The sequence below is a fragment of the Bacillus cereus group sp. N14 genome, from assembly GCF_016483555.1.
In the GTDB taxonomy this organism is placed as follows: Bacteria; Bacillota; Bacilli; order Bacillales; family Bacillaceae_G; genus Bacillus_A; species Bacillus_A wiedmannii.
This window is the reverse complement of the sequence record NZ_JAEHBQ010000017.1, coordinates 1-57,671: the sequence shown is the minus strand read 5'-3', so window position 1 is coordinate 57,671 and position 57,671 is coordinate 1. Positions and strand designations below refer to the sequence as shown.

The following is a 57,671-nucleotide window of genomic DNA, read 5'->3' as shown; positions in this document are numbered from 1 at the left end:
AACGGCTATTTTTGCATCTGTTTTTTTGAATGAAAAAATGAAATTAAATGGTTGGATCGGTGGTGTAATTAGTTTTATAGGAATTGCTTTCATATCATTTAGTCAAGGAGATGCTATTCAATTGAATAGTGGAGGATTATTTATTTTATTAGCAGCGATTTCAGAAAGCTTATTTTTCGTTTTCCAAACTTCTTACTTGAAAAAGTATGGCTTCTTGCCATTTACCATATATACAATCTTGTCTAGTACTATATGTATGCTTATTTTTTTACCAGGAGTTTATCAAGAAATACTGGCATCTCCAATTGAAGTGAATTTGAGCGTTATATATTTAGGTTTATTTCCAACAGTACTCCCATATATCGCATTGGCATATATCATATCTCATTCTGGTGCTGCTGAGGCAACAAGTTCTCTATATTTAACGCCAGTAGCTGCATGTTTTATTGCTTGGTTATGGTTAGGTGAAGTGCCAACTTTCGTTTCTATAATTGGCGGGGGAATTACTATACTTGGAGTTTTAATTGCACATGTATCATTAAAGAAAGAAATGCATAGGGAAGAGTACTGCAATACAACAAAGTAGCTTTTGTTTAGAGGTAATAATTCAACATATTTATTAATAACAAGTAACCAGGCAACTTTAGAAATCGAAACAGGGAATTATTTTACTGCGTTGAATATATAAATACATTCTCTTAATAAAGGAGCTTAAAAATATTGAATGTCCAATTAAAGGTTGTTACGAGAGAGAATTGGGAAGATGCATTAAAGTTACAAGTTAAAGAAAACCAGGTAAAATTTGTTCCATCCGTAGCGGTGTCACTTGCTAAAGTATATATAAAACCAGATGGTGACAATGTAGAGTACATACCATTTGCGATATACGACGGCGATCTAATGGTTGGCTTTGTTATGCATGCTGTTGTAAGAGAGACAACTGATATGTATTGGATAAACGGATTTATTATCGATCAAAAGCAGCAACGCAATGGTTACGGAAAAGCGGCATTACAAGAAAGTATTTACTTAATAAAAAATACATGTAAGGCGTGTAAAGAAATTAGATTAACAGTACATAAAGATAATATCTCTGCAAAGAAACTATATGAACGTTACGGTTTTCAACCATTGGGACATGATTATGATGGCGAGCAAGTATATCGTTTATTCGTTTAACCATTATGAAGTAAAGGTGTGAAATGAAAGATGCAATTTTCAGAAGTGAAAATCGAAGTGTTTATTCCCGAAGAATACATTGAAATATTACGGAATGAACTAAATAGAATTGGAGCTTGTAAAACGGGGAAATATGATCATTGTCTTTCCTATAGTTCCGTGAAAGGATACTGGAGACCATTAGACGATGCATCACCTTTTAATGGGGAAATAGGTCAAATATGCGAAGGGCAAGAATGTAAAATTGAAATAAAGTGTAAACGGGACCTTGTAAAGGATGCACTTAAAGTTATTAACGAAATTCACCCGTATGAAACACCTATGATTTATATTATCCCTTTATTAAATGACTATTTTAATCAAATATAAAGTGAATGACTGGGAGGATTAACAATTGAAAAATAAATTCCATCATATTGTACGAGCTGTTATGTTAAAGGATAATAAATTGTTAGTGGCTGAATATATTGGCCATCATTATTTTTTGCCGGGTGGTCATGTTGAAATTGGCGAATCAGCTGAGAATGCATTAATTAGAGAACTACGAGAAGAACTCGGAGTAAACTGTAGTATAAAACAATTTTTAGGAGTCATAGAAAACCAATGGGAAGACCGAGAAGTTCTTCATTATGAAATCAATCACATTTTTGAAGTAGATTCGCAAGAGTTACATATTAATTTAAGACCAAAATCTAAAGAATCTCATTTAGCGTTTCACTGGATAGATTATAATCAAGAAGCTTTACATACGTATAAAATCATGCCAGCGCCTTCAGTTAAAGAGTTACTGGAAAGAAAATTAAGCGATGAACTACTAAACTGTTGGATTAGTAATTTTTAAACACCTCTATTAATAATAAATACGTCCACCGAAAGAAGATTAAGAAAATAGGCTAAAAAACAAGGTACATCACCTAGTGTAAGTTCATATTTTGTTGATGTACGCATTTAGTCGATAGCCTTATTTCTATTTTGTTTGCAAAAATATATTACTTTTCATATTTGGACGGAATTTATATTTATAAATGGAGGGTTTCGTAATGAATCAGTTTCAACAAGAACTACAATCATTAAACCTTAATGATTATCAATCTGGTAATGTTGTGTATTGGGATCAACTGCAACAAAATCAATATCCATACTATTACATTCAAGATGACGCGCGTCGTTGCGGCGGATGCGGAGGTTGTGGTGGACGCTGTGGCGGATGTGGCGGTAGATGCGGTGGTTGTGCAGGTCGTTGCGGCGGATGTGTAGGCTGTGCTGGATGTTTCGGTTGCTTTAATTGCTGGAACTGGTGGATCATTTAAGTATAAAACATCAAAGCTATTTTGCTTGAAAGAAAGGTGTGAATACTATTTTGCACTTTTCTTTCAAGCTGTAATTTTTATGCGTATTAAGGGGGATTTATTTGTATACATACGATAAGTTAATTTCTTGGGTAGAAAATATAAAAGAAAATAATCATAGTTCTGCAACAGCACTTTGTATTATAAAAGATAACAAAATCGTACTAGAGCATTATAGTGGCCATCATTCAAATATATCTACAAGTAAAAAAATAACAGCATCTTCACAATTCAACGTTGCTTCTGCGAGAAAAAGTTATTTAGGATTAATGGTAGCATATGCGCTTTACGAGGGGAAAATAAACTCTATTGATGACGAGGCGATAAAGTACTTTAATGATTTCGACCCTGTATTACTTGGTAAAACAACGATAAGACATTTAGTAACCCATTCGCACGGTTTAGGAGAAACGAATGACGGGACAATTTTTCGTGAATTTGAACCTGGACAAGCATGGGCGTATAGAGATATTAATGTCAGAATGATAACACGTCTTATTTATCAGCTATATAACAAAAGTTTTCCTGAATTGTTAAAGAAGCGTGTATTTGATCTAGCTAACTTCAAAGAAACAGGTTGGAGAATTCAAGAACATGAAAAATTAGTTAAAGTTGTTGATAATCCAAATGAAGACGCGATTAGTGAAATTGGTACGGTAGATGATGGTACTGAAAAAAATCTATTTGTCTCAGCTAGAGAATTTGCACAGTGGGGCAATCTTCATTTAAATCAAGGTGTGATAAACGGAAAACAAATTGTTCCAAAAGAAGTTATAAAAATTGCTACGAGTTTGCAAAGTCCAACATTTACAAACAATGAACTACCACAAAACGGGTTGTTTTGGTTTGTTCAAAATGAACCTGCGCTTTCAAGTGAACTTGGTGAACGAGTGCCGAAAGGGTCGTATCAAATATTAGGAATTACAGGACCGACTCTTTTAGTAATACCTGAATGTAATGTAGTTGTTGCGAAAATGTATAATAAAAGATATAACTACGGCGGTGATAATTATTTATATTATTTACGTGAATTTAGCAATTTAGTCGCTGATACATTTCGTAACGGTAATAGGGCATAATTACTCCTATAATGAAAAGGAGTGAGAGAAAGTGAAAGATAAAATGAATAAAAACAAAAAGCAAAATATAAAAGATGTAAATACAGAACAAAATGCTATTTATAGTGATCCTAAAGATGCTGCTAATATGCAAACGGTACCGCAGCCGAAAGATTTTGATGAAATTGAATATTAATTTTTCATTCATCGGACTATATGATGAATGAAAAATACATCTTAAGTCCCATCACATAACAAAAATCTTTTGGTATCCTATATACATAAGCATTTGAAAATGTCTTATCTTAACAAAGCTTTCTTTAAGTAAATCTAATATAACCTGCGAAAAGACACTTCATTATGAAGTGTTTTTTTGTGTATATGAACTTAATTTCCATTTTTCACACAGTATCTTGCATTTTATGATGGTTATACTAACTGTGAAAATTCATGTCAAGATAAAAAAAGGGGACAGTTAGTATGAAACAAACTTCTATAAATCCGTTACTAATTGTTCTAGGTACAATTATTGTTCAAATTGGCCTTGGAACAATTTATACATGGAGTTTATTTAATCAACCCCTTGTTAGTAAGTTTGGATGGAACCTCAATTCCGTAGCGATAACTTTCTCCATAACAAGTTTTTCATTATCATTCTCAACCTTATTTGCAGGAAAGTTGCAGCAAAAATTAGGACTTCGTAAACTCATCGCTACTGCAGGGATTGTTCTGGGACTCGGTTTAATACTTAGTTCACAAGTTTCTTCCTTACCATTACTATATTTATTAGCTGGTGTCGTTGTTGGTTATGCAGATGGAACTGCTTATATTACATCACTATCTAATTTAATTAAATGGTTTCCAAATCGAAAAGGACTTATTTCTGGCATATCTGTTTCGGCATATGGAATGGGCAGCTTAATCTTTAGATATATAAACGGAAGTCTTATCGATAGTCTTGGTGTATCACAAGCATTTCTATATTGGGGTATCATCGTTTTACTTTTAGTATTAACCGGATCGTTCTTCTTACGTGAAGCAATAGTGAGTAATGCTGTAACTGAGACATTACACAATGATTATACGCCTCGTGAAATGATGCGAACGAAACAAGTATATCTTTTATTTTTTATGCTATTCACATCGTGTATGGGCGGTCTATATTTAATCGGTATGGTAAAAGATATTGGGGTACAGCTCGTTGGACTTAGTGCAGCAACTGCAGCTAACGCCGTTGCAATGATTGCAATTTTTAATACGGTAGGTAGAATTGTTCTTGGAACGTTATCAGATAAAATTGGCCGAATGAAAATTGTCTCTGCGACGTTTGTTATTATTGGATTGTCAGTCTTTACTTTAAGTTTTATCCCACTAAATTACGGCATTTATTTCGCTTGTGTAGCAAGTGTCGCCTTTTGCTTCGGCGGTAATATCACTATATTCCCAGCTATTGTCGGTGATTTCTTCGGCTTGAAAAATCATAGTACAAATTACGGAATTGTTTACCAAGGTTTCGGATTTGGTGCGCTTGCAGGATCATTCATCGGAGCACTACTTGGTGGATTTCAACCGACCTTTATTATAATCGGTGTTTTAAGCGTTATTTCCTTCATTATTTCGATATTAATTCGTCCACCAAAAGCAGAGAAGAAAAAGGAAATAAAACATTTACATCGGAAAATAGCTTAATTTTAAAAAGAGTCCTCATAAAGGACTCTTTTTATATTACAAAACATTTGATTTTCCCTTTTTAGTCATTGTGTAGGAAGTATAGAGTTACTTAATTCAAAGTGAAATGATTTGAAAAGTAATAAAGTAATTTATTTCTTAACGAACCAAGTAGCAGATTAGTAAAATATTCATATTGTTTTATAAAGGAATCAAAATGTTGTTATAAAACTACAGTAAACCAGCTTTGCTATTAGGCATACAATTCATTTAAATACCATTATTTTATTATAAAGGTAGTTGGCTTATATTGGTTACAATCATAATTTCTTCTTTTATGGTATTCGCTACAACGAATATTGATGACATTTTTATACTCCTTGTTTTATTTTCACAAGTAAGGACAGGAGTAATTAAAAAAGAAGGTAGAGCTGTCCGCGAAAAAGCTAAGGTAAAAGGACTTTATATAGTTATTGGACAATATTTGGGGTTTAGTGTAATTATTTCTCTAAGCATCATTGGTTCTTTAAGCTCTTTTTTCATTCCCGTTTCGTGGATCGGGTTATTAGGATTCGTGCCAATTTATATGGGGGCTAAAGGACTATTGTCACTTCGTTCTTATAAAAGTAATGAAGTCATTGATAACATTTCTGGTTCATTATTTAAAGTAGCTTTGATTACATTAGCTAATGGATCTGCCAATATTTCAATTTATATACCACTGTTCGCTAGTCAAAATCTTAAAACGAATATTGTTACATTAATTATCTTTTTTCTATGATAGCAATATGGTGTTTTATTAGCTACACATTGATAAGAGCACCTATTCTAGCTAAAGCACTTGAGAAAACCTGCCATATTATCGTTCCAATTATTCTAATTGGTTTAGGAATATTCATTCTTTTTCGCAGTGATACAATTCAATTATTCTACTAAGGTGTTGAACTTACGGAAGTTTTAATTAAAAAAGAATCGAACAACGTAAATATTTTCGATAATTACATTCCTTTAGATTAATTCGATTCTATACAGCGTATAAAAGTCTTATTACAGATGAAATGTAGTAGGGTTTTTCTTTATTTTAGTGAAATGAAACAGTGCCCTATGACTATTAAGTTAGACAGGATATTACGATTATTAAATTGAATAGATACCATAAAAGGAGTGTGCTATTTAAAATGAAAATAGTAAAACAATGGGTCCAGGAAGATAGTGATTACATAAGAGAAAAAGTAATTGAATATAACCAAAAACATATTTCAGATGAAGATAAAAAGCCTTCAGAAAAAATTAGTTTTATAGTGAAAAATGAAAAGGAAGACATAGTAGGCGGAATAACTGCAATTACATTTTGGCACCACGTGCATGTTGATTTCCTATGGGTTTCTGAAGAACATAGACACGAAGGCTACGGAAGCAGGTTAATAAAACTTATTGAAGAATTTGCAATTGAAACAGATTGTGGGCTAATCAATTTAGATACTTTTAGCTTTCAGGCACCTAATTTTTATAAAAAGCATGGATATAAAGTGATTGGAGTAAGTGAAGACCACCCTAAAGGGCACAATCGATACTATTTAGAAAAAAGGTTATAAAGTATATAGAATCTAAAAATGAATGAATTATAGCAAAAAAAGAGCGTACGTTAAATGACCACTTTCAAAATACGCTCTTTTTTATATAGTAATGAAGGATTATCGATTATTAACTTTGCTAAGAGCGGATAAATGAAATACTCAATTAACTTTTTTATATTTTAAAACGATTAAATGGTAGAATGTAACAAAGACAGAAAATTCCTGTTATTAGAGGTGGACTTAGATGAAAAAAGTAAATGTTACATATGCAATTTTATACGATAAAGCAAATGAAAAGATCTTAATGGTCAAAAACAAAGGGAAGAGTGGTTCTTATTACACGCTACCAGGTGGCGCGGTTAAATTGGGAGAAACGTTAGAAGAGGCAGTAATTCGGGAAGTGAAAGAAGAAACCGGGCTACATATAACTGTAAACGGTATTTGTTACATCAGCGAAGCTTTTTTCGAAGAGAGAGGTCATCATGCAATTTTCTTTAATTTTTTAGGTGAAATAATTGGCGGAGAGACAAATATATCAAGGCCAAAAGAAATTGAAGAGATTACTTGGATGGAATTACATAGAGCAGCACCATATTTACGTATACCAGAACATTTACTAAATAGATTACAAAGGAAAGAAACAGTACCTTACTTTTTTAATGGAACAATCGTTCATCAATCTTCATAAAATTATCATTTCATGTAAGGCGGGGAAAGAATGGAGTTTATCGTTAATCACAAACATTTCACTCAAGCACTTTCAGAAGTAAGTAAAGCTATATCTACTAAAGCTATTATCCCTATATTATCCGGCATAAAAATAACTGCGGATCAATCTGGAATTACTTTAATCGCAAGTAACTCAAATATTTTTATCGAAAAATTCCTTGCTGTTTCAATTGAAGACGAAAAAATTGTAACTATTTTAAAAGCAGGAACTATTGTCGTACCTGCAAAGTATTTCATTGAAATAATAAAGAAAATGCCAAGTGATATAGTAATAAAAAGTAAGAATGACCAAATAATTACGATACAGTCAGAAGAAATCACATTAAACTTAAATGGACTTCCAGCATATGAGTTTCCGAATGTACCACTTATAGACGATCATGCAAAAATACAAGTGGAAACAGAAAGCTTGATTGAGGTGTTTAAACAAACTGTCTTTGCAGTAGCTAAAAATGAATCAAGACCTGTTCTTACTGGCGTTCATTTAGAGCTAGATCATAATAAATTAATTTGTGTAGCAACTGATTCACATAGACTTGCTATACGTGAAACGATAATATCTACAGATGTGAAAGCAAGTTGTATCGTACCAAGTGCAACTATTAGTGAACTTTTAAAATTAATGAGCAGTACTTCCGAAGTCGTATACATCTATCTTTCAGAAAGTCACATTATTTTTACATTCGGCACAACTACATTATATTCAAGACTAATTGAAGGGAAATATCCTAGTATATCTAGTTTAATTCCAAATGATTTTCAGACAGTCATTAACATAGATAGAAAAAAGATTTTACAAGGTGTAGATCGATCAAACTTATTAGCAAGTGAATGGGCAAATAACAATGTAAACTTAGAAATCATAAACGAATCAACAATTAAAATTTCTTCTAACGCTTCTCAGATTGGAAAAATATCCGAGACACAACAGATAGATATGATTCAAGGTGAAAAACAATTAAACATAACTTTTGATGGACGATTTATGATGGATGCTTTAAAGGCGATAAAAGAAGAAACGGTTACTTTAAGTTTCAGCGGTTCTATGAGACCGATATTAATTGAAGCAGGGAAACAATCTGCAGCAGTACATCTTATATCTCCAGTAAGACCTTATTAATAACAAAGGAAGGAATTACATGATGTACAAGCATACTTTATGTTTTATAAAAAGAAATGAAGAGATACTTATGTTAAATAGAGAATATGACCCTGTAAAAGGATTGTGGAATGGGGTAGGAGGAAAGATAGAAAAGGGAGAAACACCTTTAGAAAATGCAATCTAGATTGGAAAGAGATTTCTTGGATTCTAAGTGATTATAATTACGGCGTAGGAGAGATGATACCAAATTTTTTATCTGAAGTACTCCTCAATGAATTAATATTAGAACACAACTTTGTTTTATCTAATCATAAATTAATAGATTATAGGAATGAAGAATTGGCTAAGCAGGACAGTTCTATAGATAATATAATTCAATTATAAAAAGCAGGAAAGCGAATATAGTGATATAAACTTAAATACAGAAAAAAGAGCGAATCACTTATAGAAAGGTGCGCTCTTTTTTTATTTATAATTAAATTTCTCTCCACCAGGCTGATGAAGGATAGTCTGTAGATTTCAACGTAATAGATTCACCGATTTGAGGTGTTGCAATATTAACTCCTAAACGATTTGCTTCTTTTGTCACACGTTCAATAGGATCACTCCATTCATGTAATGCTAATGTAAAAGCACCCCAATGAATCGGAAGAAGGAGTTCTCCTTTCGCATCAATATGAGCTTGTACCGTCTCTTCTGGCAACATATGAATAGCAGACCATCTTGGATCATATTGTCCGCATTCCATCAATGTAAGATCGAATGGACCGTATTTATCACCAATTTCCTTAAAGTGAGGAGCATAGCCGCTATCACCACTAAAGAAGACTTTAGTCTCTTGACCAAGAATAAGCCATGAACACCATAAAGAACAATCTCTATCTGTCATACTTCGTCCTGAGAAATGCCTTGCAGGTGCACATACTAACTTAATATTATCAAACATAATTTCATCCCACCAATTATGCTCACTAATTTTACTAGGTGAAAGACCCCATTTAATTAAATATTGCGCAACTCCAGTTGGAACATAAAAGTGCTTTGCACGATCTTTTAACTGCATAATACTCTTGTAATTCATATGGTCATAGTGATTATGAGAAATGATAATCGCATCAATTTCTTGAATATCTTCACGTTCTAAAGAAAAAGCACCACTGTAACGTTTACTATTAAACACAGGAAATGGGGAAGATGCATCTCCAAACATCGGGTCTAACAACAATTTTTTACCTTCTATTTTTAAAAGAGAAGCAGAATGGCCAAACCAGGTAACACTCTCTAAAGACTCATTAGTTTTATCCGATAAAACAATAGGTAAATTCTTTACAGGACGCAGCTTTGTTTTCATTTTAAAGTAATCAGTCATTAAACCTATAATATCTTTCGGTTTAAAACTTACATCAGTATGAATTTGATTTATATATTTCTTTTTCATTCGTTCTCCTTTTTACGTTTAACAATATACGTATGTTGTTATTGTAGCTACTTGTAGTTTAAACGAAATCTTTTTACCTTTCACCTTAAATGCAGTACTTTTCATAAATTTGTCAAATTCATTATTCTTATATATAAAATATAAACCATGCAGCAGCAGATAAAATGAATACGAAGTAAATGTAAATTGTTTTCATTTTGTAAAGTTCTTCTTATAAGCAGCAAAGAACGTACGTTTCGTTATATGTTATAGAAGAAAATATGTCTCTAATTATTAAAAGGAAGGAGAGGACGTAAGTGCAAATAGAGAGAAAAAAGAAAGCAAAATGTAAACTATCAAAATCTGAAATTATTCATCTGTATGTAGAAGGGAAGAGTACCTCAGAAATCGCTATGCTTGCTAATGTGTCTGCGAGGTATATTCGTATGGTTCTATCAGACAGCAACGTTCCAAGGCGCGCTATAGGGAGTTGGAAGAGAAAGTATGACATAACAGAAGATTATTTTAAAACGTGGTCAAATAACATGGCTTATATATTAGGGTTTATAGCAGCAGATGGTGTCATACAAAAAGAAAATCAATGCGTCAGTATATCACAAAAAGAAAGTTACATTTTAGAAGATATAAAAAAAGAATTAAACACCAACCAGCCACTATATCAAAATAAAAAAACAGGCGTATATATGCTAAACATTAATAGCAAAACAATAAAAGATGACCTAATGAACATACACGGAATTATGCCATGTAAATCATTAAATATCAAATTTCCATTCGTGCCTGAAGAATATTTACATCATTTTGTTCGTGGATATTTTGATGGGGATGGTTACGTCAAGTATGAGACTTATACAGTAAGCTTTGTAGGAGGATCATATAATTTTATGAATTCTTTAAATCAGGTACTACAAAATCACAATTTACCAACCGATTTACTAAATCAAAATAAACATTATCGCGTCAGTTTAACCGGGAGAAAATCAATACAACTATTTTCAAATTGGATTTATAAAGACAAAGATATTTATTTGCATAGAAAATATGAAGAATTTCAAAAAGAGAGTCTAAGTATAGATCAATTACAAGATCGGAAACTAAAACAAACTCAAACTGCTGTTAAACAAAGAAAACAAAATTTCCTTAAAGATTATATGAAAAATAAATGTAATGCTACAGCTTGTTCTAATTTAAAAATAAGCGAATCAACTTTTAAACGTTGGTTAAAAAAGGATAATCAATTTAAAAAAGACTACGAAAGAATTCATTCATTATAAAAATGCAAGAAACCTTAGTATATCTATGCTAAGGTTTTTAATTTGAGATTCTTAGAGGATACTTATTTTCGTTTATAGAACTTAATAAATACATAGATTTTACAATGAATTCACTAGTAAGGGAGGGAATATGAAATGCTCACTAATAATAGTCCAGAGAATATATTACATACAGCTTATGAAGCAAAAATGATTTCGTCTGGAGATAATTCGCCATCTATAAAAATAAAAGGGACGAAACTTCAATATTTACTTATAATGTTTCATCTTGGTTTTGAGTCAAATGTTATAAAAACGATGCTAAGTTGGACGAAAGGGGAATTTGAAGAGCACGTTAATTCATTAGAAGTAGAGGGACTGTTGAAAAAAACAGGAGGGAGGTACTATCCAACATGTATGGTTATAACGGCTTGTGAAGGAAAAACCCTTTATAACCTTTGTGAACCTCTAATTAAACCAACACTTAAGATCATTGAAAATTATTCAAGTCAAATTGAAGCTATTTCAAAAAGAATCGATACGTTTAATCATGTATCTAAAGAATCGTATAGTCTTTTACTATATAGTGGTGTGTTATTAGATTTTGGACAAATAAATTACATTGAAGAAAATTATTTAAAAAAGAAACGACCTTTAAGAAATAAGAAACGATATTATTATGCAATTCAAGAACAAGAACTAACAGATATAGAGGCTTTCGGGATGTATGGTAATACGTATTTAGATTTAGGAGAAGTTCAAATTGGTCTTTATGGAAATTCTCGATATTCAACATTAAATTTAATAACAGCAGATAACGAAACATTTGAAGAATATTTTCAAAACACGAATACTGATATTAATTATAAGAAAAAGCAATTAGTAAAAGGTTTCGTAGAAGCAGATAGACAAATAGATTTACATTTAAACATAGTTTACGAAAAATTAGGCTTATATCAAAATTCACAACCTGTTATCCCTGTATTTAAATCAACAGACTTATCTATACTTAACGAAATTGCAAACACAATTAGTAAAGATTTAGTCTTATTGTTTAAAGAAAACGATAAACCTTTAAAAGAATACTTTGTGAGCAGCAGATACTCAAAAGAAATAACTTATGAAGAGTTTTTTATCTGGTGGTATCACTTTTTCTATACAAAGGTAACTGAAGAATTAATAAAACAAGGTGTAATTATAACAAGCGCACAAGAAAATCAAACGTACATAATTCATTAATAACTTAAAATTAAAGTGTTAATATACTTTTACAAATGTAGCAGCTAAATGGATACATAATTATTAGTAAATAGAGGATAATCTGAAATTAAAATCTAATATAAAGAAAATGAAATATTTAAAGGGGAGAAGAGCCGTGCAAAAGAAATTCATCAATCCAGAAACGATGCCACCAACTTTTGGATACTCGCATGTAGTCGAAGTTAGTAACGCTAAACGAACAATTTACATATCTGGACAAGTAGCGATTAAAACAGATGGTCAAATAGTTGGCATTGGTGATTTAGCTACACAAACGCGACAAGTTTTCGAAAATATTAAAAGTGCATTAGAAACTTCGGAGTTGAAATTTAATGATGTAGTAAAATTAACTTTTTTCGTAACAGATATTTCTCAAATGGCCATCGTTAGAGATATTCGAGATCAATACATTGATACTAAGAATCCACCAGCAAGTTCAGCTGTAGAAGTTAGAAAGTTAATTAACGATAACTTGTTAATTGAAATCGAAGCAATTGCTGTAGCAAACTAATTTTAAAAATTTATTATTAATCATATCTATACAATTCGTTTTAAATGAACGTTTTAAACGAATTGTATTTTTATTGTCTTAAATATAATTTATATAAAAACATAAGTATCAATAACTTATAAAACAACTAAAACACACAAATAGCCAAACAATCCATCACATATTAGTAACTCGATGAAACAGGGGAACATAACCACCTGAACTAACATTTAATAAGTTTATTATTTTTAATTAGTTAACATAATATATATTATAGGTAGTTGTAGAAACAAAGCGATATCAGGTATCAAAAACCAAGTAAACTATACTTAATGAGACGAAACGGAGATTTTTAGTGAGATTTGCATAAAATTTTATCTAGACGTATTTCTACAGTTTTTATCGTTTGTTTTGCTATACAATCTATCACAGCAAATTCAAATCAATAATCCAATAAGAATTATCGAATCAAAATCATTTTTGATCGGCAAGAAATTTTTATACAGAAAAATTATTTCTATACAAAATATAAATTAGTAATTTTATTTTATGTTTTACTTAATGAATTTATTGCTATTTACACACGTTTTACAACTTTACATTATTTGTTGTTATTTTGTTATTTACGCTTGACTTTCATTACACTCATTGTTTTTTATTCTAGTTAACATAACGTTTATTTTTTAGCTTGCTAGTATTTTAGTTATATGTTTTTAATAACAATCCCAATTGTAAATAACATTGGAAAAATCTAGATTTAATAAATCGTCTTTCTTTATAAAGAAATTAGCAACACCAGAATCTCCCCACATAATATTTAATGAATCATCTGTATCAATTTGCAACAATAACATGTCATGTTGCTGGTATTTTTCTTCCCATTCCCTTGGATCTGTCTGTGTGAAAAATGGATAACCACCAATTTTATGCCCTTGATCTTTACATAAATCATCATACAGTTCGCCTAATTCTGTATTATTTTCTTCATCAACAATTGCTTCCCAATCAATGTTATCGCTAAAAATCTTTTCAAATCGATAATCTCTTGATGTTACGGGTTGATAACCTAATTCAAACTTTAGTTTCGCTGCTTCGGGTATGATAAAGTCCTCTAATTCTAAAGTGTTTAAATAACTAAAATCAGTAATAACCTTATTTAAATCTTCTATAATTGTAGAATGATAAATAATTCGAAAGTCTTTTTGGTTTGTTCGATGATCTAAATCTGCTCCATAAAGCTCATCATCAGCACTTACGAAAAACTGTAATATTCCCTTTTGAGGCATATATTCAACATGCGGCATTTCTTCAAAGTTTAACTGCGCAAGTAACATCATAGGTTGTCCATTTGAATCTTTAGGATGCTCTTGATCTATAGGTAAATACGGATAACCACCAAACTTACTCTCAAAAAGCGTCGTCTCTGCTAATGTTCCAGACACTTTAACATACGGTTTCACACTTTCTTCTAAAATACTACGATATTTTTCTAGTTCTTTCGGAATTTGAAGTTGATACGTATTCTTCATCACATTTGCCTCCCTTTAAAAATGAATGGATAATACCTTACTTAATTATATAGCAAGAGATAGCTTAATTGAAAATTGTTAAAAATCCGTTTTCACCCTCGTTTTTTGCGCACTTGGTGGACAAAGTAAATTATGTTCTAATACCTTTTTATTAATAGTTCGAATTAGATCCGCCGCTTCTGCAGTATTTGTATTATCTTTTAGTTTTTCTTTTAATTCATCAATTTCCTTTGAAAGCTCAATCCACCTAGGTAAAACATGATTATTCTTTAAAGTTCTATACAGTTGTTTTTCAGGATTGTACGAAAGGTCTTTATCAAGATTAAGAGGTTTCCCTTTACCGAGTAAATTATCAAAAGACCCTTTCTTTTCTGCTTCTTTAACGATAGAACTAATATGATCCTCATACGTATAGGACCAAACTTTCTCATCTTTTACTAAAATCTCTTGCTTTTTCAGTTTTTTATCTATTTCTTCTTGATTCATAGATTCTCGCTCCTTTTTATTTTATAGTGTCGTTTTTTTAAGTTTTAATGCTTTCAATCCATCAAACAACTTTTCACGCCACCACACACCGTCATGTTCGCCTCGAAACTCTTCATAAGTGATTTGGTATCCCTTTTCTTTTAAAGCTTTATACAGGCGCCTATTAGCCGTTAAAAGAGGTTTGTTTTCAAGTTCTCCTGCTGCTATGTAAAAATGAGTTTGACTCGTATTGGAATCTATAGATGAAATTTGATTTTCAATCCAAGGAATTTGATTTTCATAACCATCCTTTTTCCAATGCACGGATCCAGACATTGATAACACGTTTTCGAAAACATGTGGATTTTGAAGCGCTGCATAAAAAGCTGCTAAGCCACCAAGACTGAATCCAGCAATTGTTGTATGGTTCGCTTTTTGATGCACACGATACTTTGTCTGAATCCATGGAAGTAATTCCTCCGTTAAAAATAAATTCATTTTATCGTTATAAGTTAGCTCTTCTAATCGATCAACTGGTTCTATAGCAACAGCAATACAAGATGAGATTTCTTTTTCGTAAATTAAATAATTAAGTGTTTTTGCAATTGAAAGGTCATTAATGAATGAATTTCCATCAAATACAATGAGAAGTTTTTGAAGATGTGAAGTGTGAGAATAATCATGAGGCGTATAAATATGAATGTTACGTGTGTTATTTAAAACCGAACTATGAAAAGAATATGTTTCAATTCTCCCAGATGGATAATGATTTGAAGGAAAACGACTGCTATACTGTACTTCCATTCCTATATTTAACACAGATGCTTTATTAGCACCTTCTCCAAATGTATTTTCATTATATGGGTCTAGTCGATACTGTTCACTACGCTTTATCCAATCATTTTCTGTAAAATAATAAGTTGAAATAAAACTCTGATTCGTCCTAAACGTAACATACCAAATATCTGTCTGTGACAATCGTTTTAATTGATTTACAGCCAGATCCCAACCAGGAAAACTTCCGAATACATAAACATTTTCAGTTTTTTGGTCTCCTAACCATAAATACGTTATAAGCTTATACTGATTATCTACAGGACATTGTTCTATTAGTGGCGTATGATTTGACTTTATTTCATGCAAAAAAGTATAAAAAGCTTTCTCGTTTCCATTTATTAGGTAAGTTTATCAATTGCCTGAATAGAAAGTTCCAACGCTTTGATCCGTCTTGTTAAAAGTGTTCTTTGCGGACTACCAACTTTAGACTTATCATAGGCTCTCTCAATTGATGGAAGCAAACCAGCAAGTACATGACGAGCTTCTGCTAACTCTTCTTGACTATACTGGTGGCTTTCTTGATTCCACACGTTTTCTAGCACTGCTAACCCTACACAAACAGCATTAAGTCGTTTTTTCACTAATATAGTATTTGCACCTTTTTCAGTCATCTGTGATAGTGCATTTTCAAGTTTACGAATTGTCGATTGTAAAGATTTTATTGATTCCAATTTATCTATATTTGATACGTTTTCCATGTTAATGTTGTCCCTTCTAACTTATTTTGTTTAATGTTTGATAAAATAAGTACTTGATTTCACTCGAAATATTTTAACACAGTTAACTAACTATATTCGAGTTGGACAATGAATTAAAGGAAAACGGCCACTAAACATCTCACCCTCCCTTACATCATTCTATATGTACTTCTTTCTTCGTATTAGAATCCCTATTTAAACAAGGTATTAAAATTGTATTTTTTATGAACAAAAAAAGTACAAGTAGCATAATTTGTACTTTTTTATTTTTATTCAGTAAGATAATATAGTAATAGTTTTCGGGCCTTCTCATAATTCATGAAATCTCTATATAAAATGGGATACTTCACAATTTCTGTTTCTATAAAACGATATTGTGGAAACCATTCATAAAATGATTTCCTTAGCCACTTTATTTGATCAAACACAATCTCCTTTTCGTTGTTATTAAGTACGTAACTTAAAGTACCTTCTGTATGCATCCAATAACAATTTAAATCAGCGCTTATACAATCATCTTCTGTAAACATATTATTAATATCTTTTCGTACTTTTCGAATGTCACAATTCGGAAATGGTTTGTACAGTGGACTATGCATTTTCTGCAATTCCTTAAAAATAATTCGTTTTCCTAACTTCAACTTTCCACCCCTTTATTTCTCTATCCAATTTAATAAGTTTTCATAATGATATTGAGCATCTGTATAGCCAAGATTATATAAATTAACGAGTTTTTCTTTATTTCTTTCTATTCCGCTTATAGGAAGTTGTACGCTAGGCTGAATGACATAAAAGTTATCTTTTTGTTCCATTTGATTCATATAAGATATCGTCTCATTATAAAAACGATAATGTTCTACTAAAGATTCTGCGATATTCGGATATTTCCTATATAAAATTTTAGCCAGACCAGAAAATTTATTTCGCTGTTTCTCATATCCTTCTGGCTTTGTCATAATCACGACGTTCTTTTGATAACCATCAGTTTGTGCTTTTAGAACCGGTATAGGATCTATAATCCCTCCATCTAACAATTTTCGATTATCATATTCTACAGCAGGCGCTATAAATGGGACAGAACTTGATGCGCGAATGATTTTTAAAATATCATTTCCATGTTCTGTTTTATTGTAATAAACTGCTTTTCCTGAATCACAATCAGTCGTTCCTATGACAAATTGCTCATTGGAATTTAAGAAAGTTTGAAAATCAAATGGAACAATTTTATTAGGGACTTCATCAAATAAAAAGTCCATCCCGAATAATTCACGTTTTCGAATCAAATTTCGATAAGATATATATCGGTGATCTGACACTAGCTCTGTATTTACTTTTTTATTCCTTCCTTTTTGACGTGATAAATAAGTTGCGCCCATACATGCACCAGCGGATACGCCAACTACATACGGAAAGAATAAGTTCTTTTCCATAAAATATTCGAGTACTCCTGCAGTATATAGACCTTTCATTCCTCCGCCCTCTAATACTAAACCGATATTTTTCATACTATATCCCTCTGCTTCTTTTTTCTTACTTACATATTAGCATAAGATATTAAGATGAGATTATATAAATGAATTGCAACAATAGCCAGAAACTACTAATGTAATATCATAACTTCATAGCGAGTAGCATGGTACAATATAAGTAACAAAATCCACAAATAATGGAGGAGGAATTTCCTATGGGTTTATTTAGCGGTATTTTAGGAAATGCATCAAATGCGAGTACAGAAAGTGTAGAACGTGATTTAGAGAAGATTATGTTAGACGATGAGAAAGTTGAACACGCTTATAAATTAATTCGTGATTTAATCGTATTTACAAATCGTCGTCTTATTTTAGTAGATAAACAAGGGATATCAGGTAAAAAAACAGAGTATCATTCTATTCCTTATAAAAGTATTACACAATTTAGCATTGAAACAGCTGGGCATTTTGATTTAGATGCTGAGCTTAAAATTTGGGTATCTAGTTTGAGTACGCCAATTACGAAGGAATTTAAAGGTGACGATAGTGTTTTAAGCATTCAAAAAGCGTTAGTAACATATACGACGAAATAACGCCTTTCCGTATGTTTATTCATCTTCAAAATTACTAACCCGAGTATTTTGGAAGAATATGCATTGTTTTTGTATATTTAATCTGAAATAACATAAAAAGGTAAAGCGTATTTCAAATGCTTTACCTTTCTTTTTTGTAATAAATAAGTGTAGTTTTATCATTTAATTTCTTTATTACTTCTGTTCTTTTATACCCCATCTTTTCGTATAGAAAACAATTTCTTTCTTCTTCTAAAATCGTAGCAAGTTCAAAGCTCCGTGCTTTTGGAAACATCTTTTCAATTAAAATAAGTACCTTTTGAGCGATTCCTTTCCCTTGATAGTTTGGATGAATAAACATTGGACTGATCCAAAATTTATAAGGTCTTTCTTTTTGGGATATACAAATCGCTCCAACAAGTTTCGAATCAATTATCATCTTATAAAAGTTGTTACTCGGATTATTTATCCTTAAAATAGTTTTTTCAATAGATTCATTTGCTGGATTTGTTTCATAGTCTTTATATTTATTTAATAAAGGGCGAAATGAGTCTATTTGCATTTGAAATAAAACTGCTGCATCAATTTCTGTTGCCTTCTCTAATGTAATATCCATGTTACCAATTTAGTCGCTTTCTTAATGAATTTATATGAGCTGTATGATGACGTCCGTGCCATGCATATAGTCCAATTGCAGCAGCAAGTTTTGTTTCACCAGTTTCAGGGTGATTAAATGTCTTTTCTAGATCTTCAATTTCTAGAGAATATAAAAGGTTAACCCATCTTTTATGTAATGAATCTAACATTACTAGTGAAACATCTACTGGTAATTTAGAATCAGGTAGTTCTGCCCACTTCTCTTCTTTATATGGTTTAATAGTAGGATTCTTTTCTGTTAGTGCTAATTTAAAGCGTATGTAGCTATTCATATGGCTATCAACAACGTGATGAACTACTTGACGAACCGTCCATCCACCAACTCGATACGGTGTGTCTAACTGCTTCTGATCTAAATCTTTAATTGCTTTTGCTAGTTCATTAGGTAAATCTTCAATTTCTTGAATCCATGTATCAATCATTTCTTCAGTTATAGGACGTTTGTATGTAAATTGCCCAATTGGATAACGTAAATCATTCATGTATAAGTCCCCCTTATTATAAGCGCGAAGTATTTCTCCATATATAATGCACAAACTTCACATGTTCCCCGTTTAATTCTACAGAATTTATATCTGCTTCGTCTTGATAAGAAGAAAACCCGCTTTTTTCTAATACACTTTGTGATGCGAGATTATTAGTAGTTGTTTTAGCATGAATCTCATTAATTTTATTATTTTTCGCTACGTCCAAAACTAATTTTACAGCTGCTGTTGCAACTCCTTTTTTAGTAAACTTTTCTCCGACTCGATAGCCTAACGAACTGCTTCGAAATTCCGTATCTATATCTACTAAATTTATTCGTCCTACAATTTCTTTTTCTTCATTACGAATTAAATAAAAATAAGAATCTCCATCCGCCTGTTCTAATAATAAATCGTCTAGTAGTTTTTGAAAATATTCAAAATCGTAATATTGTGAGCCACGATTTGGCACCATTGTTTCAAAAAAAGACTTATTCGTAAGTTCAAACGTAAATAAATCCTTCGCATCGTGTTTCTTTAATTGTTCTATGTATATTTTCATCTCGATTACTCCCTCTATATCTACTAACTGTTATATATTCTTTTTTAATCGATTCATCTCCTGCTATTTCTTTCGCTTCAGTAAAACAGCAAGTAGCACTTTCGGATGAAATAGGTGAAATGGACTACGAATTAAATTCATCACTCTTACTAATCGAATATAAACGTCAGAGTCACTTGCAGATAGTTGATAGATTTGTTTCGTATACCAAAGCTGAATTTTTTGCTTTATCGTTAATTCTCTTTTTAGCTGCGGATGACGTGATATTTCCGTTATAGTCATTTCCCAAGGAGTTTGTATAATATTAGAGGTCTTTTTATAAAATTGCTGTGTAAATGCTTTATCAAACTTTTGTCTCCTTTGTAAAAGTAACTGCAATTGGTGAGCTTCCATAGCAGCAACTGAAACACCTTGCCCGAAAACAGGGTCAAAACGACAATGTGCATCCCCAACTACTAACAACCCTTCTGGTAAATGATTAACTAAATCAAATCGCCGACGTACTTGATAAGGAATTTTGTACGTTTTGATATTTGAAATTGCCTCAGCTTTATTTAGAAAATCTGTCACATTAGAAATTGATAGGTTTTCAGCAAAATCATAAAACTCATCATCTGTTTGCGGTGCTTTCTCATTTGCATATCCGCTGAAAGTAACAAAATAGCGATTATCCTCAATCGTTTGAATAAGAACACCATACGGATTGTCAGGGAAACTTGGAGACATTAGCATATTACAGCAGTCTAATTTCTCATTTTCATTGAGTTTAAACATTCTAGTTGTGTAAAACAAATCAATGCGCACTTTCTCTTCTTGCACTTCAATATTGTATTCACGTAACCACGCTATACTTTTTGAACCAAATCCGCTTGCATCAACAACAATATCTGCTTGAATTTCTTCTTGTGTGCCCGCCTCTAAACATTTAGCTTTTACTCCACATACTTTGTTAAACTTTCCATCTACTAATAACCCATCAACTAATGTTCCAAATTTAGTGGTAACATTTGAAATATCATCAATTCGTTTTTGAATATGCCATTCAAGCAAAAACCTACTTTGTTGAATCATATGTACTTTTCCTATGAATTGCTGTTTCCATAAACCAAATTGATGCCATTTTATATCACGAGTAAAGTTATTTACGATACTACCTGCTTCGATTAATTCATTAGTGATATTAGGAAACAATTCCTCAATCGCTTTTTCTCCACCTTTTAATAACACATGAGGATGATTACTTTGTGGGACTCTTTTTCTCGAAGATTTTCCATCCCATCTTTCACCAGATTCTATAATGATTACTTCTTTAAAGGTAGTGGATAATGCTTTTGCTGCGAGTTTTCCTGCTATACTCCCGCCAATAACGATAGCCTTATTAAACATATTTTCCCCCTTAATGAAAAAAGACCCTGCCTTATATGAATGAAACAGGATCTAACCGAATAGTTACTACATTAAAACACATGAGTAAATTGCAACGTTAAAATTAAAATGCCTAATCCCCATACATAATACGCAAATACTTTTAAGGAGTGACGTTTTAAATATTGAATCATCCATGAAACGGCTATATAACCGAAAAACGCTGCTGATAACGTTCCGACAATTAAAGATGTACTAGAAATAGATTCTGCTTTCTCTTGAAAAACATCTGCTAATTGCAAAATAATAGCTCCGACAATGGCTGGAGTTGATAATAAAAAAGAAAAGTAAGCAGCAGTTTCGCGGTCTAATTTCCTCCATAATGCAGCGACGATTGTCATACCAGAACGAGAAATTGCCGGAAAAATAGCAGCCGCTTGAAATGAACCGATGATAAATGCGTCTTTATATGTAATGTCGTCCATTTTCTTACGACCATTCTTTTGTTTATCTGCCATGTAGAGAAAGAATCCTGTCACTAAAAACTCCCAACCAATCGTAATACCTGTTTTTGAAATATCCTCAAAAAAGTCTTTAAATAACAATCCGATTACAACTGCGGGTATCGTCCCGACGATAAGTAGTAACATTAGTTTTGAAAATGGATTTTTAATTAAATATATAAATTCTTTTTTGTAATAAATAAACACTGCAAGCAAAGTTCCAATGTGCAGCATCGTATCTAAAAACAATCCTGCTTCATCTAATTGAAACAAATGCCTTCCTAAATAAAGATGACCCGTACTACTTATCGGTAAAAACTCTGTTAAACCTTGTATGATCCCTAATATAAAAGCTTCTAACCAATTCATGATGGTCCCCTTTCTCGTTTGCTTGTACCAATATATGAAGGTTAAATTTTCGATATGAAAAAAACTATATTTCTCTATGAATTTACTTTTATTTTATAGATATATATGTAAAAAGAGGTAAGGAGGGTTACTATGTGGCAACATACGAAATTCGGCAATGTACTACTGTGGGCAGGACCTATCCTTGTGTTTATAGGGTTATGTATGACAAATGTTATTTCTGATATTCCTTTCTTTGAGGGAAAACATAAAACTGTTGGAATTGTACTTATATGTATAGGTGTATGCTGTTTTATTGTTGCTAATCATTTAAAAAAAGGAGAAAAATATGAGGACTAAATTTAAATAAAAAAACAATCCCAGTATATGCGCTAGGATTGTTTTTTTATTACTTATTTATAGAATACTTTATCAACGTTATATTTTGCTTTATATTCATTAATAATGTAAGTTTCGTAAATTTCTCTTTCTGTTGGATCTTCTACGATACATGCATCGATGCGGTATACTTCATCACGGTGATTTTTAATTGGTGAAACATTGTCTTCAAAATGCTTCTTAATACGTTGTCTAATTTTACGAGCTTTACCTACGAAAAGAAGTTCGTCATTAATATTGTAAAACATAAAAATGCCGCCTTTATCTCTAGGGAACAAGTGGAAATCGATAAATCCATTAATTGGAGTAATTATTGGCTCGTCTCCTTTAATAACTTGTTTACGTTCAGTAATTGAAACATCAGCTTCAGGAATATTAATTTTAATCAAGTTCATTCACGTCCTCTTTTATTATAAAGATAAATAATAGCATACATACGTAAGAAAAGCTACGTTCAGAGGCATATTTCATTTTATAATTCAAATATTATAGGAGTATCATGTAAACTCTTCTTCCAAATCATATGAACACTTGATTCTCCCCAATAATCCTTCAGTACATAACTAGGCTCTCCAAACTTCTTCGTCCATATACTTTGCGCTTTTTTGTAGCCACTATCTAAACAGTATTCTGTTATTCCCCTGCTAAGTAGCGTAAGAAACATTGTGTTTAGTAGTAAACTCCCTATACCCTTTCTTTGATACTCCGGAAGTATAAATACAGTTCCTATTTCATACAAATCCTTAAGTACACCGCCTGTACAACTATTAATCAACGTACTTGCTGAACCAATTTCAATTGTTCCAATGATTTTATCGTTATTTGTATCAATTGCTAATAAAAAGTAACGTTTTTCTCCATTACTATCAAAATCTGTTTTCAAATATTGCTTTTTCATGTTAATTTCATTTTCTATGTCATCCGATAATTGTGATAATCCTTCGTCTTTATATGCATTCGTTATAACTATATGGAAAAACAAGTGAAGTTCCTCTAAATCATCCGAATTAGGTCTTCTAATTTCAATGTTATACATGATTTAAATCTCCATTCTATGCAGTTGTTAGAACCATACTTTATATACTCTATTCAACAATATTCTACAAAGCCCTGCATAGATCCAGCAGTATAGAAAGCTTAGTATAAATATTGATAAAATAATTTTTATATCCATAGTTGTATGAATAGTAGGACCAAGTACTGGAAAACGGAAAATATCTAGAACAATCATAATTCCTATAAGTAGACAAATCGCAGAAAAGGAAATTACCCAAATTCTCCTCTTGAATTGTATAAAGGAAAGTCCTAAGGCTATACCTAATAAGCCTGTAGTAAAGGGAAATACAATTAGTTCACTTGGCTCAATAATAAATAATAGGAGAATAGTAAGAATATAAGAAAGTACTCCCTCACGAATAGAGTAGCAAATAGCCAAAAAAATTGGTAATGTCGCAAAAGGACTAATGAATAATCCTATACCAGGAATTAAGTTTCCCGCCGCTTGAAACATAGTGGACAAAGCACTCATTAAAGCTGTAATGACTAACTTATTTGCTAGGGACAATTTTCTTTTATGAACAAAGTTCGCATCATTCTCTATCATAAGTTGACACCAATAACGTACAAACCGATTCATCAAAATCCCCCTAAAGATACCTAATTCATCACTTTTCTATTTTATTCATACACTTATTGTTTATTTGTATCCTCCTCTAGAAATCAATCACTATACATTAGACAATTGTAAAAAGAATGAATCAGAGAATTTATATCATATTAAGGAACAATTTCAAAAATAGTACCTTTGTTAAAGTCAGTTACTTTCATAGAACCATAAACTCCTAAATATAACCTGGTTTGATCCGAATTTGTTCCTAAACTCATATAATAAGCTGCTTGCGTACCGAAATCATAATTGGTTTCAATAACATGAAAGTCAGTATGTTTACCGTCTGTACCTGCTCTAACATATGCTAAAACACCTTTAACTGGCGGCCGTGAATCTTCTTTCTTAGCAAGGTCGGTAAACACAACGCTACCATTTAAATTTGGGATTGCAGTTCCCATATATGGCTGAACTCCTGTTACTGAAGTTCCTCCAAATTTATCTGGTCTGGGGTCTTTATGAAAATAACTAATTAGTGGCTGAATTCGCTTCACTGATGTTTCTATTGTTTCATTATAATAAGCCATTGTTCTCTCATCCAAATTAGGATTCTCAGAACAGTGCCTTATAAAAGAAGTAGGTAATTCTCCTTCCCATCCTCTCCAACCAAAATTAATAAATCCATCTTGATTGGGAGTTAATCTCATTACATGCATTTGAACAAGTTCAGTAACCGGTATCGGTTTATATTGGACAAATGAAAAAATAGACTCTACAATATCCTGTCCGACATTACCGGCGTATTTGATATATTGATTATAAAATCTTTGGAATGAAATGCCGGTTATATTACGAACACCTTTCACAATTACTGTAAGTGTTTCTTGTATAGATAGAGGAAGTTCATTAAAGCGCGTAACTACTGGAGGATTATTTATAAATATATTTTTGCTTACATCGATTTCAATGATTTTACCTGCTATTTCTAAATCATCTTGGCTTAAATTAAATGGATCATAACCCGAGCCACCATCACCATTTGTAAAAACAAGTTTCCCCGTCTCTGGAGAAAAGTTTAATGTATTTACTCCATTATGATTAAAAAATGGGCGTTTTATATGAAGTAATGTTCTACGTTTTTGAGGTTGAGCGTTTGATTGTAAAATCCATTCTTCAATTGTATCAATATGATCATATTGAGTATCTCTATTTAGCCACTTTAAGTTTAAAGTTTTCGGGTCACAAGGATTCGGTTTAAATTGTTCAGAAAGCGAACCTGGTCCTTGAGTTCCAGCCATTGAATAATGAAGGTAAAATAAGCCGTTATGATTAAATTGTGGATGGAACGCTAGTCCTAGCAATCCGCGTTCATCATAACCGCTATTAGAAACACCTTCTTCAAATGTACCTAATTTAATAATTCGGTGACGAATATTTAAAAATGTCTTTATAGCTCCGTCTCCTATGTAAAAAACCTCTCCTAATTGAGTTGCGATAAATAGTCTTTCGATCGATTCACCTGGAAGTATAGCTGTTTTCAATACAGTCGGTAAATTTACTTTATGAACGATGGGCCGTAAACGAACCTTAACTTTTGTCAATTAACTTTACACTCCTTGTTATTCTTTTTAATAGAAGAATATGATGAGAGTAGTTAAATTAGTATCAAAACTATAGACGTAAAAGTGTGATATCCCTGTTCATACAAGTCTGGTTTCTACTTAACATCAATTAACTTACATTCCTTTTTATTACATTTTTTGATATGATATAAGTATAAAATATAAATTAGGGGGACATTCTATGGCAATCTTACTACAAATCATCGTACCACTTATATGTGCAATATACTTATTTACCCTCTATCATAATGGAACATATGGATCAGCTGCATTTCTCTTAGCAGTCGTTATTGGGATTTTCGGTTTAGAGAATATCTTTCAATATGCTAGTTTAACAGATCATACTGTTTATCCATATTGGGGGAGTTTGAAGGCTGTTGTTATCGTTTTATCAGTCGTATTTCTATTTAAAACAGGTGGTTTAACAGGAAAATATTGATTTGTAATGCTGTATATATATTCTTGTTAAATTTCTTTTATTGTATAAAAGAAAAAATGTTTATGTGAAAACAAGAAGGGATGTGTTACATATGTCTATAAATATTGCTACGAAAAATAAAAGCCTTGCTACACTCCATATGTAGCAAGGCTTTTTTTAAATTGTTTAATTCTTGTTCCACTAATATCGTTATTAGCTAACATTTTAATTATTTTAATAGTCTTTTGTTTAATTCCCATAATGCTGTTTTGTTGCTATCCCATTTCAAAAGCGTTACTGCTTCCTCAAAGCATAACCACTTATAATTGAAGTGTTCTTTAGATAATGAGATGTTTTTTGTAGGGACTTTAACTCCGAAAGAAAATTCTTTTATTACATAAACATCTTCTCCCCAAAGGAATCCTCCAACTACATCCTCTACTGGTAGTGAAGACACAGAATCTAATTTTATATATGGGCATTCTCTTGTAATACCAGCTTCTTCAAACGCTTCCCGTTTTGCTGATTCAATAGGAATCTCACCGTCTTCTCCACCACCAGCTATTCCTTGCCAATAACCATAATCACTTCGGTTGAAAATGGCATATTGAATAGAATCGTCAGTTTTTATATAAGGAAATATTAATACTTGATATGGTGCTCTCATTGCTTAACCTCCTCTCAAAAATAAGCTTTAAATAAATATAAATAAAGAGCAAACATTACAATTCTACATTAATAATGCAGGTTTATGGTGTCAGCCCTCTATTTTTAAAGAATTTTATTTTTCATATACAGACTTACTCTTAACGGAGGGAAAAACCGCTTATTTCCTGTCGAATTCGCTTAGCGTGTTTTTTTCTAAATGTTAGCAGTACCCCATATTATTCAATTGCGCCAGCAACATCATAATCATTTAAATCTAATTCAATTGATTGTCCCAGCGCTAATTTAGCAAGTTCTGATCCTAAATATGGACCTGCAGTTAAACCTGAAGCACCTAATCCGTTCGCAACGAGAATGCCTTCAAAGTTAGGAAGCGGGCCAATAACAGGTAAGAATCCTGGAGTGAATGGTCTAAATCCAACTCTCGTTTCAAGCATAGTACCATCTTCTAAACCAGGTGCAACTGTTAATGCTTTATGGAATACTTCATGTAAACCACCTGCCGTTACACGATGATCGAAGCCCGTTTCGTTTTCATGGGTAGCACCAATTACGACATGACCATTGTCAAACGTTAAAATGTATTGATCGTTTGGCGGCATAACAACTGGCATATTTTCTGTTGCTGTATTTTCCGTTTGCAGGTGAACAATTTGTCCTTTTTGGAATGTAACTAAGAAATTGATACCTAATGGATTCAATATTTCATTCGCCCATGCGCCTACGGTTACAATTACCTTTTCTGCTACAATTGTTTCGTCATGTACTTTAACTCCAGTAATATGATTACCTTTACGGACTAATACTGCATCTCCTTTTATAAAAGTTGCACCATGTTTTTTTGCAGCATTTATTAATGCGTTACGTAATGATCTTCCATTTACTCGTGCAGCGCCACTAATATGAACAGAACTATATTCTTCTGATAATGCTGGGAATAATTTTTTCGTTTCTTCAGCTGATAAGCGAGTGATTTCACCAATCTCTGGTGCATCTTCACGTCGTTTATAAGCGCGCTCTTCCATTTTATCTAACTTTTTCTCGTCAGTATGTAAACTAATTGCACCTACACGTTTGTATCCTGTATCCGTTTCACCGTCTTCTTCTAATTGCTGAATTAAAGAAAAATAGTAACGTGCACCGCCTTTAGCGATTTTATACCACGCTTTATTACGACGCTGCGAAAGCCATGGACATACAATACCGGCTGCTGCATCAGTTGCTTGACCTAATTGTTCGCGATCAACGATAGTAACGTTCGCACCAGCCTTAGCAAGATGATAGGCAGTAGACGCTCCTAAAATGCCAGCTCCAACTACAATATACGATTTCATTTCAAACACCTTTTTTCTTTTGCTAATTATTTAAATATAAGAACATACTTTAGTATACTGAAAGGAATCCTTTTTTCAATATGCCAAACGCAATTAATTGTTGCATCATTGTGAATTGCCTAGTCTTACTTTTTCTTTTTACGAAATAATTCAATTGTTTTATAGCCTTGTGAAAGAATTTCAATCATTTTTTCAAGACGTTTTTCACGTGTTTTTTCTTGTTTTACAGAAAACAGATTACGTGCCCAATCTTTTTGGTATCCAGGTGTTAAACTTTGATAAAACTTAAGTTCATTTGGATGATTAGCTAATAAAACTTCAACATCTTGAATTCGATCTGCATAATCAGCTACACATTGACTCATGGCAGGCGTTTTCGTCGCTTTTTTCTTCTCACGCTTTAAACCTACAACAGTAAAAACGTCATCCATACTTACCATTCGCGCAAATTTAATATCGCTTTTTCCCACATATCCATCTTCTCCAACGTTTAATGCAGGAAACATTTCATCACGGTGAATAAACGTACTGTAACGAGAATTCCCTTTTTTCGGATATGCGAAGAATATGTAGCCTTTTTCAATTAGTAATTCTTCATTACTAATAATATAATTCGTTTGTTTCACCATTTCATCAAGTGTTTCTACAAAAACAAAAATGGCATCGTGTTCTTTTGAAAATGCAGTTTCTTTCTCTGTAAAAATGTCATAATCACTAGGTTCATTCATTACGACCATATTTGTATACTTATTAAGTTTCAATTTATCAATAATTGACATAAAAATCTTCCTTTACATTCAAAATTCATTGTACATACTGTTCTAGTTTATTATATCTATTAATAAAATTAAACTTTAATAGTTATTTTAAATTAAAGTTAATAAAATAGCCGATTCTGCGTAAGAACCGGCTAGCTATTCGTTTCATCTCAACTCAATAGCAAATAAAGTATTTAATAGCTCTCTATATTGATCTTCAGTAATTACCCGTTTCGTTTTTTCTCCATGAATTATTTCGGTTAAACTCGTATTCGTTAAAGAGACATGGCCATAGTCCGTTAATTTCACTGCAATTGGTCCCTTATTAAAAATAGATTTCTCATCTTCTATTACTCTTTTTTGAACATCGTTCACTACTGTCTCATCAATGATACGATTATAAAAGGCATGACAAACTTTCCACTCTCCGTTCGTATCTTTTCTTTCTAGAACGTAATTTCCTTTACTTGTGTCTCGTTTTCTCACTCGATACGAACCATTTTTAGAGGAAACAGGCTCTTCAGTAAAAGGTACAGGGATTAAAGGTACTAAGGAAGCAATACCTACATCAATTAAGTATCGTTCGTTAGCATACTTTAAAATAATCGTTATATGTCCATCCTCAAGTGCCCATGCATTGATTTCATTTTTATATACGGTTCCAAGTGCAAGTTGTACATTATAACCACAATCTTTTAAAAAGTAGTAAAAAAGAGTATTTAATTCATAACAAAGTCCGCCGCGGGATGTAGTTAAAATTTTATTCTGTAAATTTTCCATAGTAATTGTATTCGCGTTATGTGTTATAACATCTAAATTCTCAAATGGTATAGTGTGTGCAAATGCAAAGAGAATTGTATTTAATTCTTGAAACTTCACTTCAGTACGGTTTGCGAGATTCAATCTTGCAAACATCTTTTCTTGTAGACTTGTCATAATCAGCACCCCTTAACATGTATAAGTTAAAATAGTATATGCTGATTGTAAATTTGATGGGGTACTGTAACAATGTACATTTCGTTTAACTGTACCGGTACAAAAAGTCTAATTCACAACATTACTTAAGAAAAGAAGCTACAAATACAAATGTAATAGTTTATCTATAGGTAAATTATTATGATCACTTAAATCAACAAAATATTGAAGTTGCCACATTTGGCTCTTTTTAGCTTGATTACTAGCAGGGCTATCCCAAATCGGATAAATTCTCATAGCCATCTTTCCTTTTTGACTTTGCGTTTTCAATATTTTTTCTTTAAGTAGAATTTCTTTAGGGAAAATAAATTGTCCTAGTTTATTATCCTCTATACAAGTGATAACTAATAAGTCAGGAGCAGCGTCATAAGAGAACGCTTGATTTTTTAAATTGGCATCTTTTTCCCAAAAAGAAACAAATTGCCCAATTTTATTAGGTGTAATTTTTGATATTCTAAAACGAATGCTTTTATGATTTAAGTGGAATAAACATCCTGCATATTCGGCGTTTTGCTTTTCTTCTTTTAGATTCGTGATTATTAATTTGTTAGGTTTGTAAATTATATTGTTTAATTTTCGGATTACATCATTAAATTTGTTCAAGAAAACTCCCCCTTTAGTCATCTCTTAGTTTATCACAAACATCAGTTCTTATATGTTGTAAATAATAAACGACATGAAAAAGAGGAAGATTTTACTGAGGTATTGTTATTATTCTAATGTACTTAGTTTTTCAATTGCTTGTTGTTCAGTTGCTAAGTAAAAAATGTCTTTTCCTTTATTACATTCATAAATAAAATCCTTTAAGCTTTTACTCGTATACATAGAGAAATCTCCAATGATAGCAATCTTTACTCTGTAATTTATAAACTTTTGAAGGATATCACCAGCAAGGCGTGTTTTTAGATCAAAGAAATCTTCACTTATTAAAGATTTATGGATAATAATATGTTTCGCATCTACCTCATATTGAACTGTTGCCATAGTATCTAATGCAGACTGAACATCCGATATTAATACCTTATCGTTTCTAATGACCGCAATATTGATTCCATCGATTACTACTTTCTTTATTTCCATAGTCCCACCCCTTTATAATTTACACAGTATGAGTAAAATTATTTTAAAAAACTTCGTATTAACCATAGATTAAATTAGCCGCAACTATTAAAATCGCCACTATTTTTTATTGTAAATATCTATTTTTTATTACTAATACGGTCAATGAAATTAATGATAGTTTCTCTTTTTATATTTTTGAATATATATATGAAATTGCTTTTACTTGTTATAAAAATATTGTGGATTAACATAACTTAACAAACTATCCAAAGTGTTAATCTCGGCATATGGTTGTATTTGGGTAGTATTCTTGATTTTCTGAGGGTTAAACCACACACCATTTATATTTGCATTTTGAGGACCAGCAATATCCTTTTCTAAGTCATCTCCAATAAATAATACATCTTCTGGTTGCACATTAAGCTTATTTAATGCTAGTTCGAATATACGTTTATCAGGTTTACTAAGTCCCACTTCTTCAGAAATAATAATCGTATCAAAGTAATTGTTTAAATTCGTGTTAATTATTTTAGCTTTTTGTCTATGCGTTGAGCCGTTTGTTATAATTCCAATTTTAAAGTGACTCTTTATATGATTTAAGAAATGAATAGTATTTTGGTCTATTGAAAAACATGTAGGGAAATTTTCATTCCAAAAATCTTGGATATAATTGTGTGGTAATCTATATATTGGCGCGAATTCATCAAATAATGATTCTAAAACTATCGTTTTATTACTAATGCCGTATTCCCTTTTATCGTATTCTTTGAATTTCTGTAACATATTGTTTTTGACTGTATCACTAACATCCTCATAACACTTTTCTAAAACTAATAAAAACAAGTTATCTACTGCCTTATCCCTATCAAGTAACGTATCATCTAAATCAAACAGCATAGCTTTATAACTCCTCAAATAATTTCACAACCTTTCTCACATGATTTAAATAATCCCTTGTTCGCACCTTAGGCCTTTACTAAATTAGCAAAAAAACTACAAAGTTTGTGGCGTACGCTCTAGAATTTCGCTGGCTTCTTTTATATTTAAATTCATCTCCCTTTCCCCTTCTAGTAAAGTATCAAAAGTATATTTTCAAACAGTTAAAAAACTACATACAATTTACATTATTATACATTAGTTTTTTGTAAATATTAATCGTTCAGCTTTTTATATGATAAGTTTTTTCAAGCACACAAATATTTCTCCATAAAAAAGGAATATGGGTAATAATACTTTTTTATGGAGAATACAGGATCTTGAAAATGGAGTTAATACGTTAAACGTCCTATGAAGTTTCCTACTGTATCTCCACATAAACTACAGATAGTACGGCTATAATGACTACCAGAGGTGATATTATGAAAAACTATCATATCCTCGTGGTTGAGGACGATCAAGAAATTCAGGAATTAATTAAACAATTTTTAATGACACAACAGTATACAGTGGTAGTTGCTTCAGATGGACTAGAGGGTATGACACAATTTAATAAGCAATCCTTTGATTTAGTTCTTCTAGATGTAATGATGCCCAATCTTAATGGATTTGAAGTTGCTAAAATGATTCGAAGTCAGTCAAACATACCAATTATTATGCTAACTGCGTTAGAAGAAGAGGAAGATCAAATGAAAGGGTTCGATCTTGGGATTGATGATTATATAACAAAACCCTTTTCGTTTCATGTTTTAATTAGACGAGTCGAAGCTGTACTTAGAAGAAGTTATGATAAAAATGTAAATAATCATTTGGTATTTAAAGAAGTGCGCATTGATGTTGATGCATATCGAGTATATGTAGATGATGTTGAAATTTTGTTAACGACCAAAGAGTTCGAAATTCTACAACTACTATTTCAAAATGAGAGAAAAGTACTTACAAGAGAAAATATCGTAGAAAAAGTTTGGGGATACGATTATTTTGGAGAAACACGAATAATTGATACACATATTAAAAACCTACGTAAAAAACTAGCTATTCCCTACATTAAAACAATAAAGGGTATTGGTTATAAAGTGGATGAATAAAATTTTAAAAATCATGAAGATGAAGCAAATTACTTATAAACTCTTTATGACTACATCTCTCATCTTGTTATCCTTTGCAGTATTGATTTATTTAACTTTATATTTCTTTCTCCCTACGTTTTATGAGCAATACAAAACAGATCAACTTCAAACAGGGATAAAAGAAATAATTGATAAGTCAAAAGATCTTACGTTTCAAGATGCGATACCACTTTTTGATGAATACGCAAAAAAAAATAACGCGATGCTTTCGCTTCAAAATAAAGAAGGAATAATTATTTACTCGCCTTCATTTTCTTTTATTCAACGTGGTACACAAACAACAGTAGTTACTAAAGCAGCACGATTTGAGAATGCAGGTACCATTAGCAATTCATATAATGTTACGGAACCAATTCAATTCCAAGATGGTAGTTTAACGCTTGTAGTGTTCGCAACATTTCAACCGATTGATGAAGCTTCGCAAGTATTAGTGCGCTTTCTCCCCTATATTAGTATCATTGTGATCGTAATTGGTATAGGGAGTGCTTATTTCTATTCCAGGTTTATTACAAAGCCACTTATTTATATTAATGAGGGTGCACAAAAGATGGCAAATTTAGATTTCTCCGAAAAAATTGAGGTTCGTTCTACAGATGAGTTAGGAGAATTATCTAATAGTTTGAATGACATGTCTATTAACTTACAACAAGCTATGTTTGATTTAAAAAAAGCAAATGAACAATTAAAAAATGATATTGAAAAAGAAAGAGAAATAGAAACAAAACGCAGAGAGTTTTTTGCGATTGTAGCACATGAATTAAAGTCCCCTCTTACTGTAATGAAAGGATACTTAGAAGGGATGATATACAATATTGGCCCTTATCAAAATCGTGATCAATATTTAAAGAAAAATCATCAAATTATTGAAAGTATGGAACAACTAGTTCGTGAAATTTTAAGTATGTCAAAGTTAGAACAACACACTTTTAAACTAAAAATAGAAGAAGTTAATCTTTCAAAGTTAATTGGTACAATCACAAAAGATCTTGAATTTTTCGCTTCTCAAAAAAGCATCCAAATAATAAAAGAAATTGACTCTGACCTTTCTGTTTATACAGATCGTGTTCTTTTTGAAAAAGCATGTAAAAATATTATCCATAATGCAGTTATGTATTCACCACATAATGAAAAAGTCTATATAAAGTTAAGTAAGGATTCTAAACAAGGTCAAATTAAAATGCAAATTATAAATACAGGTATCAATATTAAAGATGAAGATATACAACAAATTTTCAAACCATTTTATCGAATTGAAAAATCTAGGAATCGAAATACCGGAGGAAGTGGTTTAGGTCTATATATTGTTAAACAAATTCTTGAAACACTAGATATAAAGTATTCTATACAAAATAGGGAACATAGTGTGCAATTTTGCATGAACATTCCTTTATCTGAACCAAAAACAAACAAACTCCCCTTTTAGTAGGACGAGTTTGTTTGTTTTTGTAGTAAGTATAAACTTATTAACAGGCTTTTCATTTAATGATATATGCTACTTCTTAAATTGCGATTGTCATAAGTAGTGACAAACTGTATCCAACTTAAATATTCACCTTCTACTATAACAGCAAAAAAACGAAATTCCGCTTAGCAACAAATTAGATTCTCTTATTTGAGATGCATTTCATCTATGCAACTGAAAAGGAAGATGAAAAATGCATATTTGCCTCCATTTTTCAGATTAATTTGGAACTCTTTTATGATAAGCTATATGTAAAGATTAAACATAAAACATAAAGGATGATTCGTATGCAAATAAGACCAAAGGTAAGTGAATATAATTCCTATTATGCAACGTATACCAAATTGGTATCAGACGGAAATATCATACATATTCTAGAACAACAAATGAAGGAAACGAATCTTTTATTAAAGAGAATTTCTGATAGTGAGGGACTTTTCCGGTATGCTCCTACTAAATGGAGTATAAAAGAAGTAATCGGTCATATAGCAGATACAGAACGTATTATGGCGTATCGATTGCTATCTATCGCTCGAGGCGAAACAGCAGAACTTCCAGGCTATAATGATGATATGTATGTTCTTAGAGCTGCTTTTGATAAGCAATCTATGCAAGATCTTCTTGAGAATTTAATAGTTGTTCGCCAATCTACCGTGTATTTACTTAGAAGCTTAGATAAAGAAGCTTGGTCACAAAGAGGAAATGCGAATAATTCTGAAGTTACAGTTCGTGCATTAGCATACATCATTGCTGGTCATGAGCTTCATCATCTTCAAATTATAAAAGAACGCTATCTTGGTTCTAATGCATATCCAGCAAGTTAATACTTGAAGAAACATAGTCTTATTTATGTAGGGCTCTTTTTCAGTATTTATAAAATTCACCACATAATATTAAGTTATCCTCTTTTATTCTGTACATAATTTTCTTCAGGCTGATATACTATAAACACAATAGTTCTGGAAAGGTGATGATATTATGTATGAACAACAAAATAATAGAGATAGAGATCAAAAAATGATGTTTTTTATGCAGGGAGTTCCCTCAAATAAAATTAACATGAATCAATTACCTAAATGGATTAGAATTTTTGGCTATTGTGCGTTTGGTTGGATAATAGTATTTAGTTTAATTATGATTGTAGGTTTAATTCTGCAATAACTATACAGATACACAGTTAAACGGGACAGCATTTAGATTATATATCTAGGTACTGTCCCGTTTAACTGTGTGATTATCCCATGATATAGGTAACCAATTATAATAAAAAGAACTTATAGAATATCCTACAAGTTCTTTTTCAAATATTATTAAAACGGGAACAACAAACTATTTTAACATTCAATACAGGGAGACCATTTTGATTATGGCTTGATTTTATTATAAATCAAATATAAGCTTTTGAAAGGGATTGATTTTGAAAATTATGTGAATTTAACAGCTACGATGTTTATATTAGATTTCATTTACGACCAACTTCTTCTTACTTAAATACACTGCACGATCTGATTTTTTAGCAACCTCCTGTGAGTGCGTCACAACGATAATGCATTTATTTTCTTTATGTGCAAGTTCTTGAAACAGTTCTATAATATCCATTGCCGTTTCTTCGTCGAGGTTTCCTGTCGGCTCATCTGCAATCAGTAAATCCACATTACAAGATAACGCTCGAGCAATTGCTACACGTTGTTGTTGCCCACCACTTAGTTGCAAGACGTTTCGTTTCGCTTCTACTTCTGTGAGTCCTACTTTCTCTAATAATTCTAATGCCCTTACCGTCTTATTTTTCACTTTGACACCTGTAATTTCCATCGCTGTTAGGACATTTTGAAGAGCCGTCATATAAGTAATCAAATTATAAGATTGGAAAATTACAGATACGTTTTGATTACGGTATCGATCTAAACCAATCTTCCGAATATCTTTACCATTATACAGTACATAACCATTTTTAGGGACATCCAGTCCACAACCTAAGCTTAGAGTTGTAGTTTTACCAGATCCAGATGGTCCTAAAATTGTGTAGAAATGCCCTTTTTGAAAAGAAAAGTTGACATTGTCTAGTATTGCTACATTTTTCCCATTACTTTCATAATAATAATCCAAATTTTTAAATTGTAAAATCGTTTCCATATTAAGCCTCCTTATTCATCTTTTAAAAGAATTTGTTTTGGATTTAAACGTAGAATAGATAATGCTGGAAGAAGCGTTGCTATTATAGCAATAGCTAGTCCAATCCCCCCCATTTTCCCTACATCTTCTCCTGTTACACTTACATCAATTTTATCAATTGGATCTTCTTTTTGATTTTGTAGCGTACTACCAGATCCAGACATCATTACAGTACTATTTCGCGTAGTGTCCGTTTCTTCGTTTGCTGTAGCAATTTCACTCGAAAGTAAATGATCCCCGATATATTGAGAGACCTTAGCTCCTGTTGTTATGGATAATCCAAATGCTAAAATAGCGACACATACTACTTCTACTACGAACTGTGCCATCAGTTTCCACTTTTTCTCTCCAATAGATAACAGAATCCCCATTTCCTTACGACGTCCTTTAATTGATAGCATAATGATTAACCCCAATATAATCGCACCTGCAATTGAAACAATATAAATAATCATTTGAGAAGTCGAAGAGATATTTTCGATAGGACCAATCATTTGCTTGTACAATGAATCATGCGCATCTAATTTATAATAATTAAAATCAATATTAGATTTTTTTGCTTCTTTTTTAAATGCATCAATATATTGTGGATTATTCAAGAAATACACGACTTGAACACTACTTATACCTTGGTCTACTTCTAATTTTTTCATAGTTGAATGCGGCATATATAGTTTATTAGCTGGATCCATAATAGGAGGAGCCTGTTGACCCATTGCTTGCTCATTTGTTTCGTAAATACCGATAATTTCAATCTCAAGGGTTTCCTTCTTATCCCCTGATTGCACTTTAACTTTGTCTCCTACTTTCAAATTGTTTAATTCCGCTAATCGTTTTTCCATTAAAGCTACATTCTGATCCTTCATTTGCTCTGTAATTGGTTTTCCATCAATGATTTTACTTTTTCCGTTTTTAAAGCTTTCTTGTAATGCAGTCTTGCGGACCCCCTCAATCATAAAAGAAGCATTCATATCTATTTCTGTACCAGAACTTGAACCGCCTCGCACAGCCGCCATTCCCGCTTTACCTTTTCCTCCTTCTTCTCCTTCTGAAGCTCCTACTAGTTTAAGTCCATCAGAAATTCCAAAAGTGCTGCCTATGTAATTATAGTCATTTACATATTTTGAATCCGCTAATTGATCTGCTTCTTTTGTGTTAAGCTTCGGCAGATTAGGCATCTCTCCAGTTTCACGAGCTTGTTGACCTAATTTGTCGAAATCAAGACCTAAAGTAACATCTGCGCCCAGTTTTTTTCTTGCAGCATCCGCTGCTTTTTTTGATGCATTTTGGATTGTGAATCCTGAAAGAACCAAATTTGTAACAATCAGAAATACTGCCATCAAAATTAATGATGTTCCTATCCTTTTTTTCATACTGAGAATTGCGCGTTTCATAAAATTCATTTTCTCTTACCTCCTTGATAACTTGTATTCTATATATGTTATCTAGAGTCTATATGGAGCTAATCGGTAGTTTATCTAGAGATATAAGGAGTTTATATGTAGTTATTCATTGGCCTGGTCAAGAAAACCGAAAAACCAATCCAAAAGCGTAATTTGTTTTGAATATTGTTAAGAAGTTTGTTCATTTAAGGGAATTATAGGAAAAGAGAGAAGTTAAGCTTAATTTAATGTATATAATATAAAAAATATTTATTGTATAATTTATACACAATAAATATAGAGAACCTATTTAAATATCTAAATAGGGATTGTTAATGGTTAATGTTCTCTTATATGGGTAGTACCGCATGCCTATCAACCTAATATTTTGCACTATCCATAAAACAAAAAAAGACGTTATCCTTTCTGTAGAATTATAGGAAAGGATAACGTCTTTTTAATACTTCTATACTCAAAATTCCTTTGAATTGTTTTTGGATGGTAAAACATGTTTCTCTACTCTTTCATATAGAGTAAGCAATTGATTGATAAAAGAAAATTTCGGTACTAACCAATAAGAAAACAATGCTGAAACACATCCTATTAAAGCCCCTATTGCAACATCAAAAGGATAATGAACCCCTACCCAAATACGGGAAATCGCTACACAAAATGCAAGTATAAGCCATAACCATCCAGTTTTTGTACGAATAAGCCAAAACGAAAAACAAATTGAAAAAAAGAGAATCGTATGGTCACTAGGAAATGAATTATCTACAGTATGGTCGACAAGTTTATTCACATCAGGCAATACTGCAAACGGTTGATAATTCAAATGAAATTCCCCTGCTATTTTTCCAATCACCTCAGCAATTACAAAAGCAACCATCGCTTGAATAATCAGCATCCTACTTTTTCTGGACCCAGTAAACCAATAAGCTATAATAATTAAACCCAAAATATATACCATATATTCTGCCAAAAATACCATGGCTGAGTTTAGGAAAGAATATTGTTTACCTAAATCATTAATTGCTCGAAAAATATCAATATTGAATTGAGAAAAAGACATTTTCAAATCCCTCCTTTTTAGTAAGGTGTTTTACTATTTGCCATATACCTTCATTACATGAATAATTTGAGTTATTGTACTCAACTAAAATATCAACCTCTTATGACATCGCTTTCTTCTTTTTCACTATAATAAAAAAAGAAAAAGGAAAACATCGAACTTTCTTACAAACATTCGGGCATTCTTACAGTTTTGTCATTTTTCATGTTTACTGAAGAATCTAAAGCGGCGTTTAATCCTGATACTTATTATACTGGTAAGAGCCCTTATACAGCGGTGTATGGTGGTTCACAGGAACATGCACAGATAGCGGTGTTCAAAAAGGATATAAACAAATCACTAATTTAGGGTATGTTGAGCTATTGCTTGCTCATTCGTTTCGTAAATACCGATAATTTCAACTTCAAGGGTTTTCTTCGTATCCCCTGATTGCACTTTAACTTTGTCTCCTACTTTCAAATTGTTTAATTCCGCTAATCTTTTTTCCATTAAAATGTCATTAAAATAAAAAAGATCATCACTTGGTTTAGTTAGAAAACTAAGTGTACATAAGTACAACGACATGAAAACACTTTGTTCCTAAATCCACTACTTGTATTATTGGTTGCGTGAAACTCCTTCTTGAGAAAGGTTTTAATTTCTGAATATTCTGTTGACTGTAATGACATATTCAATTTACAATTTAATTGTGGTGTTCTTTCACAATTAAACTACTTAGAATACACTTCATTTATTTGAAAACAATTACAAATAGAGGTGCTAAAATGAAAAATAGAGTAAATCCAGAATTATTACAAGGGCTAGAGATGTTTCCGGATCTCGATTTACGCCCGGAAAACTTGCAATCAATCAGAGAAGGAATAGCCCAAATGAGACCACCTACCGTTGTTGATGACTCCCTTTCGTTAACAGATAAAGTCATTGTTGGACCAGATGCTAATCCGTTACCATTAAGAATTTACCGTCCAAAATCAAATCATGAATCTTTACCTGTCTTATTATGGATACATGGTGGTGGTTATATCTTAGGTTCTATAGATGATAACGATGATACTTGTATGAGGTTTGCAAAAGAAGCTGGCTGTGTGGTCGTATCTGTAGACTATCGCTTAGCTCCTGAACATCCTTATCCAGCACCAATCGAGGATTGTTATGCAGCTTTAAAATGGATTGCTGATAATGCAGAGTCATTAAACATTGATTCGAATCGAATTGGGGTTGCAGGAGTAAGCGCTGGAGGTGGGCTAACAGCAGCATTATCATTATTAGCCCGAGATCGAAAATATCCTTCGATTTGTTTACAAATGCCACTCTATCCAATGATTGATGAGCGAAATAATACACCTTCGGCCAATGAAATTAAAGAGGGGTTTGTTTGGAATCAAAAGGCAAATGAAGCTGGCTGGAAAATGTATTTAGGAGAAATGTATGGAACGGATCAAATCCCTGCCTATGCAGCGCCTTCTCGAGCTGAAGATTATAGCGACTTGCCATATACCTACACATTTGTTGGTCAATTAGATCCATTCCGCAGTGAAACATTAACCTATGTAAGCAAACTAGCGCAAGCTGGTGTTGATGTCGAATTTCATTTATATCCAAATGCCTATCACTGGTTTGAAGGATTAAATCCAAATGCCGATGTATCTATTTACGCTGTGAACGAAATGGTACAAGCAGTAAAGACTGGTTTCAAAAGAGTATCTAAGGTTAAAGCTTAATATCTTTACAAGAGAAACACTCATAAATAGCATACATTTGTGAGTGTTATTATCTATTAGCAATAGCCGATTCTTATTTAGAATCGGCTATTGCTATGTAAAATCCACCTAATATATCAAGGCTGAGAAACAGATATAAGATGTTTAGACGAAGTGTTTATTTCCTCTGCTACTGCTTTTATGTTCATCATGATTTGAAGCATTTCTTCTATTGTTGTCCTTGGATTGATAGAGCAAAGTCGAATTACTACTTTTTCTTTCAATCTAGTCGTACTTAGCATAGCAAATCCTTTTTGATTAATTTCTTCCACCAGTTTTTTGTTTATTTCATGAATTGTATCTGTAGATGTTAGCTTACAAGGAATGTAACGAAAAGTAACAATTCCTAATTGGGCAGGTGTTACTACCTCCCAATCTTTTTCTTTCCTTAAAAACTCTTCAACTTGTTCAGCCAACATAATGCCATGATCTATTGCCTCACGAAAAGCTGTGACTCCAAATGCTTTAAAAGCAAGCCATACCTTTAATGCTCTAAATCTACGAGAAAGTTCAATTCCACGCTCCCCAAAATTCACTGTTTCTTCTATATTAGTTTCCGTATCCTTAATATACTCCGGGATCATACGGAACGTTTTACTTAAATATTGGCTATTTTGAATGAGTACACAACCAACATCATAAGGCTGAAAAAGCCATTTATGCGGGTCTAACGTCAAAGAATCAGCACGATGAATTCCGCTTAACAACTCCCTTCCTTTTTCACTAAGAATTGCTGCAGCCCCATAAGCACCATCCACGTGTAGCCATACATCTTCATCACCACATAGATCAGCCAATTCATCGAGGGAGTCCACCGCTCCGCAATTCGTTGTCCCTGCATTAGCGATAACACAGAATGGGGTTTTTCCTTTTAATCGATCTTCTTTTATTTGCTTTTTTAAAGTACTAACTGAAATTCTTAAATCTTCATCTGTTTCAATTCGGCAAATTTGATAATGTTTAAACCCTAATACTTTAAGTGCTCGATCTACAGAAAAATGAGTTTGGTTAGAGAAATACACAACCGCGTTTTCTATGTCATTGTTCAGCTTGACCTGTCTCGCTACAGTAAGTGCAGTCAAATTAGCCATAGAACCGCCACTGACAAATAGTCCTTCAGCTGAATCAGGGAATCCTAGCATTGATTTTAACCAGTTGATTGTCGTTAATTCAATTTGTTCAGCACCTGCACCTACTATCCAAGCTGTAGGAAATACATTAAACCCACTTGCTAAAAAATCTGCTACTACACCAACATAATTATTAGGACCTGGCACAAAAGCCATAAAATGAGGATGATCCACATGAGTAATTTGATTAAACACATTGTTATTAAGAAAATGAAGTAACTCATTTGGATTAGATCCTTTTTCCGGAATCGTTTCAATGAGCTTGTCTCTAAAAATATTACTATCAATTGTTTCCGAAACTGGTTTACTTTTTAAATGATTCATATGATCAACAATCAAGTCAACCGCTTGATATCCTAACTGACGCATCTCTTCGGCTGATAACTGCAAGTTTTTTGTCATATAGTTTACTCCTATTCTATTTAAAAAGGCGAGTTCTTGCTCGCCTTTTCATTTTTTATAATTTGTAATCACCGATTGCTTGTATTGGATTTTGAAGAATCATGTTGATTAACTGATGCATGTGATTCAATATTTCTTTTATTTTCGCTTCTTCATATACGGTTTGATCATATCCAAACTTTATTGTAAGTTTCTCTTCAGGAAAGCACATAATTCCATACTTTACATGCGGCTCATCAACAACTTCGTAATCTGTGATAGCAAAATTTCTGTTTTCATTTGAAGAGAAGATAGCTTGGTTAGTTGGATAGTTTTCAAAAACCCAAAGATGGTCAGTCAACTGATTTTTCAATTCACTTTGCTTTTGTATATCAACAAATGAATAGTATGCATACTCATTACATTTCAATGTTTCTAGTTGTACTTTTTGCAGGAAATCTACAAAAGTTTGCGTTTCTGTCCATGCTAGTCGGATAGGTAAAACATTTGTGAACAGACCGAACATATTTTCAATTCCTTCTACTTCAGGAGGTCTGATTGATACGAGATTAGGTAATACTACTTCTCTCGTTCCATTGTATTTGCCAAGCAATATTCCCCATACAGCTAGTAATGCCGTATTCATAGTTATATTGTTTTTAGTTACAAATGTCTGTAACTGACTAGTTAAATCCTTATCTAATGTTAAATCCATAAAAGTGAAGTTTAACCCTTCACTTTTAGTTGGCACTTTCTTTTTAGGAATACTAGTCTTTCGATTGTATCCTGATAAATAATCCCGCCAAAAATGACGTGCTTTCTTATGATCTTGTGCTAAAGTCCAATTTATGAATGTTTCAAAAGGTTTTACCATAGGTAACTCCGCCGTAGTTCCGGCATTTTTTGTTTCATAGAGCTGGAATAATTCGTCTATTAAAATGCTGACGCTCCAACCATCACATAATAGATGATGCGAACTCCAAACCACCTTATGCTCGTTATTACCTAGTTGGAATATACAGAGACGGTTCATGAGTTCATTATTTTTGAATCCTTGACTTAAATTTTCACTCATCCACTGGTCTAGGAATTCTTGCTGTTCTTGCTTCGTCATCTCAATCAAGTTTTTTATCTCTGAAATCATTTGAACATCATGTAGAACAGCTTGCCAAGGTTGTGCTTGTTCATCTTGCACAATTATCGTTCTTAAAGAATCATGACGATTAACTAATTGTTGGAAACACTGAATAAAGAGATCAATATCCAGTTCCCCCTCAAGTGACCAAATTATTTGTTCAAAATATGCATTTGTATCAGGTTCAGTCGCGGCATGTTCATAAATAACCTCCTGGAAAGGTGCTAATGGGTAAATACGTTCTATTTTTATATCCGGCATTTTTTCTTGTATTTTGGTAAGTGTATGTTGATTAAGTTGTTTATCTTTAACATTTAGTAATGTAGCTTTATTATCGTTCATGTTGTTTACATCATTTGTTTGTGAACTTGAAAGATGGTCTAGCTTTTTAACAAATTGAACCATGTCTCCTAATATAGGAAATGAAAATAGATTTTTGGGCTCTAGCTCAAATCCTTGTCTATACAGTCTAACGGATACTTGAATTGCTTTTATCGAATCTCCACCTAAGGCAAAGAAATGATCATTTACCCCAACTTGATCTACTTTGAGTACTTCTTGCCAAACACTAGTTAATATTTTTTCCATTTCAGTTTTTGGAGCAATAAATACTTCATTTTTTTGTTTCTCTGGAGTAGGGAGCGCTTTTCTATCTAATTTCCCGTTTGGAGTCAAGGGTAATTGTCCCAAATAAACAAAATAAGAAGGAATCATGTAATCTGGCAAGTGATCTCGCAAATGCTTTCGTAGTTCTGTTGTACTAATATTTTGCTCAGTTACCACATATGCAACTAAAAATTTTATTCCATTCTCATCTGTTTGATCAATTATGACAGCATGTTCGACTTGTTTGTAAGTTAGAAGACAATGGGCAATTTCTTCTAACTCTACTCGATATCCTTGAATTTTCACTTGATAATCTTGGCGGCCTAAAAATTCAATATATCCCTCAGGATACATTTTCCCACAATCTCCTGTCTTGTATAAAAGACCAAAATCAGGATGTGATACAAATGCGTCATTCGTTTTCTGTTCATCATTTAAATATCCTTTAGCAAGGCCCACTCCCCCGATATATAAATCCCCAATTACACCAACAGGGCACATTTTCTTTTCATAGTTCAACACATAATACGTTTGATTTGCCAAAGGCATCCCATATGGAATACTATTCCAATGTGATTCCACCTGTTTGACCGGATAATAAATTGACCAAATCGATGCTTCTGTTGCTCCTCCTAGTGAAACTACTTCCGCAATCGGAAAATGTCGTTTTATTTTTTCTGGTAAAGAAAGTGGAATCCAATCTCCACTATGTAAAACTAAACGCAAAGAAGAATGTTCAAAATGAGAACCTACTTGATCCAATGCCAAATCCATGATTGCAGGCACTGTATTCCAAATTGTAATTCCTCTACGCTCGACGGTACGGATTAATTCTTGCATGTCTCTTGGATCACGAATCATTACCAACATTGCACCTGTGCTTAACGTTCCGAAAATATCGTATACAGATAGGTCAAAACACATGGAAGAGATACCAATAATACGATCATCTTCATTTACCTGATATTTTTGATTAATGTCTTGAATGGTATTTGCAACCGCTTGATGAGTAATAATTACTCCTTTTGGTTTCCCTGTACTTCCTGAAGTGTATATAATATAGGCAAGATCTTCTGGACCAGCAATAGCGGGCATATCTTCTGTTGTATATAATGACAAATGTTTTTCTTCATAAAGACTAGGTTCTAATAAAAGTTTGCATGAGCTATTTTTTAAAATATATGTTTGGCGATCTAAAGGATGATCGGGATCAATCGGAACATAAGCGGCACCTGCTTTTAAAATACCTATCATATTAGCAATTGTGTCAACTCGTCTTTTTGCTAAAAGACCCACTTTGTCACCTAGACCAATGCCTTGCTCTTTTAAGAAATGAGCAATTTGATTGGAGCGTTTATGAAGTTCCGAGTATGTTAACCATTCTTGCTCAAATACCACCGCTACTTCATCCGGTGTACGTTTTACTTGGTCTGTAAATAATTGATACAGAGTAGTTAAAGGTATTTTTTCTGTTGTTTCATTGTATTGCTCAATTAAAGTTTGATCCGATTCTTTCATCTGCAAAGATGTTACGTCGCTTTGTTTCACCAATTGTTCCAATAAGTCAACAAATTGGGAAAACATTGCTTCTATTACATCAACATCAAACAACTCTTCAACATAGTTCCAGCTAATTAATAACTCTCCATTTTTTTCAATTACTACATTATCCAAATACACTTGTGGAGTCCGAGCATGAATATGGCGAAGAGAACCAAGCTGTTCCCAAGCAAACGCACCCGCACCTGCTAGCATCGAGGTGAAAACAATTGGCATAACTGCTTTTGGCGTCATTTGGTGGTATCGAGTAAAATCTCGAATAAAGTTAACTCCATCGTAATGACGGTGTTCAAGGCCATCTAATAAAGTAGATTGCGTTTCTTTTACTCTAGTAAAGAAAGATTGCTCTGGTTTTACATCAACATCCAACAAAATAAGCGATGTGAAATCTCCCACAATCTGTTCTACTTCTTCATGAACAGGATAACGGTTAAATACAGTCAAATTAATTGCCAATTTACGTTGATTACTCCAATATGCCAACACATCACCATATATTGTACAAAGCAGAGCGGAAGGAGTTACTTCTTTCTCTTGTGCTAACTTTCGTAGTTTTGTCCACTTTTCATTGTCCAGGATCTTAGTAAGTGATTGGAATTTAGGAGTAGCAATCTCTGCCGGATCCTTTTTTAACAGCAAAGAAGGTGCAAATGGAAAGTCAGGAAGCTTACTTGTCCAATAATCTTTTGCTGTTTTATATTCTTCGCTTTGTTCCATTTCATCATAGATAAACATGTAATCTTGAAAATCAAAAGATAGAGATTCTAATTTTTGATTTGGTTTATAATAATAATGCAACAAATCCTGTCCAACTATGTTCATGCTTGCTCCGTCCATTAATAAAGCATCGTATCGAAAACATAATAAATACGTTTCTTCTTTTAAAAGAAAGGCTTTTAATTCAAACAAAGGCCATTGCCCCAAAGGGAATACATGGTTAGTCATTCGAGAACGTTCTTCTTGTAAGCGAGCATTTTGATTCCTATCATCTAAATCTATGAGACTAACTATTTCAATCTCGTAATCAGGAACGCTTTGTAATATTTGCTGTTCTCCCTCTGGTAAAATTACAGCTCGCAACATTGGATGACGATGAATTACCTTTTGAAAACTTTTTGAAAGACGATTAATATCCAATTTTGTTTCATATTCAAAATATGTTTGAGGTGAAATACCACTTAATTCAAACTGTGAATTCCTCCCTAACATGTACGCTGTCTGAACCTCTGTTAATGGAAATGACTTAGACAAATCTTTAACATGAGTTGGTCTAGTTTCAAAGTTTTTCTCTTTATGCTCTACCTCTACACAAGAACTAAGTTGAGCAATCGTAGGATGCTTAAAAAAATCTGTTGTACTTATTTTTAAGCAGTCTTTTCTTAATAAATTAATTACCTGAAGTGCTTTAATCGATTCTCCTTTTAAAGCAAAAAAATTATCATGAATACCGATTCCCTCAATCTCCATAACTTTTTCCCATGCATGCACCAATTTTTGTTCAATTTCATTGCGCGGGGCAACGTATGGAATTGATACATAATCCGTTTGTGTTATATCTAATAATCTTTTCCTATCTACTTTCCCATTTGGATTCAGCGGAATCTCTTCCACCTGAATCATTTTTTCAGGAATCATAAACTCAGGTAATTTATCACTTAAATATTTTCTGATTTCATCAAAAGAGACCTTATTATCGGATACATAGTACGCAGCTAATAATTTCCTATTTCCATATACTTGATCAACAACGATAGCTTGGTTTATTTCTGGATGTTCCCTTAACTGACTTTCGATTTCTCTTAATTCAATCCGAAATCCCCGAATTTTTACTTGATGATCCATTCGACCTAGATATTCAAGTTCTCCATTAGGCAACCAACGAACGAGATCACCCGTATGATACATCATTTCTCCTGCCGTAAAAGGACTAGGTACAAACTTTTCATCTGTCAGTTTAGATTTCCCAAGATACCCTCGTGCTACCGCCACGCCACCAATACAGAGTTCACCCGGAACTCCAAATGGTTTTAATTGACCATACTTATTCAATATATAGGAATGATAGTTTGGGTTGGGACTTCCAATCGTAATTTCTTTGGCAGAGCTCAAATTCTTTACTGTTGCACAAATGGTTGTTTCCGTAGGACCATAAATATTTAAAATCGTTGCTTCACTGATACCTCGAATTTTTTCAACCAAATCAATGGAAAATGCTTCTCCTGCTAACAAAATAGATTTTAAATCTTTCAGAAAATTTGCCCCTTCTGGATCACTTAAAATCACTTCCATTCGCGATGGCGTTGATTCCCATAAATCCACCTTATGTACTTTGACCAAATGAGCCAATTCTTTTGTTGCAAACTGGTCCTCTGTAGCAATGACTACTTTCGAGCCTTGTGTTAAAGGAAGACATATTTCTAACAAGGAAATATCAAAAGAAACACTAGCAAGAAACAAGAATGATTGATTATCTTTTACTTTTTCTCTCATTGCACTTAAAAAATGAACAAGAGATTTCTGTTCCACCATTACTCCTTTTGGATTTCCTGTTGATCCTGATGTGTAAATGACATAAGCCAAATCATTAGGATCGCATTCCCGAATTAAATTACTTTCTTCACCTTGGAAGAGATGTTCCTCATCAAGATACAGCACTTCACCAGCAAATTGCGGTAACTCTACTTCCGTTCGCTTGCTCAATAAACATTTTGCTTGACTATCTTGTAACATATATTCAATTCGTTCATTTGGATAGTTAGGATCGATTGGTAAATATGCTGCACCTGCTTTAAAAATTCCCATCATGCCAATGATCATTTCTAATGACCGGTCTACCATAACCCCAATAATACTTTCCTTGGATACACCTTTACTTTGAAGAATAGAAGCCAATTGATTTGCTTTCTGATTCAATTCTTTATATGTTAAATATTGATCATTACAAACAACAGCGATTTGATCTGGGGTTTTTAACACTTGTTCTTCAAACAAATCTTGAAATGTTAGAGACAAGTCTATGCTTGTCTGACTGTTATTCCATCCTTCTAACAACTCTTTTTCTTCTTCTGCAATAATACAAATATCTTTCACTGCCAAATTCGGATTTTTTAATACTTGCTTTAAAATATAAAGATACGAATTTGCAAACTGTTGCAAAGAAGAAAACGAATGAGATTTGAAAGAAATTTGAAATTCATTATGTATTTCATTCCATTTTCTTTGTATCCAAACCGCTAAATTATTCTCTGCATATTCTTCTATCGAATTTTTATTATGTAACCCTTCCATCCCAATAACAATTTGAAAAGGAGTTAAAGGATGTTCCACTAATAATTCAGAGAGTGGATACCCCTGATTGTCATACCCGAATAAAGTCGTTTCTTCAATCTGATTCACTACTTGTTTAAAGCTATGATGCGGATGGATTTCACTTCCTAAAGGAATCCATTTATTAAGATTCTCGCTTTGTTCAAGATTTTTTTCGATTACAGGAATACCAATAGTAATTCTTCCTTGATCTGTATAGTGTGCCAAACAAATCCTTAACGCGGCCTGTAACCAGCTAAATAATAATAAATCTTGAGACTTACTTTCTTTTTGTATACTTTTACTCAACTCTACATTCATTACGATTTGAACGTGCTCACAAGGATTTTCTTTATTTAGTTGGTAATCACTATTAAATACAGAAAAATCAAGAACCTCGGAAGATAATTGCTCCTTCCAAAACGCTTCTACCCCTTGATTTCCATGAATAGAACTTCGATCTTTAATGTGCATGTTTATCTTTATCCCCCTAATATTCATTTCTTCTATTCGTAAATTTTCAGGCCAACTTCAAGCCCATGGAGAAATACTTGATGGTTATCCAAACATAAAAATTGCTGAATCTCTTCAATTTTCATATGACCAACTGAACAAACGCCTAAATTTAATGTCTCAGCCACCATATTTAAGGTAGCAGTGATAATGCCTGACTCAATACAAGCAAATAAATATCCATCTGAACCGTATTTCGGGATGGAAGCGTTCGCATTATAAACCAAATAAACTGAGAAAGCAGATTGAGTAAATAAATCCTGGTTAATTAACTCATGATCACTTTTGATTACTTGATCAATGTTGTTTACAATCACAAGACTATTTTTTGATGGGTTATAATAATAAAACCCAGCTTTTATACCTTCTATACGTTTTGGTTTTATATAAACAAAGATATCAATGGGATAGAGCCCGCCTGCACTTGCGTAATGATAGTATATTTTTTCTTTCCTAACCTGTTTTAGAGTTGATATGAATTGGGAAAATTCTAAAAAACTAATATGTTTTTCCATATCAAATTGACGACAAGACCTACGTTCCTTGATTATAGTAGGTACCTCATCTGTTGTTTCAAGTTGAATTTCAGTTGACCGTGCAGCAACGTGCGTGCGATTTAATTGTTCATTCATATACTTATCTAACTCTTCTTTAGAAAAGCGAATCTGGTCGCTATATGGATTTGTAAAAATCTTTTCTTGTGTAGAAAATACTTCTCTTGGGTGTAATATGTTACTTACTAACACACGATTTTTTATCATAAGCTCTATTGTTTTTTGTGTCTCTTCTATATTTCCTAACGAAAAGCGCTCTACTAGTTCACTAATTTTTACACCTTTTTGAGCCATAAAATAAAAATCAGGAAACCACTCAGACAGAATGTCTGTAAATCTCATTTCCCCTATCAAAACTTCATTATGCAACTTCTCCCAATGTTTAATAGGAGACCAGTAATAAATTTGCTCGCTCATATAACCCTCCATAAACGTTTAACTTATTTTTGAAATGCAATTTTCAAATCTACAAAAAATATTTTTTAGATTCTGATCCTTGTCTCATAGTGATTATAAATACATGAACTTCAACGAAACTTGAAAATAATGAAATAACTTTTTCTTCATTAAAATTTTTTATTTCATCATAAAAAATGATTTTTTATTAGATATTTCACATCCTTTCCCATAGTAATCCTATAAGGTATAAACCATTTAGAACATTAAGAATACTCACGCATTTCCAATGTGAAATTATTGTAATGGATTGGAGAGCGGTTGAATATAGTTATTAAATCAAATAATGTTGAGAAAGTTTTATTTATTATATCGATAAAATTTTCTGATGCGATTTATTACAAATAGATTAAGAAAAGAGTTTTAAATTTTTCTTTAAAAGTTAGTGTAAAAATATAACATACTATTACATACAAGTGAGTCACTTACATATCGTATTTAAAATAGAGAAAAGACACCATTCAAGGTGTCTTTTCTCTATTTTAATTCGATATACTTTTTACGCCTTTGCTATCTTTAAACGATTTGTAGGAATTAATACAACTCGAACCTCTAGTCCGTTATATGTTCGAATATGTAATAAAAATTATATAAATTAAGAATGTATTTCAGATAATTTTATAAATAAACGCAAAGACATCCTCTCCCCCCACTGTTACAATAACAATAATCTCTTGTCTATTTCTTTTATTAAATTGTAATATAATTACAGTATGTGAAATTATATTACATTAACTTTAAAAGCGAAGTGAAAACAACCTTCACGTCGCTTTTATTTAATTGGTTTCTCTGTTTTTAAAACTAATGAACTTAATGCAGGAACTTTAATTTTATTATCATGAACAACGTAAAGTGTTTTACTACCTGCTTGCTTACCATCTACTAGTACTTTCCAAGGACCTTTTGATGGAAGCGTTATGTCAACGGTTTCTCTATTTGCATTATGAGTCACCATAAAGTATTCGTTTTTATTACCATTTCCCTTTATTGAATAAGCGACAACATTTTTGGGAGTATCAATAAAAGAAACCTGTTTTTTAATTTGTTCTGCAGATGTCATTCGAAAAGCTGAGTACTTTTTGCGTAATTCTATTAAGCCCTTCATATAATCTACTTCATTATTAAATGCTGCACGGCGCAACCAGTCTATCTGGTTAATTGAATCAGGAGATTTGTAACTATTATGATCACCATATTTCGTGCGCATAAACTCTTGTCCTGCATGTAAAAATGGAATACCTTGTGATGTTAATAAAATTGAAGAAGACAATTTGTGCATTTGTTTTCGCACTTCTTCACTGTCACCTGGATTAGTCAACTCAAGTTTGTCCCATAATGTATGATTATCATGTGCTTCCACATAAGTGAGTACCTGCTCTGGATCTTGATAAGTAGACGAATTTATATCGTAGTCAATGCCTGCCGTAATCCCTTTTTTAATACGGTCTTCCATGTCGTCCTTTCCATTTACAAATCCATTTTCCTTCTCCTCAAATACACTACCTTTCAATCCATCACGTATATTATCGTTAAAATGAGCAATCCCTTTCATTTTCTCCGCATTTTTTTGATTTGCTTTCAACTCAGCTGCAAGAGGTGTATTTAAATCCCAACCTTCTCCATGCAGTATAATAGAAGGATCAATTTGATTAACAGCATTACGTATTTCATTCATTGTTTCATAATCATGGATACCCATTAAATCAAAACGGAATCCGTCTAAATTATATTCTTTTGCCCAATATGTGACCGAATCCACCATAAATTTTCTCATCATTTTTCGTTCTGAAGCTGTATCATTGCCTACTCCGGTTCCATTTGCAAATGTTCCATCTTCATTGTAACGGTAATAATAACCTGGAACTAACTTATGAAAATTAGATTCAGCAGCATTATACATGTGGTTATATACTACATCCATTACAACACGAAGATTATTATCATGCAGTGTTTGAATCATTTGCTTTAATTCAGTTATTCGAACAGTTGGCTCATATGGATTTGTAGAATAGGATCCTTCTGGAACGTTGAAATTTTTCGGATCATATCCCCAGTTATATTGTGGTTCGTTTAAATTCTCTTCATTTACTGATGCATAATCAAATATCGGTAAAAGCTGCACGTGCGTAACACCAAGATCTTTCATATGATCAAGGCCTGTTTTCACACCTTCAGGACCTCTTGTTCCTTTTTCTGTTACCCCTAAATATTTTCCTTTCTGTTTAATACCGCTTTCGGGCTGAATAGAAAGATCACGTACATGCAATTCATAAATAATAGCATCTTCCGGATTTTTAAATTTCGGTTTTTTGTTAGCGTTCCATTTTTTCGGATTTGTTTCTTCTAAATCAACAACCGCACCTTTATCTCCATTTACAGAAGCAGCACGTGCATACGGATCAACTGCTTCAGTCCACTTATCACCAATTTTCACCTTATACGTATAAAAGAGACCTTTTTGGTTCCCTTTAAGTTCTGCTTTCCAAGTGCCCTTTTCACCTTGTTGCATGTTTATTTCAGTACCTATTTTATCGTTCCATTTTTTATATGTAACTAACTTCGCTTCACTCGCAGTAGGAGCCCATACACGGAACTTTGTATGTTGTGGTGTATATATATTACCTAAATCGTTACTGCCATAATAAAATGAATGATCAAACTCCTCACTACGAATGACTTTACCGATTTCAGTATTCGTATAAGCTAAGTTTTCAATTTTAACTTTGTATGTCTGTTTTAAATCAATTTTCTGCTCTGTAATTATTTTAACTTTATTAGTAATATTTCCACTGTTTATATCATAAGGACTAATATTCTTAATTTTAATGCCTTCAATTTCAATTTTCCGTTCCTTAATATGAAACGGGATATTAGTGGTTACAGTAATTTCATTGAAACTATCAATAGTTGCTTTTTGAATTGATAGATCCGAAGAAGGCTTAGAGTTATATACTTTTTCATCACCAGAAAGAATCCATACTTCAGCACGACCGTCCTTTATATTTTCAATCCAACGATCGCCACCATCTTTTTCCCACTCATTTGTACGAATGATAAATCCTACGCGATTATAGTTACCATCTATATTAATCTTAGCGTACTTTCCAAATTCATCTTCACCAGTAAATTCATATGATTTACCATTTGCATTTTCACCCCATATCCAAAGGTTCCAGTCTTTTGTATTTCCAGATTGCTCTTTGTAATGAATGATAACTTCAGTTGTTTTCGAATTTGAAACTGCCTTTACACTTTGAAAAGAGAAAACAGATGATAACATAACGATTATAGTAAGTAATAAAACTGATTTGCTAATTAATCTTTTTATCATTTGCACCACATACACCCTTTCTTTAAATAGTACGCACGATTTATTATGCTCGTACTAAATTCCACTGCTTAAATCAATCTAAAAATCTAGTTTACCTCACCCCCATATTGGCTATTTTCACATATGTATTTCAATGATCTTTTAATACGAAAACGTTTGCATTAATGTTTGAAAAAATAGATTTGTTTATGTCTTCATATATTTATAAATACTAAAAGATCAGGGAAATCATTTTAAAGCAACCGTTTGTTATCGCTTTCATTCTATAGTACTTTCTATAAAGAGGTCAATATATTATTAATTTTCTGTTTTTATACACTTTAAACCTTATATATTTGTAGCAACTTATTGAAGAGAGACAGCCTATTTATTACTTAGTAAGTTTATTTTCACTAATGCATAGTTACGTAAAAAAACAGTTAATATCCTTAAAAGGGCATCAACTGCTTTTCATAATGTATTAATATATGAATGATAACTATATTTCTAACTTACTTAATTTTTGCTGCATCAAATGCCTTTTGTACTGCTTGAACTTCAGCTGCATTCGCACCATATTTATTAGTTGCCACTCGAATACATGCTGATCTCAATTCTTTGAAATTAGAAGTCATGTTTAACTCATCTGTATTTGCATAATAGAAGATATCAAACATTTTATCTTCACCAATCCCTTTGACAGTTACACCGTTATGAGTTCCGCCTTTTGCAATGAGATACGCAACTTTATTAATAATACTTGAATTAAAATGAACGCCACCTTGATCCCATCCATTAAAATCGTTAAATTCACTGTAATCATCTGGATATGGTACTCCAAGTGAAGATGGAACAGAAGCCGGGTTTTCCATATCACGGAAAACAGAACCAGTTTGTTCTCCCATCGTCCAGTTAAAGCTACCATTATTTACGTATTTCTCAATAGATGTCCCCATAATATCAGATAGCGCTTCATTAATCGCACCTGATTCACCGTAATATTCAAGATTAGATTCGCTAGAAGTAACAGCATGTGTAAATTCATGTCCAGCTACGTCATATGCTTTGACGATAGGATCTCCATATACAAGCATACTTCCATTATTAGCACTTAATGCATTCTGCCAATTTTTCGGATCATTCGTATCTCCAGAATCCCAAGCATGTACAACTGAAACTACCTTTTGTCCCTTATTATCAAAGCTATTACGCTTGTATTTATCTTTATAAAAATCAAATACTTTTGTTGCTAAGTAATGAGCACTTACTGCTTTTGGATCGTTAAATGTTGTCGAAGTACTAGTTGCTAATGTACCAGGATAATAGCTTTCTTCTTTAGTAATATCTCTATAATTCACATCATATGTTTCAATTCCTTGCCCTCTTGTATAATCAGCAAGAGCATATTTGCCATTACTTTGTTTAGAGATACCAAATGTACGTGATATACCTAAATCATCTTTTCCTGTTCCAGTTAATGATGTAAGATTGCTTTTTTTACTTTTCTTTAATGCTCCAACTAGTTTTTCACTTGCTTTTAAGTTAGATTCTTGTACCATATTTTTTAACATATCACCATTTTGTGCATTTACTAAATATGTTCCGGAAACATATTTTGGTGTTGCAGCTTCAAATGTAACCTGGTATGCATTACTTGCTTGTCCATTATTTTCATCAACAAAAATAACTTCCTTAACTTCTGGCTCAGAAATAAAATTGATATCGTTCCCGTACTTCGTATAAATATATTGTTTCGCCTCATCTTTTGATAGATTGATAGGTTTTTTCAATTCTTCTTGTTTTAAATTTTGCGCGCTATCACCTGAAACACTTTTAATAACACCGTTATCATCTACGTGTGCAGTTAATTGATGACCATATACTTCTTTTCCTTCGTATGTTTGCTGTATACGTACAAGTGTAGTCCCATCATATGAACCACGTTTTTGAAGAACTTTATAATCTACTCCTGTTTCTCCATTGACTTGCTTTGGAGAAAGAGCTTGTTCTGTTTTCTCCTTAAGAGCATCTTTTACTACATTCTCTGGTGCCTTTTGTGACGGTTGTGTAAGTTCACCCGAACGGAACGATTCCTCTTGAATTTGAATTTGTAGTTGGTCTGTTTCCTCTGCATGACCTACCCCGTATGGTGCTACAGCTGTTAAAGCTAAGCCTGTTGTTAATGCTACCTTAGTTAATGTCTTTTTGTTTTTCATTTTGTTCACCTCGTATAATTTTTGAAATAGAAAGCTTGTACAAAGTATACTTCCTGTTTCTGTCGAAAAAAAGAGAAAATACACAATTTATGTAACATTATGCAAAATTACATATATGTGGTCGATGGTATAAAGAAAGAACGACACATATATGTATATTAATTTCAATAAAAAAGAGCCCTTTTAGGTGCTCCTCCAATTGGTTAGTTGTTAATTATCTATATTCATTCTAATCAAAGTACCCTTACATCTAAATAACAACATAAAAACCCACTCTTTACTATTTTAAGAGTAGGTTTAATGCTATTAAAATAACAATTATTATAGAACATCTTATAATTTATATTACTTATTTAAACTTATATTTCGGAAATGAAGTTGATTTAGAATAAAGATGGACCAAATGAATACTAATGACCTTGATAAACAAGAAAAAGAAATTTCATGTTTTGTTTTAAGATGTATATAGTAGACAAATACTTTAATGAGGCAGCGCATCTACAATTTAGTTTTTTAATATAATGTTGTAAGGTATGTTCTTTTAAGGATATTATAAATATGCATAGTAAGAAATAAAACCATAATTATTTAAATAAAAAATCCCCCGGATTTGTTTAATGATCCAGGGGTTTTTTTATCGTTGAGTCTTTATATTTCCATACCGATCACAAACTTTTTTAGGATAATGGTATGTCCAAGTTTAATAGTTTTTTGCACGAGAGCCATCTATTTTATATTTATTTAATTATCCTACTAAGTTTTTTGTAAAATTCACCTTTTCTTTTTACATGATTAAACTGATTTGGATTAATATTAGCTTTGTGTGAGAGTGCTACAATCTCTTCTTTTGTAATTGAATCTTTAGTATTTATAGATGCTATATTTGTATATTTTCCATCTTCAGTTTTTGGAATTTCTAAAATCCCTTTATTTATAAGATCCACTACAGCCCTATGCTCTGAAGAATGTGTATTCACGCCGGTAATTTTCCAATTATGCATAACTTTTGGTGTGTATACACCATTCTTTACCTCTTTTAAATATGTAATAGCAAGGTTACGAATGGTTCCACCAGTTTCTCCGAATGCATTCTCTTGTTTAGATGACCAAATTTGTTCAAACTTACGCCCCTCTAAAGCTCCACCTTTTGCCTGAAGAGCCTCCATTCTATATGCATT

The 57,671-nt window shown here is 32.4% G+C and carries 52 protein-coding genes and 5 pseudogenes (1 of these 57 running past the window's edge); 24 read left to right on the top strand and 33 right to left on the bottom strand.

Translation table 11 applies throughout. The features are described 5' to 3' along the window. The 13 genes and pseudogenes from JDS82_RS21245 to JDS82_RS21185 form a co-directional block, all read left to right on the top strand. Window positions 1–586, top strand: the 3' portion of a protein-coding gene (locus JDS82_RS21245) for a DMT family transporter (protein ID WP_199713888.1). The gene continues 326 nt to the left of window position 1, outside the view; only the last 586 of its 912 coding nucleotides appear in the window; its start codon lies beyond the left edge, outside the window; the stop codon is at window positions 584–586. Between the two features lie 134 nt (window positions 587–720). Then, entirely contained in the window at window positions 721–1,179 is a 459-nt protein-coding gene (locus JDS82_RS21240; protein ID WP_199713887.1) for a GNAT family N-acetyltransferase, read from the top strand. Between the two features lie 30 nt (window positions 1,180–1,209). Next, window positions 1,210–1,548, top strand: a complete 339-nt coding sequence (cutA, locus tag JDS82_RS21235) for a divalent cation tolerance protein CutA (RefSeq protein WP_001160602.1) — start codon at window positions 1,210–1,212, stop codon at window positions 1,546–1,548. A 25-nt stretch (window positions 1,549–1,573) separates the two neighbouring features. Continuing rightward, window positions 1,574–2,020: an NUDIX domain-containing protein gene (locus tag JDS82_RS21230; RefSeq protein ID WP_048566328.1), complete on the top strand. Its 447-nt coding sequence runs from the start codon at window positions 1,574–1,576 to the stop codon at window positions 2,018–2,020. A 199-nt stretch (window positions 2,021–2,219) separates the two neighbouring features. Then, complete coding sequence (locus tag JDS82_RS21225; RefSeq protein ID WP_001071373.1) at window positions 2,220–2,489, top strand: heterocycloanthracin/sonorensin family bacteriocin; 270 nt, start codon at window positions 2,220–2,222, stop codon at window positions 2,487–2,489. A gap of 101 nt (window positions 2,490–2,590) precedes the next feature. Beyond that, on the top strand, window positions 2,591–3,607 hold the full coding sequence (locus tag JDS82_RS21220) for a serine hydrolase domain-containing protein (RefSeq protein WP_000288908.1): 1,017 nt from the start codon (window positions 2,591–2,593) through the stop codon (window positions 3,605–3,607). A 31-nt stretch (window positions 3,608–3,638) separates the two neighbouring features. Then, a complete protein-coding gene (locus JDS82_RS21215) occupies window positions 3,639–3,782 on the top strand; it encodes a hypothetical protein (RefSeq protein WP_000653369.1) in 144 nt (47 codons plus the stop codon). A 284-nt stretch (window positions 3,783–4,066) separates the two neighbouring features. Further along, window positions 4,067–5,275 carry an L-lactate MFS transporter gene (locus JDS82_RS21210; protein ID WP_000815160.1) on the top strand — a complete coding sequence of 403 codons (1,209 nt, stop codon included), beginning with the start codon at window positions 4,067–4,069 and terminating at the stop codon, window positions 5,273–5,275. 289 nt (window positions 5,276–5,564) lie between these two features. Next, window positions 5,565–6,190, top strand: a pseudogene (locus JDS82_RS21205) (cadmium resistance transporter). A 242-nt stretch (window positions 6,191–6,432) separates the two neighbouring features. Continuing rightward, on the top strand, window positions 6,433–6,849 hold the full coding sequence (locus JDS82_RS21200) for a GNAT family N-acetyltransferase (RefSeq protein ID WP_016087658.1): 417 nt from the start codon (window positions 6,433–6,435) through the stop codon (window positions 6,847–6,849). 226 nt (window positions 6,850–7,075) lie between these two features. After that, window positions 7,076–7,519, top strand: a complete 444-nt coding sequence (locus tag JDS82_RS21195) for an NUDIX hydrolase (protein WP_016087657.1) — start codon at window positions 7,076–7,078, stop codon at window positions 7,517–7,519. Window positions 7,520–7,549: 30 nt separating this feature from the next. After that, entirely contained in the window at window positions 7,550–8,680 is a 1,131-nt protein-coding gene (dnaN, locus tag JDS82_RS21190; protein ID WP_199713886.1) for a DNA polymerase III subunit beta, read from the top strand. Window positions 8,681–8,702: 22 nt separating this feature from the next. Beyond that, a pseudogene (locus tag JDS82_RS21185) lies at window positions 8,703–9,046 on the top strand (NUDIX hydrolase). A gap of 91 nt (window positions 9,047–9,137) precedes the next feature. On the opposite strand, the gene JDS82_RS21180 reads toward JDS82_RS21185, so the two are convergent. Beyond that, window positions 9,138–10,100, bottom strand: coding sequence for an MBL fold metallo-hydrolase (locus tag JDS82_RS21180; RefSeq protein WP_199713885.1), 963 nt, complete (start codon window positions 10,098–10,100; stop codon window positions 9,138–9,140). A 296-nt stretch (window positions 10,101–10,396) separates the two neighbouring features. Between JDS82_RS21180 and JDS82_RS21175 the strand changes: the two genes are divergently transcribed. The 3 genes from JDS82_RS21175 (at window position 10,397) to JDS82_RS21165 (ending at window position 13,124) form a co-directional block, all read left to right on the top strand. Then, the gene (locus JDS82_RS21175) at window positions 10,397–11,374 is read left to right on the top strand and encodes an LAGLIDADG family homing endonuclease (RefSeq protein WP_199713884.1); all 978 of its coding nucleotides are present in this window, start codon (window positions 10,397–10,399) and stop codon (window positions 11,372–11,374) included. Window positions 11,375–11,509: 135 nt separating this feature from the next. After that, complete coding sequence (locus JDS82_RS21170; protein WP_199713883.1) at window positions 11,510–12,592, top strand: hypothetical protein; 1,083 nt, start codon at window positions 11,510–11,512, stop codon at window positions 12,590–12,592. 136 nt (window positions 12,593–12,728) lie between these two features. Next, window positions 12,729–13,124: a RidA family protein gene (locus tag JDS82_RS21165; RefSeq protein ID WP_199713882.1), complete on the top strand. Its 396-nt coding sequence runs from the start codon at window positions 12,729–12,731 to the stop codon at window positions 13,122–13,124. Window positions 13,125–13,816: 692 nt separating this feature from the next. Here the strand turns inward: JDS82_RS21165 and JDS82_RS21160 are convergent. From JDS82_RS21160 to JDS82_RS21135, 6 genes are all read right to left on the bottom strand, one after another. After that, complete coding sequence (locus tag JDS82_RS21160; RefSeq protein WP_061672258.1) at window positions 13,817–14,632, bottom strand: YwqG family protein; 816 nt, start codon at window positions 14,630–14,632, stop codon at window positions 13,817–13,819. 78 nt (window positions 14,633–14,710) lie between these two features. Then, the gene (locus JDS82_RS21155) at window positions 14,711–15,118 is read right to left on the bottom strand and encodes a DnaJ family domain-containing protein (RefSeq protein WP_001070899.1); all 408 of its coding nucleotides are present in this window, start codon (window positions 15,116–15,118) and stop codon (window positions 14,711–14,713) included. Between the two features lie 21 nt (window positions 15,119–15,139). Further along, entirely contained in the window at window positions 15,140–16,273 is a 1,134-nt protein-coding gene (locus JDS82_RS21150; RefSeq protein WP_199713920.1) for an alpha/beta hydrolase-fold protein, read from the bottom strand. Continuing rightward, window positions 16,273–16,632, bottom strand: coding sequence for a hypothetical protein (locus JDS82_RS21145; protein ID WP_000432662.1), 360 nt, complete (start codon window positions 16,630–16,632; stop codon window positions 16,273–16,275). Before JDS82_RS21145 ends, JDS82_RS21150 begins: the two co-directional genes overlap by 1 nt. A gap of 269 nt (window positions 16,633–16,901) precedes the next feature. Then, on the bottom strand, window positions 16,902–17,273 hold the full coding sequence (locus tag JDS82_RS21140; protein ID WP_199713881.1) for a YxiJ-like family protein: 372 nt from the start codon (window positions 17,271–17,273) through the stop codon (window positions 16,902–16,904). A gap of 12 nt (window positions 17,274–17,285) precedes the next feature. After that, window positions 17,286–18,137, bottom strand: a complete 852-nt coding sequence (locus JDS82_RS21135; protein WP_199713880.1) for a patatin-like phospholipase family protein — start codon at window positions 18,135–18,137, stop codon at window positions 17,286–17,288. A gap of 179 nt (window positions 18,138–18,316) precedes the next feature. Here JDS82_RS21135 and JDS82_RS21130 point away from each other — a divergent pair, with 179 nt between their 5' ends. After that, window positions 18,317–18,694, top strand: coding sequence for a PH domain-containing protein (locus tag JDS82_RS21130; RefSeq protein ID WP_000522465.1), 378 nt, complete (start codon window positions 18,317–18,319; stop codon window positions 18,692–18,694). A gap of 121 nt (window positions 18,695–18,815) precedes the next feature. Here the strand turns inward: JDS82_RS21130 and JDS82_RS21125 are convergent. The 5 genes and pseudogenes from JDS82_RS21125 to JDS82_RS21105 form a co-directional block, all read right to left on the bottom strand. After that, window positions 18,816–19,289 (bottom strand): annotated as a pseudogene (locus JDS82_RS21125) (GNAT family N-acetyltransferase); the annotation flags it as partial. A 1-nt stretch (window position 19,290) separates the two neighbouring features. Beyond that, window positions 19,291–19,812, bottom strand: a complete 522-nt coding sequence (locus JDS82_RS21120) for a YfiT family bacillithiol transferase (RefSeq protein ID WP_000999065.1) — start codon at window positions 19,810–19,812, stop codon at window positions 19,291–19,293. 16 nt (window positions 19,813–19,828) lie between these two features. Continuing rightward, window positions 19,829–20,356, bottom strand: coding sequence for a GNAT family N-acetyltransferase (locus JDS82_RS21115; protein WP_064057173.1), 528 nt, complete (start codon window positions 20,354–20,356; stop codon window positions 19,829–19,831). 63 nt (window positions 20,357–20,419) lie between these two features. Further along, complete coding sequence (locus JDS82_RS21110; RefSeq protein ID WP_061672254.1) at window positions 20,420–21,742, bottom strand: FAD-dependent oxidoreductase; 1,323 nt, start codon at window positions 21,740–21,742, stop codon at window positions 20,420–20,422. 71 nt (window positions 21,743–21,813) lie between these two features. Further along, on the bottom strand, window positions 21,814–22,593 hold the full coding sequence (locus JDS82_RS21105) for an undecaprenyl-diphosphate phosphatase (RefSeq protein ID WP_046954050.1): 780 nt from the start codon (window positions 22,591–22,593) through the stop codon (window positions 21,814–21,816). Between the two features lie 132 nt (window positions 22,594–22,725). Between JDS82_RS21105 and JDS82_RS21100 the strand changes: the two genes are divergently transcribed. Further along, on the top strand, window positions 22,726–22,932 hold the full coding sequence (locus JDS82_RS21100) for a hypothetical protein (RefSeq protein WP_064459919.1): 207 nt from the start codon (window positions 22,726–22,728) through the stop codon (window positions 22,930–22,932). A gap of 53 nt (window positions 22,933–22,985) precedes the next feature. Here the strand turns inward: JDS82_RS21100 and JDS82_RS21095 are convergent, their stop codons facing one another. The 4 genes from JDS82_RS21095 to JDS82_RS21080 all read right to left on the bottom strand — a co-directional run bounded on the left by JDS82_RS21095 (window position 22,986) and on the right by JDS82_RS21080 (window position 26,178). Next, complete coding sequence (locus JDS82_RS21095; protein WP_001048941.1) at window positions 22,986–23,366, bottom strand: nucleotide excision repair endonuclease; 381 nt, start codon at window positions 23,364–23,366, stop codon at window positions 22,986–22,988. 77 nt (window positions 23,367–23,443) lie between these two features. Next, window positions 23,444–24,007, bottom strand: a complete 564-nt coding sequence (locus JDS82_RS21090; RefSeq protein WP_199713879.1) for a GNAT family N-acetyltransferase — start codon at window positions 24,005–24,007, stop codon at window positions 23,444–23,446. Window positions 24,008–24,034: 27 nt separating this feature from the next. Further along, window positions 24,035–24,607 (bottom strand): hypothetical protein, encoded by a 573-nt coding sequence (locus JDS82_RS21085; protein WP_064459920.1) that lies wholly within the window; start codon window positions 24,605–24,607, stop codon window positions 24,035–24,037. A 140-nt stretch (window positions 24,608–24,747) separates the two neighbouring features. Next, entirely contained in the window at window positions 24,748–26,178 is a 1,431-nt protein-coding gene (locus JDS82_RS21080) for a PQQ-dependent sugar dehydrogenase (RefSeq protein WP_199713878.1), read from the bottom strand. Window positions 26,179–26,380: 202 nt separating this feature from the next. Between JDS82_RS21080 and JDS82_RS21075 the strand changes: the two genes are divergently transcribed. Continuing rightward, complete coding sequence (locus JDS82_RS21075; protein ID WP_199713877.1) at window positions 26,381–26,638, top strand: hypothetical protein; 258 nt, start codon at window positions 26,381–26,383, stop codon at window positions 26,636–26,638. A gap of 208 nt (window positions 26,639–26,846) precedes the next feature. Here JDS82_RS21075 and JDS82_RS21070 read toward each other — a convergent pair whose 3' ends face one another. From JDS82_RS21070 to JDS82_RS21040, 7 genes are all read right to left on the bottom strand, one after another. Next, window positions 26,847–27,284 (bottom strand): NUDIX hydrolase, encoded by a 438-nt coding sequence (locus tag JDS82_RS21070; RefSeq protein WP_001202599.1) that lies wholly within the window; start codon window positions 27,282–27,284, stop codon window positions 26,847–26,849. 217 nt (window positions 27,285–27,501) lie between these two features. After that, complete coding sequence (locus JDS82_RS21065; RefSeq protein ID WP_199713876.1) at window positions 27,502–28,617, bottom strand: NAD(P)/FAD-dependent oxidoreductase; 1,116 nt, start codon at window positions 28,615–28,617, stop codon at window positions 27,502–27,504. A gap of 125 nt (window positions 28,618–28,742) precedes the next feature. Next, the gene (locus JDS82_RS21060) at window positions 28,743–29,396 is read right to left on the bottom strand and encodes a YdeI/OmpD-associated family protein (protein ID WP_199713875.1); all 654 of its coding nucleotides are present in this window, start codon (window positions 29,394–29,396) and stop codon (window positions 28,743–28,745) included. 144 nt (window positions 29,397–29,540) lie between these two features. Then, window positions 29,541–30,311, bottom strand: a complete 771-nt coding sequence (locus JDS82_RS21055) for an arylamine N-acetyltransferase family protein (RefSeq protein ID WP_199713874.1) — start codon at window positions 30,309–30,311, stop codon at window positions 29,541–29,543. Window positions 30,312–30,449: 138 nt separating this feature from the next. Next, window positions 30,450–30,953, bottom strand: a complete 504-nt coding sequence (locus JDS82_RS21050; RefSeq protein ID WP_199713873.1) for a MepB family protein — start codon at window positions 30,951–30,953, stop codon at window positions 30,450–30,452. A gap of 108 nt (window positions 30,954–31,061) precedes the next feature. Next, window positions 31,062–31,430 carry a DUF4180 domain-containing protein gene (locus JDS82_RS21045; protein ID WP_046959590.1) on the bottom strand — a complete coding sequence of 123 codons (369 nt, stop codon included), beginning with the start codon at window positions 31,428–31,430 and terminating at the stop codon, window positions 31,062–31,064. Between the two features lie 201 nt (window positions 31,431–31,631). After that, window positions 31,632–32,309, bottom strand: coding sequence for an HAD family hydrolase (locus JDS82_RS21040; protein WP_000895700.1), 678 nt, complete (start codon window positions 32,307–32,309; stop codon window positions 31,632–31,634). Between the two features lie 461 nt (window positions 32,310–32,770). On the opposite strand from JDS82_RS21040, the gene JDS82_RS21035 reads away from it, so the two are divergent. The 4 genes from JDS82_RS21035 to JDS82_RS21020 all read left to right on the top strand — a co-directional run bounded on the left by JDS82_RS21035 (window position 32,771) and on the right by JDS82_RS21020 (window position 36,101). Beyond that, window positions 32,771–33,436, top strand: a complete 666-nt coding sequence (locus tag JDS82_RS21035; RefSeq protein ID WP_000800742.1) for a response regulator transcription factor — start codon at window positions 32,771–32,773, stop codon at window positions 33,434–33,436. Beyond that, the gene (locus JDS82_RS21030; protein WP_098058284.1) at window positions 33,429–34,901 is read left to right on the top strand and encodes a sensor histidine kinase; all 1,473 of its coding nucleotides are present in this window, start codon (window positions 33,429–33,431) and stop codon (window positions 34,899–34,901) included. The genes JDS82_RS21035 and JDS82_RS21030 overlap by 8 nt, the downstream gene beginning before the upstream one ends. A gap of 326 nt (window positions 34,902–35,227) precedes the next feature. After that, window positions 35,228–35,764, top strand: a complete 537-nt coding sequence (locus tag JDS82_RS21025) for a DinB family protein (protein WP_088122288.1) — start codon at window positions 35,228–35,230, stop codon at window positions 35,762–35,764. Between the two features lie 154 nt (window positions 35,765–35,918). Then, a complete protein-coding gene (locus JDS82_RS21020) occupies window positions 35,919–36,101 on the top strand; it encodes a hypothetical protein (protein WP_048560893.1) in 183 nt (60 codons plus the stop codon). A 294-nt stretch (window positions 36,102–36,395) separates the two neighbouring features. Here JDS82_RS21020 and JDS82_RS21015 read toward each other — a convergent pair whose 3' ends face one another. From JDS82_RS21015 to JDS82_RS21000, 4 genes and pseudogenes are all read right to left on the bottom strand, one after another. Further along, window positions 36,396–37,073 (bottom strand): ABC transporter ATP-binding protein, encoded by a 678-nt coding sequence (locus JDS82_RS21015; RefSeq protein WP_087980600.1) that lies wholly within the window; start codon window positions 37,071–37,073, stop codon window positions 36,396–36,398. A gap of 11 nt (window positions 37,074–37,084) precedes the next feature. Continuing rightward, a complete protein-coding gene (locus JDS82_RS21010) occupies window positions 37,085–38,515 on the bottom strand; it encodes an ABC transporter permease (RefSeq protein WP_199713872.1) in 1,431 nt (476 codons plus the stop codon). A gap of 451 nt (window positions 38,516–38,966) precedes the next feature. Continuing rightward, window positions 38,967–39,566 carry an undecaprenyl-diphosphatase gene (locus JDS82_RS21005; protein ID WP_088058692.1) on the bottom strand — a complete coding sequence of 200 codons (600 nt, stop codon included), beginning with the start codon at window positions 39,564–39,566 and terminating at the stop codon, window positions 38,967–38,969. A gap of 354 nt (window positions 39,567–39,920) precedes the next feature. Beyond that, window positions 39,921–40,067: pseudogene (locus tag JDS82_RS21000) on the bottom strand (ABC transporter permease); the annotation flags it as partial. A gap of 263 nt (window positions 40,068–40,330) precedes the next feature. Here JDS82_RS21000 and JDS82_RS20995 point away from each other — a divergent pair. Further along, window positions 40,331–41,287 (top strand): alpha/beta hydrolase, encoded by a 957-nt coding sequence (locus JDS82_RS20995; RefSeq protein WP_048560888.1) that lies wholly within the window; start codon window positions 40,331–40,333, stop codon window positions 41,285–41,287. A gap of 116 nt (window positions 41,288–41,403) precedes the next feature. Here JDS82_RS20995 and JDS82_RS20990 read toward each other — a convergent pair whose 3' ends face one another. The 6 genes and pseudogenes from JDS82_RS20990 to JDS82_RS20965 form a co-directional block, all read right to left on the bottom strand. Beyond that, on the bottom strand, window positions 41,404–42,858 hold the full coding sequence (locus JDS82_RS20990) for a pyridoxal phosphate-dependent decarboxylase family protein (RefSeq protein ID WP_199713871.1): 1,455 nt from the start codon (window positions 42,856–42,858) through the stop codon (window positions 41,404–41,406). A gap of 55 nt (window positions 42,859–42,913) precedes the next feature. Further along, window positions 42,914–49,918 (bottom strand): non-ribosomal peptide synthetase, encoded by a 7,005-nt coding sequence (locus JDS82_RS20985; RefSeq protein ID WP_199713870.1) that lies wholly within the window; start codon window positions 49,916–49,918, stop codon window positions 42,914–42,916. Window positions 49,919–49,950: 32 nt separating this feature from the next. Continuing rightward, window positions 49,951–50,928, bottom strand: a complete 978-nt coding sequence (locus tag JDS82_RS20980) for a SagB/ThcOx family dehydrogenase (RefSeq protein ID WP_199713869.1) — start codon at window positions 50,926–50,928, stop codon at window positions 49,951–49,953. A gap of 811 nt (window positions 50,929–51,739) precedes the next feature. Continuing rightward, complete coding sequence (pulA, locus tag JDS82_RS20975) at window positions 51,740–54,304, bottom strand: type I pullulanase (protein WP_199713868.1); 2,565 nt, start codon at window positions 54,302–54,304, stop codon at window positions 51,740–51,742. A gap of 485 nt (window positions 54,305–54,789) precedes the next feature. Further along, window positions 54,790–56,493, bottom strand: a complete 1,704-nt coding sequence (locus JDS82_RS20970) for a M4 family metallopeptidase (protein ID WP_199713867.1) — start codon at window positions 56,491–56,493, stop codon at window positions 54,790–54,792. Between the two features lie 737 nt (window positions 56,494–57,230). Further along, window positions 57,231–57,671 (bottom strand): annotated as a pseudogene (locus tag JDS82_RS20965) (bifunctional metallophosphatase/5'-nucleotidase); the annotation flags it as partial.

Coding starts and splice junctions, on each gene's coding strand:
- cutA (WP_001160602.1), top strand. CDS start 1,210: ATGCAATTTTCAGAAGTGAAAATCGAAGTGTTTATTCCCGAAGAATAC.
- JDS82_RS21225 (WP_001071373.1), top strand. CDS start 2,220: ATGAATCAGTTTCAACAAGAACTACAATCATTAAACCTTAATGATTAT.
- JDS82_RS21210 (WP_000815160.1), top strand. CDS start 4,067: ATGAAACAAACTTCTATAAATCCGTTACTAATTGTTCTAGGTACAATT.
- JDS82_RS21200 (WP_016087658.1), top strand. CDS start 6,433: ATGAAAATAGTAAAACAATGGGTCCAGGAAGATAGTGATTACATAAGA.
- JDS82_RS21195 (WP_016087657.1), top strand. CDS start 7,076: ATGAAAAAAGTAAATGTTACATATGCAATTTTATACGATAAAGCAAAT.
- dnaN (WP_199713886.1), top strand. CDS start 7,550: ATGGAGTTTATCGTTAATCACAAACATTTCACTCAAGCACTTTCAGAA.
- JDS82_RS21180 (WP_199713885.1), bottom strand. CDS start 10,100: ATGAAAAAGAAATATATAAATCAAATTCATACTGATGTAAGTTTTAAA.
- JDS82_RS21170 (WP_199713883.1), top strand. CDS start 11,510: ATGCTCACTAATAATAGTCCAGAGAATATATTACATACAGCTTATGAA.
- JDS82_RS21160 (WP_061672258.1), bottom strand. CDS start 14,632: ATGAAGAATACGTATCAACTTCAAATTCCGAAAGAACTAGAAAAATAT.
- JDS82_RS21155 (WP_001070899.1), bottom strand. CDS start 15,118: ATGAATCAAGAAGAAATAGATAAAAAACTGAAAAAGCAAGAGATTTTA.
- JDS82_RS21145 (WP_000432662.1), bottom strand. CDS start 16,632: ATGGAAAACGTATCAAATATAGATAAATTGGAATCAATAAAATCTTTA.
- JDS82_RS21135 (WP_199713880.1), bottom strand. CDS start 18,137: ATGAAAAATATCGGTTTAGTATTAGAGGGCGGAGGAATGAAAGGTCTA.
- JDS82_RS21130 (WP_000522465.1), top strand. CDS start 18,317: ATGGGTTTATTTAGCGGTATTTTAGGAAATGCATCAAATGCGAGTACA.
- JDS82_RS21120 (WP_000999065.1), bottom strand. CDS start 19,812: ATGAATGATTTACGTTATCCAATTGGGCAATTTACATACAAACGTCCT.
- JDS82_RS21115 (WP_064057173.1), bottom strand. CDS start 20,356: ATGAAAATATACATAGAACAATTAAAGAAACACGATGCGAAGGATTTA.
- JDS82_RS21110 (WP_061672254.1), bottom strand. CDS start 21,742: ATGTTTAATAAGGCTATCGTTATTGGCGGGAGTATAGCAGGAAAACTC.
- JDS82_RS21105 (WP_046954050.1), bottom strand. CDS start 22,593: ATGAATTGGTTAGAAGCTTTTATATTAGGGATCATACAAGGTTTAACA.
- JDS82_RS21100 (WP_064459919.1), top strand. CDS start 22,726: ATGTGGCAACATACGAAATTCGGCAATGTACTACTGTGGGCAGGACCT.
- JDS82_RS21095 (WP_001048941.1), bottom strand. CDS start 23,366: ATGAACTTGATTAAAATTAATATTCCTGAAGCTGATGTTTCAATTACT.
- JDS82_RS21090 (WP_199713879.1), bottom strand. CDS start 24,007: ATGTATAACATTGAAATTAGAAGACCTAATTCGGATGATTTAGAGGAA.
- JDS82_RS21085 (WP_064459920.1), bottom strand. CDS start 24,607: ATGAATCGGTTTGTACGTTATTGGTGTCAACTTATGATAGAGAATGAT.
- JDS82_RS21075 (WP_199713877.1), top strand. CDS start 26,381: ATGGCAATCTTACTACAAATCATCGTACCACTTATATGTGCAATATAC.
- JDS82_RS21070 (WP_001202599.1), bottom strand. CDS start 27,284: ATGAGAGCACCATATCAAGTATTAATATTTCCTTATATAAAAACTGAC.
- JDS82_RS21065 (WP_199713876.1), bottom strand. CDS start 28,617: ATGAAATCGTATATTGTAGTTGGAGCTGGCATTTTAGGAGCGTCTACT.
- JDS82_RS21060 (WP_199713875.1), bottom strand. CDS start 29,396: ATGTCAATTATTGATAAATTGAAACTTAATAAGTATACAAATATGGTC.
- JDS82_RS21055 (WP_199713874.1), bottom strand. CDS start 30,311: ATGACAAGTCTACAAGAAAAGATGTTTGCAAGATTGAATCTCGCAAAC.
- JDS82_RS21045 (WP_046959590.1), bottom strand. CDS start 31,430: ATGGAAATAAAGAAAGTAGTAATCGATGGAATCAATATTGCGGTCATT.
- JDS82_RS21040 (WP_000895700.1), bottom strand. CDS start 32,309: ATGCTGTTTGATTTAGATGATACGTTACTTGATAGGGATAAGGCAGTA.
- JDS82_RS21035 (WP_000800742.1), top strand. CDS start 32,771: ATGAAAAACTATCATATCCTCGTGGTTGAGGACGATCAAGAAATTCAG.
- JDS82_RS21030 (WP_098058284.1), top strand. CDS start 33,429: ATGAATAAAATTTTAAAAATCATGAAGATGAAGCAAATTACTTATAAA.
- JDS82_RS21025 (WP_088122288.1), top strand. CDS start 35,228: ATGCAAATAAGACCAAAGGTAAGTGAATATAATTCCTATTATGCAACG.
- JDS82_RS21020 (WP_048560893.1), top strand. CDS start 35,919: ATGTATGAACAACAAAATAATAGAGATAGAGATCAAAAAATGATGTTT.
- JDS82_RS21015 (WP_087980600.1), bottom strand. CDS start 37,073: ATGGAAACGATTTTACAATTTAAAAATTTGGATTATTATTATGAAAGT.
- JDS82_RS21010 (WP_199713872.1), bottom strand. CDS start 38,515: ATGAATTTTATGAAACGCGCAATTCTCAGTATGAAAAAAAGGATAGGA.
- JDS82_RS21005 (WP_088058692.1), bottom strand. CDS start 39,566: ATGTCTTTTTCTCAATTCAATATTGATATTTTTCGAGCAATTAATGAT.
- JDS82_RS20995 (WP_048560888.1), top strand. CDS start 40,331: ATGAAAAATAGAGTAAATCCAGAATTATTACAAGGGCTAGAGATGTTT.
- JDS82_RS20990 (WP_199713871.1), bottom strand. CDS start 42,858: ATGACAAAAAACTTGCAGTTATCAGCCGAAGAGATGCGTCAGTTAGGA.
- JDS82_RS20985 (WP_199713870.1), bottom strand. CDS start 49,918: ATGCACATTAAAGATCGAAGTTCTATTCATGGAAATCAAGGGGTAGAA.
- JDS82_RS20980 (WP_199713869.1), bottom strand. CDS start 50,928: ATGAGCGAGCAAATTTATTACTGGTCTCCTATTAAACATTGGGAGAAG.
- JDS82_RS20970 (WP_199713867.1), bottom strand. CDS start 56,493: ATGAAAAACAAAAAGACATTAACTAAGGTAGCATTAACAACAGGCTTA.